Source organism: Candidatus Dormiibacterota bacterium, from assembly GCA_036495095.1.
GTDB lineage: Bacteria > Chloroflexota > Dormibacteria > Aeolococcales > Aeolococcaceae > CF-96.
In genome coordinates this window covers 1-43,212 of sequence record DASXNK010000026.1, presented here as the reverse complement: position 1 = coordinate 43,212, position 43,212 = coordinate 1, and the positions used below count along the sequence as shown (strand labels likewise).

The 43,212-nt window shown below is 75.0% G+C and carries 43 protein-coding genes, 1 pseudogene and 1 riboswitch; of the genes and pseudogenes, 28 read left to right on the top strand and 16 right to left on the bottom strand.

Annotation, left to right across the window (positions count from 1 at the left end):
• The 4 genes from VGL20_03165 to VGL20_03150 form a co-directional block, all read left to right on the top strand.
• The coding region (locus tag VGL20_03165) for a hypothetical protein (protein ID HEY2702669.1) at positions 1–388 on the top strand (388 nt) is incomplete at its 5' end.
• Between the two features lie 121 nt (positions 389–509).
• On the top strand, positions 510–971 hold the full coding sequence (locus tag VGL20_03160; GenBank protein ID HEY2702668.1) for a TadE/TadG family type IV pilus assembly protein: 462 nt from the start codon (positions 510–512) through the stop codon (positions 969–971).
• Positions 968–2,785 (top strand): Tad domain-containing protein, encoded by a 1,818-nt coding sequence (locus tag VGL20_03155; protein ID HEY2702667.1) that lies wholly within the window; start codon positions 968–970, stop codon positions 2,783–2,785. The genes VGL20_03160 and VGL20_03155 overlap by 4 nt, the downstream gene beginning before the upstream one ends.
• Positions 2,785–3,303: a TadE family protein gene (locus tag VGL20_03150; protein ID HEY2702666.1), complete on the top strand. Its 519-nt coding sequence runs from the start codon at positions 2,785–2,787 to the stop codon at positions 3,301–3,303. The genes VGL20_03155 and VGL20_03150 overlap by 1 nt, the downstream gene beginning before the upstream one ends.
• A 42-nt stretch (positions 3,304–3,345) precedes the next feature.
• On the opposite strand, the gene VGL20_03145 is transcribed toward VGL20_03150, so the two are convergent.
• From VGL20_03145 to VGL20_03135, 3 genes are all read right to left on the bottom strand, one after another.
• The gene (locus tag VGL20_03145; protein HEY2702665.1) at positions 3,346–3,999 is read right to left on the bottom strand and encodes a hypothetical protein; all 654 of its coding nucleotides are present in this window, start codon (positions 3,997–3,999) and stop codon (positions 3,346–3,348) included.
• Positions 3,996–5,390 (bottom strand): selenium-binding protein SBP56-related protein, encoded by a 1,395-nt coding sequence (locus tag VGL20_03140; protein HEY2702664.1) that lies wholly within the window; start codon positions 5,388–5,390, stop codon positions 3,996–3,998. The genes VGL20_03145 and VGL20_03140 overlap by 4 nt, the downstream gene beginning before the upstream one ends.
• A gap of 102 nt (positions 5,391–5,492) precedes the next feature.
• Positions 5,493–7,118 carry an AMP-binding protein gene (locus VGL20_03135; protein ID HEY2702663.1) on the bottom strand — a complete coding sequence of 542 codons (1,626 nt, stop codon included), beginning with the start codon at positions 7,116–7,118 and terminating at the stop codon, positions 5,493–5,495.
• Positions 7,119–7,152: 34 nt separating this feature from the next.
• Here VGL20_03135 and VGL20_03130 point away from each other — a divergent pair, with 34 nt between their 5' ends.
• Positions 7,153–7,941 (top strand): SDR family NAD(P)-dependent oxidoreductase, encoded by a 789-nt coding sequence (locus tag VGL20_03130; GenBank protein HEY2702662.1) that lies wholly within the window; start codon positions 7,153–7,155, stop codon positions 7,939–7,941.
• Positions 7,942–7,957: 16 nt separating this feature from the next.
• On the opposite strand, the gene VGL20_03125 is transcribed toward VGL20_03130, so the two are convergent.
• Entirely contained in the window at positions 7,958–8,731 is a 774-nt protein-coding gene (locus VGL20_03125; GenBank protein ID HEY2702661.1) for a hypothetical protein, read from the bottom strand.
• Between the two features lie 40 nt (positions 8,732–8,771).
• A riboswitch (cyclic di-GMP riboswitch) is annotated at positions 8,772–8,846 on the bottom strand.
• Between the two features lie 280 nt (positions 8,847–9,126).
• On the opposite strand from VGL20_03125, the gene VGL20_03120 reads away from it, so the two are divergent.
• Entirely contained in the window at positions 9,127–9,399 is a 273-nt protein-coding gene (locus tag VGL20_03120; protein ID HEY2702660.1) for a hypothetical protein, read from the top strand.
• 52 nt (positions 9,400–9,451) lie between these two features.
• Here VGL20_03120 and VGL20_03115 read toward each other — a convergent pair whose 3' ends face one another.
• The gene (locus VGL20_03115) at positions 9,452–10,027 is read right to left on the bottom strand and encodes a MarR family transcriptional regulator (protein HEY2702659.1); all 576 of its coding nucleotides are present in this window, start codon (positions 10,025–10,027) and stop codon (positions 9,452–9,454) included.
• 96 nt (positions 10,028–10,123) lie between these two features.
• Between VGL20_03115 and VGL20_03110 the strand changes: the two genes are divergently transcribed.
• From VGL20_03110 to VGL20_03075, 8 genes are all read left to right on the top strand, one after another.
• Positions 10,124–10,768, top strand: a complete 645-nt coding sequence (locus tag VGL20_03110; GenBank protein HEY2702658.1) for a cysteine hydrolase — start codon at positions 10,124–10,126, stop codon at positions 10,766–10,768.
• 163 nt (positions 10,769–10,931) lie between these two features.
• On the top strand, positions 10,932–11,261 hold the full coding sequence (locus tag VGL20_03105; GenBank protein HEY2702657.1) for a WXG100 family type VII secretion target: 330 nt from the start codon (positions 10,932–10,934) through the stop codon (positions 11,259–11,261).
• A 22-nt stretch (positions 11,262–11,283) separates the two neighbouring features.
• On the top strand, positions 11,284–11,580 hold the full coding sequence (locus tag VGL20_03100) for a WXG100 family type VII secretion target (protein ID HEY2702656.1): 297 nt from the start codon (positions 11,284–11,286) through the stop codon (positions 11,578–11,580).
• Position 11,581: 1 nt separating this feature from the next.
• Positions 11,582–11,788: a hypothetical protein gene (locus VGL20_03095; GenBank protein ID HEY2702655.1), complete on the top strand. Its 207-nt coding sequence runs from the start codon at positions 11,582–11,584 to the stop codon at positions 11,786–11,788.
• Complete coding sequence (locus VGL20_03090; protein HEY2702654.1) at positions 11,778–12,086, top strand: type VII secretion target; 309 nt, start codon at positions 11,778–11,780, stop codon at positions 12,084–12,086. The genes VGL20_03095 and VGL20_03090 overlap by 11 nt, the downstream gene beginning before the upstream one ends.
• A 3-nt stretch (positions 12,087–12,089) precedes the next feature.
• Positions 12,090–13,790, top strand: coding sequence for a LysM peptidoglycan-binding domain-containing protein (locus VGL20_03085; GenBank protein HEY2702653.1), 1,701 nt, complete (start codon positions 12,090–12,092; stop codon positions 13,788–13,790).
• A 35-nt stretch (positions 13,791–13,825) separates the two neighbouring features.
• On the top strand, positions 13,826–14,683 hold the full coding sequence (locus tag VGL20_03080; GenBank protein ID HEY2702652.1) for a hypothetical protein: 858 nt from the start codon (positions 13,826–13,828) through the stop codon (positions 14,681–14,683).
• 4 nt (positions 14,684–14,687) lie between these two features.
• A complete protein-coding gene (locus VGL20_03075; GenBank protein ID HEY2702651.1) occupies positions 14,688–15,248 on the top strand; it encodes a hypothetical protein in 561 nt (186 codons plus the stop codon).
• Positions 15,249–15,268: 20 nt separating this feature from the next.
• Here the strand turns inward: VGL20_03075 and eccCa are convergent, their stop codons facing one another.
• Positions 15,269–19,240 carry a type VII secretion protein EccCa gene (gene eccCa, locus VGL20_03070; protein ID HEY2702650.1) on the bottom strand — a complete coding sequence of 1,324 codons (3,972 nt, stop codon included), beginning with the start codon at positions 19,238–19,240 and terminating at the stop codon, positions 15,269–15,271.
• A gap of 24 nt (positions 19,241–19,264) precedes the next feature.
• On the opposite strand from eccCa, the gene eccD reads away from it, so the two are divergent.
• Entirely contained in the window at positions 19,265–20,632 is a 1,368-nt protein-coding gene (gene eccD / locus VGL20_03065) for a type VII secretion integral membrane protein EccD (protein ID HEY2702649.1), read from the top strand.
• A gap of 19 nt (positions 20,633–20,651) precedes the next feature.
• Here the strand turns inward: eccD and VGL20_03060 are convergent, their stop codons facing one another.
• Both VGL20_03060 and VGL20_03055 read right to left on the bottom strand, forming a co-directional pair.
• Positions 20,652–21,647, bottom strand: a complete 996-nt coding sequence (locus VGL20_03060; GenBank protein ID HEY2702648.1) for a hypothetical protein — start codon at positions 21,645–21,647, stop codon at positions 20,652–20,654.
• A 57-nt stretch (positions 21,648–21,704) separates the two neighbouring features.
• The gene (locus VGL20_03055; GenBank protein ID HEY2702647.1) at positions 21,705–22,499 is read right to left on the bottom strand and encodes a methyltransferase domain-containing protein; all 795 of its coding nucleotides are present in this window, start codon (positions 22,497–22,499) and stop codon (positions 21,705–21,707) included.
• 56 nt (positions 22,500–22,555) lie between these two features.
• On the opposite strand from VGL20_03055, the gene VGL20_03050 reads away from it, so the two are divergent.
• Positions 22,556–23,089 carry a GNAT family N-acetyltransferase gene (locus tag VGL20_03050; GenBank protein ID HEY2702646.1) on the top strand — a complete coding sequence of 178 codons (534 nt, stop codon included), beginning with the start codon at positions 22,556–22,558 and terminating at the stop codon, positions 23,087–23,089.
• Between the two features lie 44 nt (positions 23,090–23,133).
• Here the strand turns inward: VGL20_03050 and VGL20_03045 are convergent, their stop codons facing one another.
• On the bottom strand, positions 23,134–23,445 hold the full coding sequence (locus VGL20_03045; GenBank protein HEY2702645.1) for a hypothetical protein: 312 nt from the start codon (positions 23,443–23,445) through the stop codon (positions 23,134–23,136).
• A gap of 227 nt (positions 23,446–23,672) precedes the next feature.
• Here VGL20_03045 and VGL20_03040 point away from each other — a divergent pair, with 227 nt between their 5' ends.
• From VGL20_03040 to VGL20_03025, 4 genes are all read left to right on the top strand, one after another.
• Positions 23,673–24,767 carry an ABC transporter permease gene (locus VGL20_03040; protein HEY2702644.1) on the top strand — a complete coding sequence of 365 codons (1,095 nt, stop codon included), beginning with the start codon at positions 23,673–23,675 and terminating at the stop codon, positions 24,765–24,767.
• Positions 24,768–24,785: 18 nt separating this feature from the next.
• On the top strand, positions 24,786–26,609 hold the full coding sequence (locus VGL20_03035; protein HEY2702643.1) for an FAD-binding protein: 1,824 nt from the start codon (positions 24,786–24,788) through the stop codon (positions 26,607–26,609).
• A 77-nt stretch (positions 26,610–26,686) separates the two neighbouring features.
• Entirely contained in the window at positions 26,687–27,838 is a 1,152-nt protein-coding gene (locus VGL20_03030) for an FAD-binding oxidoreductase (protein HEY2702642.1), read from the top strand.
• A 90-nt stretch (positions 27,839–27,928) separates the two neighbouring features.
• Entirely contained in the window at positions 27,929–29,128 is a 1,200-nt protein-coding gene (locus VGL20_03025) for a hypothetical protein (GenBank protein ID HEY2702641.1), read from the top strand.
• A gap of 18 nt (positions 29,129–29,146) precedes the next feature.
• On the opposite strand, the gene VGL20_03020 is transcribed toward VGL20_03025, so the two are convergent.
• Both VGL20_03020 and VGL20_03015 read right to left on the bottom strand, forming a co-directional pair.
• On the bottom strand, positions 29,147–29,827 hold the full coding sequence (locus VGL20_03020; GenBank protein HEY2702640.1) for a hemolysin III family protein: 681 nt from the start codon (positions 29,825–29,827) through the stop codon (positions 29,147–29,149).
• Positions 29,828–29,887: 60 nt separating this feature from the next.
• Positions 29,888–31,087, bottom strand: coding sequence for a hypothetical protein (locus VGL20_03015; protein ID HEY2702639.1), 1,200 nt, complete (start codon positions 31,085–31,087; stop codon positions 29,888–29,890).
• Positions 31,088–31,333: 246 nt separating this feature from the next.
• Between VGL20_03015 and VGL20_03010 the strand changes: the two genes are divergently transcribed.
• The gene (locus VGL20_03010; GenBank protein ID HEY2702638.1) at positions 31,334–31,975 is read left to right on the top strand and encodes a maleylpyruvate isomerase family mycothiol-dependent enzyme; all 642 of its coding nucleotides are present in this window, start codon (positions 31,334–31,336) and stop codon (positions 31,973–31,975) included.
• 13 nt (positions 31,976–31,988) lie between these two features.
• Entirely contained in the window at positions 31,989–33,620 is a 1,632-nt protein-coding gene (gene pgi, locus VGL20_03005; protein HEY2702637.1) for a glucose-6-phosphate isomerase, read from the top strand.
• 119 nt (positions 33,621–33,739) lie between these two features.
• On the opposite strand, the gene VGL20_03000 is transcribed toward pgi, so the two are convergent.
• Positions 33,740–34,333, bottom strand: coding sequence for a TetR/AcrR family transcriptional regulator (locus VGL20_03000; protein ID HEY2702636.1), 594 nt, complete (start codon positions 34,331–34,333; stop codon positions 33,740–33,742).
• Positions 34,334–34,426: 93 nt separating this feature from the next.
• On the opposite strand from VGL20_03000, the gene VGL20_02995 reads away from it, so the two are divergent.
• The 4 genes from VGL20_02995 to glnII all read left to right on the top strand — a co-directional run bounded on the left by VGL20_02995 (position 34,427) and on the right by glnII (position 38,339).
• Complete coding sequence (locus VGL20_02995) at positions 34,427–36,001, top strand: NAD(P)/FAD-dependent oxidoreductase (protein ID HEY2702635.1); 1,575 nt, start codon at positions 34,427–34,429, stop codon at positions 35,999–36,001.
• Between the two features lie 80 nt (positions 36,002–36,081).
• On the top strand, positions 36,082–36,405 hold the full coding sequence (locus VGL20_02990) for a metalloregulator ArsR/SmtB family transcription factor (protein ID HEY2702634.1): 324 nt from the start codon (positions 36,082–36,084) through the stop codon (positions 36,403–36,405).
• A complete protein-coding gene (locus VGL20_02985) occupies positions 36,402–36,905 on the top strand; it encodes an SRPBCC family protein (protein HEY2702633.1) in 504 nt (167 codons plus the stop codon). Before VGL20_02990 ends, VGL20_02985 begins: the two co-directional genes overlap by 4 nt.
• A 411-nt stretch (positions 36,906–37,316) precedes the next feature.
• Positions 37,317–38,339 (top strand): glutamine synthetase GlnII, encoded by a 1,023-nt coding sequence (glnII, locus tag VGL20_02980; GenBank protein ID HEY2702632.1) that lies wholly within the window; start codon positions 37,317–37,319, stop codon positions 38,337–38,339.
• Between the two features lie 6 nt (positions 38,340–38,345).
• Here glnII and VGL20_02975 read toward each other — a convergent pair whose 3' ends face one another.
• The gene (locus VGL20_02975) at positions 38,346–39,437 is read right to left on the bottom strand and encodes a hypothetical protein (protein ID HEY2702631.1); all 1,092 of its coding nucleotides are present in this window, start codon (positions 39,435–39,437) and stop codon (positions 38,346–38,348) included.
• A gap of 204 nt (positions 39,438–39,641) precedes the next feature.
• Here VGL20_02975 and VGL20_02970 point away from each other — a divergent pair.
• Both VGL20_02970 and VGL20_02965 read left to right on the top strand, forming a co-directional pair.
• A pseudogene (locus tag VGL20_02970) lies at positions 39,642–40,421 on the top strand (TIGR03560 family F420-dependent LLM class oxidoreductase).
• Between the two features lie 103 nt (positions 40,422–40,524).
• Positions 40,525–41,583: a GNAT family N-acetyltransferase gene (locus tag VGL20_02965; GenBank protein HEY2702630.1), complete on the top strand. Its 1,059-nt coding sequence runs from the start codon at positions 40,525–40,527 to the stop codon at positions 41,581–41,583.
• Positions 41,584–41,652: 69 nt separating this feature from the next.
• Here VGL20_02965 and VGL20_02960 read toward each other — a convergent pair whose 3' ends face one another.
• The 3 genes from VGL20_02960 to VGL20_02950 form a co-directional block, all read right to left on the bottom strand.
• A complete protein-coding gene (locus tag VGL20_02960) occupies positions 41,653–42,201 on the bottom strand; it encodes a hypothetical protein (protein HEY2702629.1) in 549 nt (182 codons plus the stop codon).
• Positions 42,202–42,212: 11 nt separating this feature from the next.
• Positions 42,213–42,776 carry a YceI family protein gene (locus VGL20_02955; GenBank protein ID HEY2702628.1) on the bottom strand — a complete coding sequence of 188 codons (564 nt, stop codon included), beginning with the start codon at positions 42,774–42,776 and terminating at the stop codon, positions 42,213–42,215.
• Between the two features lie 70 nt (positions 42,777–42,846).
• Positions 42,847–43,212, bottom strand: a 366-nt coding sequence (locus tag VGL20_02950) for an Hsp20/alpha crystallin family protein (protein ID HEY2702627.1), incomplete at its 5' end; no start/stop codon positions are given.

Below are 43,212 nucleotides of genomic sequence, written 5' to 3'. Positions count from 1 at the left end.
CGACCTCGACCCGCCCGGCTTCGGTCCGGTGGGCGAGCCGGAGCCCGACACCGGCGCCGTCGCCGAGGCGATCCGGGACCGACGCCGCGCCGCCCCCGCGGGCGCCCCGACGCCACCGCGCCCCGCCGGCCGGGTCGCCGGGCTCGAGGCAGCGGCCCGGCGTGCCGAGCGCGAGCTGACCGAACGCCGCCGAGACGCCGAGCGGTCGGCGGCCGCCGCGGCGCGGCAGCGCGCCCGTGCCGAGCGCCTCGCCGCCGAGGCCCGGACCGCCGAGGAGGAGGCGGTGGCCGCGGAGCGGGCCGCGGCCGCCGACCAGGCCGCGGTGCAGGCAGCCGAGGAGGCGGTCGACAGCGCGCGAGAGGCGGTGCGACGGGCGGCGCCCGCATAGCCGGCGCAGCGGGGGCGTGATCGGAACTTCGTCACACGCTCGCCAGGGAGGCGCGTCGGGAGCGCTCCCATACTGACCCTCTCGCGAGCGGTTCCCGGCCGCTCTCCCTGGCTGTGGGGTGATGGTGCGCAACCTGCCTGGTCGTTCCCGTCCGTGGACCCGGCGACGCCGCGAGGCGGGCGGGCAGAGCCTGGTGGAGTTCGCCGTCTCCATGCCGGTGCTGATCCTGCTGCTCGCGCTCGCCTACGTGGGCTGGCAGGCACTGCACACCGTCATCGCCCTCAACGGCGCCGCCCGGGCGGGTGCGGTCACCGCGGCCAACGACGTGCGCAAGGGGATCCTGCTCGCCCAGGAGAAGACCGACGTCACCAACGCCGTGAACGCCGAGCAGGGCTCGATCGCGTTCGCCAACGTCACCTACGGAACCAGCTGCGCCTCGGCCTGCGTGGCGCTGCGCCACGCCCTCCCGGGGTCGCGGACCAGCGTTGCGATGGAGGTGGTCACGGTGCAGTCGAAGATCATCTCCGGGGTGCCTCTGCTCTCCGGATTCACCGTCACCGCCCAGGCGGGGGTGGCCCCATGAGGTGCGCACGGCGGCGGCGCGGCGAGCACGGCCAGGTGATGATCATCTTCTCGCTCGCGCTCATCGTGCTGCTCGGGATGATGGCGGTGGCCATCGACGGCGGCTACGCCCTGGTGCAGGCGCGGCGGGCGCAGAACGCGGCCGACTTCGCCAGCATCGCCGGCACCGCCGCGCTCAAGTCGCTCTGCGAGCAGGGAGCGTCGCCGCCCACCGACCAGCATGTCCATGCGGTGATCCAGGACATCATCGACCAGAACGCGAACACCATCGGCGCCAGCTGGACCGCCGACTACGTCGACCAGGCGGGCAACGACCGCGGCGCGGCGATCAGCACCTCTGCGGGCAGCTTCCCACCGCCCTACGCCTGCGGGGTCTCGGTGCAGCTCAACAGCACCTGGATGCCCTACATCGCCCAGGTCCTCGGGTTCAACACGCTGAGCACCAGGGCCAGCGCCAAGGCCCTCAACGGCGTGCAGCCCGGCAAGAACGTCGGCATCGTCGCCCTCGACAAGGTGGGGCCGCACAGCATCCTCGGCAACGGCCAGGGCACCTTCAGCGTCCACGGCGACATCTTCGCGAACAGCGCCGTGCCCAACAATCCGTGGACCTCGACCCAGGCGGGCGGATACAGCTACACCGACGTCATCGACGCCAAGGACAACAGCAACCTGTCGGTCTACGGCAACCTGATCAGCGTCACCGGGATGCCCTTCGACTGGTGCTTCGGCACCAGCAGCGTGCCCGCCAACGTGGCCAGGCCCAACACCTGGAACGAGGCCACCCAGGGCCCCTGGAACAGGCCCGCGTGCTCGGTGGGCAACGTCCGGCTCTCCTACGAGCACTACGTGGTCAACCAGGCCCAGGTCAACGACCCGGTGGGCAGCGCGATCACCGATCCGATCACCAATACCGGTGTCGCCCTCTGCCCCGGGCAGGCTGCGGCGCCGGTGTACACGACCATCGCACAGGCAACCGCGAACGGTGCGCTCCAGCCCGGGGTCTACAACTTCCCGGTGAAGCTCACCGGGTCGGCCAGCCTCGCCGACTGCAGCGGCGTCCTCGACCCCAGCTCGGGCGGATACCCGGGCGTGTTCCGCTTCACCAGGGGGCTGGACGTCGCCCCCACGGCGGGCAACGCCGTGCAGGGATACAACATCCTCATCGCCACCGGCAGCCCGTACCCGATGGCGGGCAACGTCCCCGGCTCGGTGACCGGCGGCGTGTTCAGCGCCACCGGAACCGGGAACGGCGCCCCCTGCTTCCCCTCCGGCTCGGCCGACGTCAACGGCACCAGCCCGGTGTGCGCGGGCACGGGCAACCAGCTCTACGGGGTCGTGTCCAAGAACCAGAGGAGCTTCAATCCCGACGGCTACTGGGGCACGGGCACCAACTTCTCGATGCTCGTCGGCGGCGCCGGCACGGTCACCCTCACCGCCCCCTCCTACGGCATGTACAACGGGATGGCGTTCTTCCAGGCGCGCGGCACCCCGGGCAACTTCGGCTTCAACGCCGAGGCCGGCGACAGCGCGGCGATCACCGTCAACGGCACCGTGTACAACAACTCGCTGTCCAACTACGGCAGCGGCCTGCCCCAGGAGTACTGGGACGTGGGCACGATCTACTATCCGGGCGGCATCGTCCAGACCGGCATGGGAACCGGCACCAGCCAGACCGCCTCGAGCGGCTCGGTCACCATCAACGGCACCTGCATCGTCGACGACTTCGTCACCGACGGCAACTCGACGATCACCGTCAACGGTGCCCCCTACACGCTCCCCGGGCTCAGCTCGCTGAGCGGGACCATCATCGGCTGATGCGCACCCGGACCGAGCGGCGATCGCGGCGGAGGGCGGCGGCCGGGCAGTCGCTGGTGGAGTTCGCCATCGTCTGCCCGATCGCCCTCGTCGTGGTGTTCGGGATCCTCAGCGGCAGCTGGCTCTTCTTCCAGAACGAGGCGGTGAGCGACGGCGCCCGCGGCGGTGCCCGGGTGGCGTCGATCGCCACCTCGCTCTACGTGGCCGACCCGCTGGTCGCCGGGAAGTACTGCGAGTCGGGCGCGCCCGGCACCGTCGCCGCCGCGGTGGGCCGGGCCGCCCCGCAGCTCTCGGTCGACCCGGCCCTGCTCTGCACCACGAGCAGCACGACCCACCTCCAGGACCTGGCGGGGACGCCGGCGGGCAAGGCGAGCGTCACCATCGACGCCACCCCGTCACTGGCGGCGCCGACCGCGGTGACGGTGACGGTGACGTACGGCGCCAGGGGGCTGGCTCCGCCGCTGACCCGCACCTTCACGTTCACCGCCTCGAGCGTTCAGCCCGTCCTCCAGCCCTGACGCACCAGCCGCTCCACCGCCGGCGGCGGCGGCGGAGCAGCGTCAGAGCACCGCCATGAGGACGCCGGTGCCGATCAGCGACGCCGCCCACGGCAGGTCGAGGTTGACCCAGAACCGGCGGAGCACCGCGACCCCCACGGTCCGGTACACGAGGACGGCGAGGCCGGTGGCGACGGCGAGCATCGCCAGGGTGTGGGTGGCGACAGCGAGCGCCGCGGTCGAGGCCGTGGTCGGGCCCCAGCCCAGCGCCAGCACGTGCGGGTTGGGGACGCGGGCGTAGGCGGCGTATCCCGGGAGGTGGAGCAGCACCGGGATGAGCATCAGCCCGGCGCCGTGGGCGGTGGCCATCAGGAACGACCACGCCACCAGGTCGCGCGGCCCCACCCGCATCCCCACCCAGCGGGGGTGGCGGCGCCAGCGCACCCCCCGCCAGATGCCGAACCCCACCAGCAGCGCGGCGCCGCCGAGCCGCAGGGCGGTGGGGTCGACGACGATGCCGGCGGCGGCGACCGCGAGCACCACGAGTGCGATCGCCAGGGCGTGGCCGGCGGCGATGAAGGGCAGGGCGCGCAGCAGCGCGCGCTGCGACCCCTCCTGCATCCCCAGGCCGACGGCGAAGAGCCAGCCCATCGCCGGGTTCAGTCCGTGGAACGCCCCGGCCGCCGCGAGGGCGAGCCAGGGCCAGACGCCGCTCACGGGTAGCAGTACGAGTCCGACGACGCGTCACCGCCGGCGAGGCGCACCTGGTGGGCGCGGTCGGTGCCGGTGTCGATGTGGAAGCCGGGGTCGAGGCTCAGCCCGCCGTTCTCGGTGTCGGCGTCGAGCTTGACCATCCATCCCTCGATGCCCTCGGGATAGAACTGCTGGTCCCAGGCGAGGTACAGCGAGTTGGTCACATAGACCCGCCGGCCGTCGCGGCTGACCTCGACCATCTGCGGGCCGCCGCTGAGGGCGGCGCCGTTGCCGTGGGCGGCGCGGCGGACGATGCCGCCGAGGTGGACGCTGCCGGTCTTCCGCGGGTGGAAGGGGTCGGAGACGTCGTACTGGAGGAACTCGCCGGTGCCCCACGCGGAGACGTAGAGGAAGCGGTCGTCGAGGGACAGGTTGATGTCGGTGACCAGCGGCGGCACCGCGCCGAAGCCCTGGAGCAGGGGCGGCAGCACCGAGGCCTCGGCGGGCTCGGCGGGGATCTCGATCACCTTGGTGAGCTCCCAGCTCCGGCCGGCGAGGTGCCAGAGCCAGATCGAGGCGGAGAGGTTGGCGACGCTGGTGACCACGCCGACGAAGCCGTACGCCTTGGTGGGGTCGTGGGCGGGGCGCAGCTCGAGCACCATCTGGTCGTCCTCGCCGACCGAGAGGGTCTGGACGTGCCTGCGGCGGCGCAGGTCCCAGACGTGGATGCTCCGGCCGTACTTCTTCCCCAGCAGCAGCTCGGGCACCACGCCGTTCTCGACCATCGCGGGGGTTCCCCACTCGCTGGTGATCATGGTGTCGTAGCCGAGGTGCCAGGCGAAGTCGTAGGCGAGGAACTGGGGGCCGCGGTCGACCTCCCAGCGGCCGAGCACGTCGAAGCTGTCGTGGTCGAGGCGGAAGATGCCGCCGGGGCCGTCGCCGTCCGAGGTGCCGCCGAGGGCGTTGACGTAGATGCCGTCGGGGCCGCAGTGCACGGTGTGGGGCCGTGAGTAGCCCGCCCGCCGCGCCAGCGTCTCCGGCTCGATCACCTTCACCACCCTCGGGTGGAGCGGGTCGTCCTTGGTGTCGAGGATGGTGATCCGCGAGGAGCGCAGCCCGGGCACGATCAGGTAGCGGCGCTCGACGTGGGCATGGGGGGCGTAGGGGCAGAGGGCGGAGCTGCACGCGTTCCAGCCGAAGTGGTGGAGCTCGTCGCCGCTGTGGGGCAGCTCGACCCGGCTGACCAGGGTGCCGTAGGACGGGGAGCCGGGATCGAGGTCGACGACGCCGAGCGCGTCCGGCCGGGGGTCGTCGAGGGCGGTGGGCAGGGTGACGTAGCCGTGGGTCTCGGGCGGTGCCTCACCGGCCGCTCGCGCGGACGGATAGAAGGACTGGTCGGGCCTGACGAATCCCATGTCGCCTCCTCGATGACGTCGCGAAACCGGCACTCAGGCGCAATCCTGACTTTGCCGATCAGGTATGTCAACTAGCCGGGCGCGGTGCCGTCACCACCCTGGTCAGCCGCCGACCGCGGCGGCCGCCACCTCGCGCGCCCAGGCGTACTGCGCCTTGCCCACCGGCGTGCGCCGCACCTCGTCGACGACCACGACCCGCCGCGGGACCTTGTAGCCGGCCAGGCGCGACCGCACCGCCGCCTGGATCTCCGCCTCGGTCACCTCCGCCCCCGGCTGCAGCGCCACCACGGCGACGACAGCGCTCCCCCACTCCTCGTCGGGGAGGCCGACCACGTTGGCGTCGAGGACCTCGGGGTGGGCGAGGATCGCGCCCTCGACCTCCTCGACGTACACCTTCTCGCCGCCGGTGTTGATGCAGAGCGAGCCGCGACCGAGGAGCACCGCGTCGCCGGCGGCGTCGACGTACGCGTGGTCGCCGGGCACGCAGTAGGTGACCCCGTCGGCGGCGACGCGGAAGAGGCTCGCCGACCGCTCCGGGTCCTTGTGGTAGCCGAGCGGTCGCGGCGCCGAGAAGCCGAGCAGGCCGACCTCGCCGCTCGCCGGGTCGATCAGCGACCCGTCCTCGCGGAGCAGCCGGGCGGCGCTCCCGAGCACCCAGCGGCAGTGCTCCACCCGAGCGCCGGGGGCCATCAGGTGGATCATCGTCGGCCCGCCCTCGGTGGAGCCGACCTGGTCGACCAGCGCCGCCGCGGTGCGGTCGAGCAGCGCCTGCTTCACCGCCGGCGTCCAGGCGGCGCCGCTGCTGAGGATCCGCCGCAGGCTGGAGGTGTCGTGGCCACGCCCGCCCGCCGCCGCATCGTCGAGCGCGGCGACCATCCGCCGGGCGAAGACGTCGCCGACGATCGCGGTGGTGGTGACCCGGTGACGCTCGACCGCGCGCCACATCTCGTGGGCGTCGAAGCCGTGGCCCTCGAGCAGCACCACCGTGCCCCCGACCAGCCAGAGCACCTGGGCCAGGTAGAAGGCGGTGCCGTGCATCAGCGGCGAGGCGGCGAGGAACACCGGCGCCGCCCCTGCGGCCCGCAGCTCGACCGCTCGCGCCGCCACCGCGGCGGCGTCCTCGGGCACCGGCATGCCCGCCTGGGTGTAGGCCACCAGGCAGAGGGTCTCGACGATGTCGCGGTGGCGCCAGAGCACTCCCCGGGGCCGCCCGGTGGTGCCGCCGGTGTAGAGGATGAAGACGTCGTCGCCGGAGCGCTCGATCCGCGGCATCGGCGGGTGGCCGGCGATCACCTCCTCGTAGCCGAGGGCGCCGTCGAGGCGGGGGCTGCCGTCGTCGACCTGGAGGACGGCGCGCAGCCCGGGGCACCGAGCCCGGGCCGTGTCCGCGAGCCCGGCGAGCCCGCCCTCGACGACCAGCACCTCGGCGTCGGAGTCGTCGATCACCTCGGCGAGCTCCGCCTCGCGGTAGCGCACGTTGAGGTTCACCGGCGCGCCCCGGATCTTGTAGGCGGCGAACACCGTCTCCAGGTACTCGGGCCGGTTGTGGAGGAGCACGGCCACCCGGGAGCCCCGGCCGGTGCCCAGCGCGCTCAGCCCCGCGGCGAGGCGCGAGGCGCGCTCGTCGAGCTCGGACCAGCGCAGCGCCCGCTCACCCTGGACGAGCGCGGGATGGTCGGGCAGCGCGCTGGCCACGCTCTCCCACAGAGTGGCCCAGCTCTCGTTCACCATCACGGAGGATAGGCCACCAGGGGAGCTCACCATGGACCTGGGACTCGGAGGTACGGTCGCGCTCGTCACCGCCGCGAGCCGGGGGATCGGCAGGGCGATCGCGGAGGAGTTCGCCCGCGAGGGTGCCGCCGTCGCCATCTGCGCCCGCGGTGCCGCGGGCCTGGAGACCGCGGTGACGGAGCTGCGTGCCCACGGGGTGGACGCGCTCGGCGTCGAGGCCGACGTCGCCACCGCCGCCGGTGTGGAGCGGGTCGTGGCCGCCGCCGTCGAGCACTTCGGGCGCATCGACTGCCTGGTGAACAACGCCGGCGACGCCTGGTTCGGCCGCGGGCTCGACACCGCCGACGACGACTGGCGGTCCTGCCTCGACATCAACCTGCACAGCGCGGTGCGGTTCACCCGCGGGGTGGTGCCGCACATGCGCCGCCGGGGACGCGGCCGGATCGTCAACGTCTCCGCGGTCGGGGCCCACTCCCCCATCCCCGGGCTGGTCGACTACGAGGCGGCGAAGGCGGCGATGCTCTGCTTCTCGAAGTCGATGGCCAATGAGCTCGCCGGATACGGCATCCTGGTGAACGCAGTCTGCCCGGCGCTGATCCGCACCCCGCTCTGGGACCGGCTCGCCGACTCCCGCATCCCCGACGCGGGTGCCACCCGCGAGGAGGTCTTCACCACCTTCGCGCGGCTCCTGCCGGTGGGGCGCTTCGGCACCGTGGAGGACGTCGCCGGGCTGGTGATCTTCCTCGCCTCCGAGCGGGCGGGGTTCATCACCGGCGTGGCCTACAACGTCGACGGGGGCTACACCCGGTCGATCTGCTGACCGCGGCAGCGCGGCGTCAGGCGGCGACCAGGTCGACGATGCGGTCGTAGGCGCCGGTCGGCGAGTAGGTCTCGCAGGTCTGGAGCTGGGCGACGACGTCCCTCTGGGTCGCCGCCGGCGCGCCGTTGGCCGAGGCCCAGCCGTCACGGATGCTCACGATCCGCATCCGGTGGGCGGCGCCGCCGCGGTCGTACCAGGTGATCACGTCGCCGGTGCTCATGCTCATCAGCGGGGTGAAGACGCCGGGGTTGTGGCCCACGAAGTAGGTGGGTCCGCCGACGCAGGTGTCGATGGCGGCGACGGCGTGGGTCAGCGGGGTGCGGCCGCTGCAGTCGGAGTAGGTGCCGACCGCGGTGCGCAGGCTGCCGTCGTCGCTGACCAGCATGTTGAGCAGCTGCGGCGCCGGCGGCGGCGTGCTGACCGGCACCTCGGAGGCGGCCGACAGCGGGACCGGCGCGGGACGCGAGGCGGCCAGCGCCTCGACGGCCACGCTCGGTGCCGTCGCGGCCGCCGGGGCGGCGGCGGTGACGGCCGCGGCGGCGGGCTCGGGGGTGGCTGTCGGAGCCGGCGCGACCGGCTCCCCCGCCATCGCGGCGCGGGCATCAGGGGACACCAGCGCGGCGGCGGGGAGCGAGGCGACCAGGTGGCGGGCGGTGGCGCCGGGCCCGGCACCGGCGAGGGAGGCGGTCACCACGGCGACGGTGGCGGCGGCGGTGGCGAGGCCGGCGCCGAGACCCCTGCGGGGAGTGTGCGTGCCTTCCTCGGAGCGCGCGGACATCGACGGCGGCACGGCAGCATCTCCTGGTGCTGTCGGCCCCGCAATGACCTCATTCGGTGGCCCGGCTGTCTCGGTGAGACCCGTGGCTTTGCGTCACCTCCTCGCGGAGGCTTTGCCCTTGTCCTGAAGCCGACCTGAGCAGCCTACAAGCTGCGCGAACGCGTCGAAAGCCGCGTGAAGAGGGCGTCATCCGCCGTTCACCGATGTGACGGCGGCGCCTCGCCGGTGCACGGGACGAACGCGGCGGCCCGGACAGCGATGAGGCAGCGCCGCGCCCCCGACCGACATGCCGCCGGCACGGCCCGTTGTGCGCCGCGGACGATCCGGCGGGACCCGGCGGCTGGCTACGGTGGCACCCACCGCGGCGCCGGTGGCGCCTCCGGGCCGGGCTTCGAGGAGCGGATGAGGTGGAGATCGGCGGCGACCGGCGCGCTCCGGCGACGGTTGCGGCGCGCCCGCATGCGCGTCACTGCCTCTGCCGCGGCTGCCCCCGGTCGCGCGGCTCGGTGGCCGGCGACTGGCTGGCCGATCGCTGGAGCGGGCTGCGGGCCCGGCTGCGCCGGCGCTCCGCGCTCCGTGACCCCGGCGGCGGCGTGCCCCTCCCCGCCTGGGTGATCGACGCCCTCGCCGAGCCCGACCCCCGCGACGGCGCCGAGCCGGTGGCCCGGCCCTCTGACTAGGGAGCGCCCCCGGAGTCGACCCAGCGGCCGAGCACGTCGACCCACGCATCCGTCACTCCGGGTCGGAGCCTCCACCGGGGCTCCGCGGCGGCGGCGTGGGCCGCTCCAGCTCGAGGCTGCGCAGCAGCTTGCCGAGCAGCCCGGCCAGCTGCTCCTGCTCGTCGGTGGTGAGCCCCCGCAGCAGCGCGCGCTCGTTGGCCATGTGGGCCGGCCCCACCGACTCGACCAGGGTGCGACCCCGGCGGGTGAGCGCGACCAGCAGGCCGCGGCCGTCGTCGGGGTCGGGAACGCGCCGGATCAGCTCGGCCCGCTCCAGCTGCGCGAGGCGGTGGGTCATCGCACCCGAGGTGCGCATCAGCTGCCGGTACAGCTCGGTCGGCGACAGCCGGTGGGGCGCACCCTGGCGGCGCAGCGCGGCGAGCACGTCCCAGGTGCCGCGGGTGAGCCCGTGGCGGGCGAACGTCGCCTCCAGCGCGTGGTCCATGTAGGCATGGGCACGGCCGACCCGGGCCACCACCGCCATCGGTGAGGTGTCGAGCCCGGGCGCCTCGCGCGCCCACTGGGCGCGGACCCGGGCGACGTGGTCCTCGCCGGGCACGCAGCAGGTCGCCGCCGGGCCTGGGAACATATCTTGGTGTTGAGACAGAGTGGCTTGACGCTCAGACATCGTCGCCGTAGCGTAGCCCAGGCGGGCCGGTTCCGGCCACCGAGGAGGAGCGAGGGCGTGGAGACGGCGTACGGGCTGAGCATCCCGCAGTCCCTGGAGGAGATCTGCGATCCGGCGCGGACGGCGCTGCTCGTCTACGACATGCAGGTCGGCGTGGTGAGCCAGATCGCCGGCGCCGCGGCGGTGACCACCGCGGTGCTGCGGGTGCTCGAGGCCGCCCGGGGGGCGGGCGTCCGGGTGCTCTTCTCGCGCCACCTGTCGCTGCCGAAGGAGATCATGGGCGTCTCCCAGTTGCGGATGGCCATGGCCTGGCAGCGGGTGTCGACGGTCGACGAGGTGCGGCCCTGGTTCCTCCGCGGATCGCCGGGGCTGGAGATCACGCCCGAGGTGGCGCCGCTGGACCGGGAGGCGGTGTTCGACAAGATCACGATGTCCGCGTTCGAGGGCACGTGGCTGGACATCGCGCTGCGCGACTGCGGGATCACCACCGTGGTCGTCGTCGGCGTCGCCATGGAGATCGGCATCGAGCCGACCGTGCGGCACGCCGCCGACCTCGGCTACATCCCTGTGGTGGTCACGGACGCCTGCGGCGCGGGCCACCGGGAGGCCGCGGAGCGCTCGGTCGCCGGTCTCCGCTTCTCCGGGGACGCGGTGCTCACCGACTCCGCCACCCTCCGCGACCTGCTGTCCCCCACCGGCTGAGCTCAGGAGTCTCGCATGCACCCTCACCACCTCCGGGAGGTGAGCCTCACCCGCCGGCGAAGAAGCGCTTAAGACCGCGCGAAGCCGTCCCCGAGGCCGTAGGAAGGCGGCCCTCCCGGCGTCATTGGGAAGGGCGATCCGCCCCGCACCAGGAGGACGGCGAATGACACAGGGCACCGGCGGAGGCGGGCGCTTCCGCACCGAGCTCCCCACCATGCAGGTCGCGGCCACCCACGTCCACGACGTGAACGCCGCCATCCAGGGGCAGCTGAGCACCCTCCTGGCGCGGCTCGAGCCGCTGGCCGGCACCTGGCAGGGAGCCGCGGCGGGGAGCTTCCAGGTCCTCAAGCAGCGCTGGCACGACGACGCGTCGGCGCTGAACACCGTCCTCCGCGAGATCGGTGACGGTCTGCTCCAGACCCACCGCAACTACGCGGGAGCCGACGAGAACAACCAGCAGGGCTTCGCCGGGGTCACCGGCCGGCTCGGCTGACGCCCTCTGAGGGAGAGACGACATGCCCGACCAGGGACACGTCCTGGTGACCTTCGGCTCGCTCGCCGAGGCGGCGGCCGACGTCGACGCCATCGCCAACCAGATCGACCAGCAGCTCGCCGACCTCCGCGCCTACCTCGCCCCGCTGGTGGCCAGCTGGGAGGGCGTCGCCTCCGCCGACTACCAGGCGAAGCAGCAGCGCTGGGACGGCGCCCTCGGCGATCTCAACCTGGTGCTGCGGGAGATGGCCCGCGCGGTGCGCACCGCGAACGACAACTACCAGCTCGCCGAGTCGAGCAACGCCGCGATGTGGGGCTGAGATGCTGAGCGACGACGACATCATCGAGGCCGGGCGGTTGCGCCGTCGCCGGCTCCTCGGAGCCCTCTGCGAGGGCTCGCAGGCGGCGCGGGCGATGGCCCCGCCGGCGCTCTCCCGCCTCGTCGCCGGGGTGGGGGTGGCCACCGTGCTCGCCCTGGGGACGGCGGTGGGAGGCGTGGTCCAGACCGCGCTCAGCCATGGCCACTGATCCGGGCTTCCACGTCGACCCCGCGGCGCTGCGCAGCCTGGCCGGCGGATTCGAAGCCCAGGCCGAGGCCGTCCGTTCGTCCACCGCCCGGTTCGGCGGTCCGGCCCGGCTGGTCGACAGGGCATTCGGCGTCGTCGGCCCCTCGAACGAGGTGTACAACCAGTACCAGCAGGCGGTCACCAGCGCGCTCAGCGGCCTCGCCCAGCTGGAGACGCTGCTGCAGGACGCCGCCACCAACCTCCGCCAGGGGGCAGCCAACTACGAGCGCGCCGACCATTCCGGCGTCGGCAGGGGCTGACCGTTGAGCCCGCCACCGAGCCCACCCCCGCCCCCGCCGCCAGCCCCGAAGATCCACCGGGAGTTCAACCTCTGGAACCCCGGAGGTCACCCCGAGATCCTCCAGCACGCGGCAGCCGCGTGGAGAGCGGTGGCGAGTGACCTGCGCGCCGCCGAGCGCGACCTCGGGCAGCGGGTGCACGGGGTGCGCGCCGCCTGGGCAGGCGGGGCGAGCGACGCATTCCAGGGATGGGCCGCTCGCCTCGGCACCTCGCTGGGAGACAGCGCGGCCCAGTGCGAGGCGGTCGCCCGACAGCTCGACGAGCTCGCCGCCCAGATCAAGAGCACCAACGATCAGCTGCACGAGCTCTACCTGGCGCTGGGAGTGACCGCCGCCGTCGGCATCGGCTTCAGCATCGTCACCCTGGGCTTCTCGGACGTCGCCGCCGCCGGAGCGGCGGCCGCGGAGGTGGAACAGGCGAGCGCACTGGTGGCGTTCCTCGAGACCGTGCTCGGCGGCACCTTCGGAAAGTGGGTGATCAACTTCGGCATCAGCCTCGTCGCCACCGGCGTCGAGAAGATGGTCCACAACCCCAACCATCTCGACTTCTGGGACGGCTGGGGCCCGGCCGACCTCGCCCACGCCCTGCTCGGCGCCGACATGCTCATCCTCGCCGGTCCCGTCGCGGGCAGGATCCCGGGGTTCTCGGCGTTCCAGGAGGCGCACCCGGTCATGGCGGCCGGGGCGATCAGCGGCACCGCCGGCGCCTCGGCCGCGTTCGGCAGCGACCTCAGCGCTCTCGCCTTCGAGGGGAAGCCCCTGGGACCGGACACCCTGCTCGATGTCGGTCTGAGCGGAGCCATCTCTGGAGGAGCATCGGCGCTCGGCGAATGGGGCGCCGGCCGCTTCGGTGCGACCCGGTCCACGGTCACCGAGTTCCCGCCGGCAACGGGCCTTCGGCCGTCGATCGAGGTGCCCGCACCCGGCCGCACCCTCGAGCTCGTCGGCGGAGCCGACCCCGTCACCGCGGGACCGAGCATCCGCCTCACTCCGGGCGGCCCGGGGTATGACCTCTCCCCCACCTCCAGCGGCCTGCTGGTCGCCACGGCCCGAACCCCCGGGGAGGTCACTCTGAAACCCGGCGGACCGGCCTATGACGTACAGCCAGGTCCGCGCGGGCTGCTGGTGGCGGGCTCCCGCACCCCCGGCCTGGCCGGGCTGCGGCCGGCGGACTGGGAGGTGTCACCCGGCGGCGTGCACGTTCCCGCCCCCACCCTGCCGCACGAGTCCGGGCTGGTGATCCCGGCGGACCCCGGCGTCACCCAGCGCCAGGTGGTGGCGGGAAACACCTGGCAGCAGTCGCCCAGGAACCTGCGCAGTGGTACCTTCAAGCTCCCGGTCAAGAGCTTCGCCGGCGCGACCAACGGATGGACCGCCTCCGCGGCGACGGCGACGCCGGGATCGACGCCGCTGCCGGTGGTCACCACCCCGGGCGCGCCACCGCCGGCGCCGGCTCCCCCGCCACCACCACCTCAGGTGATCGGAGGTGGGACCTACACGGTTCGCCCGGGCGACTCGCTGTGGCACGTCGCCCAGCGGACGTACGGTGACGGCGACCTCTGGCAGGTGCTGTACCGTGCCAACCCACAGGTGGGCGCCAACCCCTCTCTCATCCATCCTGGCCAGGTGCTCGTCGTCCCGTCGATCGCGCAGCCGGCGCCGTGATCGGACCGCCGCTGGTCGCTGCCGGAGGAGAGGCGATGCGACCCTCGGGCCTGGGACACGTCGCCCGGAGGGTTCTCGGGGCCCTTCGACTGCGTCCCCGCCCACGGCTCTCGTTGGAGCTGGTCGAGCCCCCGCAGCTCGGCGGCCGGCTGCTGGTGCGGGTGCGCACCGACGCACCCGTCGCGGTGACGCCGCGCGACGCCCGGGTCGTGCTCCGCCGGACCGTCCGGGAGGTGATCGACGGCGATCCACTGGTGGTGCGCAGCACCGCGGCGTCCACGACGCTGCACCCGATCGGGCGCCTCGGCGCGGGGACATATCACGAGGAGCTGGCCTCGCTTCCGATCCCGCCCGACGCTCCGCCGTCGGGGGTGGCGCGCCGCACCCGGGTCTCGTACCGGCTCCAGGCGCGCCTCCGCTGCGTGGACGCACCGACCCGGCGTTCCCGCCTCGCGATCACCGTGCTGTCCCCGCGGGCGGCGAACCGCGGCACCGAGGCTCAGGGGATCGTCTCGGCGGCGCGCCGGCCGTTGCTCGACCTTCGTCTGGGCCGGCGACACGCCCGTCCGGGCGAGCGGTTGGACGGACAGGTGAGGGTGACCGAGTCCGACGCACGGCCCCCGGCACCGATCAGCATCGAGCTGCGCCGCCGCGAGGAGGCGATCTCCGGCAACCCGAGAGAGTGGATCGTCGAGCGCCACCTGGTGCCGGTCGATGGGGAGGCGCGGTCCTCGACCTGGATCCCCTTCGAGCTGCCGATCCCCCGCGGGATCTCTCCCACCATGGTGCTGCGACGCACCGCCGTGCGCTGGCGGGTCTGCGCGGTCACCCGTGGCGCCGCCGGCGGGCGAGACTCGGTGGCGCTGGAGATCAACGTCTACAACGGAGAGTGATCAGATGCGGGAGCCCTCGCGTCCGCGCCCGCTGCACGCGGGACGCCGGCTGCTCCTCGCTGCCGCGGTCCTGCTGGCGCTCTCGGGCTGCGGCGGTGCCGGCTCGGCGCCGGCCCCCGGTACCGGCGCAGGCTCGTCCTCGGCGCCGCCGGGCGGGGTGGTCGCGCCCGCGCGAGACTTCGGCGACGCCTGCCGGCTGCTGTCGCCGGCCGAGGTCCAGACGGCCCTGGGTCGAGGTCCCATCACCGCCGCCTCCGAGCCCGATGCTCAGTCCGGTTCGAGATGCACCTACACGGTGGCATCGGACCAGAGCGGGGTGCCGGTGCTCACCCTGCAGGTCGCGGTGCAGGCGTCTCCCGCCGAGGCCCGGCAGGCAGTCGACCAGATCGGCGGGACAGCTCTCAGCGGGGTGGGCGACGCCGCTCGCAGCTCGACCCTCGGGGGCCTCGGGGTCCAGGTCGTCCTCGCCCGGGGAGCCGATCTCGTGTCCATCGCCACCAGCGTGAGGGACGTCTCGCCGCGGCTGCTGGTCGGGCTCGCCACCATCGTCGCCGGCCGCCTCTGAGCCCTCGGCCGCCGGCCGGCTCACCCCAGGGTCCGCTCGCGCTCGTCCTCGGGCAGGAGGGCGATCTGCAGCATCGCCGGGCGGCGGCCACGGCGCACGTACATGCCCCGGCCGGGCGGCCGGGGTGCCGCGGGGAAGGGCCCGACCAGCGCCCCCTCCTGGCGCTCGCCGGCGAGGATGATCCCGGGCGCGCCGAGCTCGCGCAGCCGCTGCAGGGGAGGCTCGAAGAGCGCCCGGGCGGCACCGCCGGCGCGGCGGGCGGTGACCAGGTGGATGCCGAGGTCACGGCCCTGGGCGAGCACGTCGACGAGGGGGAGCAGGGGGTTGCCCGACGGCGTCGACACCAGGTCGTAGTCGTCGACGACGACGACCACGTCGGGCCCGCTCCACCAAAGCCGGCGGCGGAGGGTGTCGGGCTCGAGCGAGCCGGAGGGCATCCGGCTCTCGGCCAGCTCGCGGAGCTGCAGCAGCGCCTCGCGGGCGGCGGCCGGGGTCCCCGCGTCGGCGTGGAGGTGGGTCCGCGGCACCACCTCCCGCAGCCGCATCCGGTAGTCGACGAGCAGCACCGACACCTGCTCGGGGCGGTGGCGGGCGCACAGCCCGGCCAGGTACGTGCGCAGCAGCGAGCTCTTCCCCGAGCCGCCGTCGCCGTAGACGACGAGGTGGGGCTCGTCGCCGAGGAGGTCGAGGCGGAGCGGGGCGAGCGCGGGCTCGGCGACGCCCACCGGCACCCCGGGCTCGCCATCCTCGCCGGGCCGGGGCAGGGCGTCGGTGGTGAGCAGCGCGGGGAGGACGCGAATCGGCACGGCGGCGCCGGCACCCTGCCACAGCTCCGCCGCCGCGGCCACCGCGGCCTCGGTGGCGGCCGCCAGCCCGTCGCGCTCGGGGCGGCCGTCGAGCCGAGGCAGCGCGACCTGGAAGAGGTGCCGGTCCACCGCCAGGCCCCGGCCCGGGACCCCGGCGGGAAGGGCGGCCCCGGCGCGCCGGTCCACCATCGACTCGGCGGGGTCGTTGAGGCGGAGCTCGAGACGGCCGCCGATGCTGTCGCGGAGGGTGCTGCGGATGTCCGCCCAGCGGCCGGCGCTGAGCACGAGGTGGACCCCGTAGCCGAGGCCGCGGCCGGCGATGTCGACGAGCAGCTGCTCCAGGTCCTCGTGGTCCTGGCGCAGCGCCGCCCAGCCATCGACCAGGAGCACCACGTCGGCGGCGAGCTCGGGGGGCAGCTGCCCGGAGGTGCGGGAGGCCCGCAGGGTGGCCGCGGAGTCGATCCCCCGCAGCCGGTAGACATGCTCTCGCTCCTCGAGCACGGCGGCGACGTGGGCGACGGTGCGGCGCACCCGCTCGGGGTCGGCGCGGCCGCACACCGTGCCCACGTGGGGAAGCCGGAGGAGCTGCTCGAGGCCGCCGCCACCGTAGTCGATGGCGTGGATCCAGAGGTCGCGGGGCGAATGGGTGAGCCCGAGCCCGAGCACCAGGCTGCGGAGGAGAGTGCTCTTGCCGGTCTGCGGTGCGCCCACCACGGCGAGGTGGCCCTCCCGCCCGGCGAGGTCGACGCTCAGCACCCCCCGGGTCTGCTCCAGCGGCCGGTCGACCAGCCCCAGCGGCACCGCCAGCCGGCCCGCTCCCGCCCATCGCGCCGCCGCCGCGGGCCCGTCGACCGCCACCCCGGGGAGCACCTGGTCGAGGCTGACCACGGCTTCGAGCGGTGGCAGCCAGACCTGGTGCACCCGCGGCGCGGCGTCGCGCAGCCGCTCGACCACCGCCTGCATCACGGTCTCGCCGCCGGCCGCGCCGCCGCCGGCGGTCGCGGGCGGCGCGCCGGCAGGCGATGGCTCGAGCACCGGCGCCGCGGTGAAGGGCAGCAGGCTGGCCCGCCGTGCCGGGGCGGCCTCGGCGCGGCGGCGCAGCGGGGAGGACACCAGGGCGGCGCGGAACCGCTGGAACACGGTGGTGTCGACCTTCAGGTAGGCGGACCCGGGCAGCGGGGGCAGCTCGTAGGCGTCGGGCACCCCCAGCACCATCCGGCTCTCCGCCGCGCTGAAGGTGCGCAGGCAGACCCGGTAGCTGATGTGTCCCTCGAGCCCGCGCAGCCGTCCCTCGTCGAGCTGCTGGGAGGCGAGCAGGAGGTGCACCCCCAGGCTGCGTCCCAGCCGGCCCACCGAGACGAAGAGCTCGAGGAAATCCGGGCGGGCGCCGAGCAGCTGGCCGAACTCGTCGACGACGACGAGCAGGTAGGGCATCGGCTCCAGCTCCGGCCGGCGCTCGCGCAGCGCCCGGTACTCGCGGATCCCGGCGAGGTTGCCGGCCTGGCGGAGGAGCTCCTGGCGGCGGTTCTGCTCGCCGAAGAGGGCGTCCTTCACCCGGTCGACGAGCGCGAGGTCGGCGCCGAGGTTGGTGATCATCCCGGCGACGTGGGGCAGCCCGGCGAGGTCCGCGAAGGTGGCACCGCCCTTGAAGTCGACGAGCACCAGGCCGAGCAGGTCGGGCGGATGGGTGAGCGCCAGCCCGGTGACCAGGGTGCGGAGAAGCTCGCTCTTCCCCGCCCCGGTGGCGCCGATGACCAGGCCGTGGGGACCCATCCCCCCGAACGCCGACTCCTTGAGGTCGAGGAGGACGGGCTGCCCCTCGGTGCCGAGGCCGACGGGGATGCGGAGCAGGTCCTCCGCCGGCCGCGCCGCCCAGGTGGAGGCGGGATCGAGGGTGCCGGGGTCGCCCACCCCGAGCAGGCTGGGGAGGTCGATGCCGGTGGCGGTCACCGCCGAGCGCTCCGCGGCGGAGAGCCGGAGCGGGGCGAGGCGGCGAGCGAGCGCGGTGCAGACCGCCACCGAGGCGCCGTCGACCTCGCCGGTGGCGCTCTCGGCGCCGCCGGTCGCCGCCTCGAGGCGGCCGCCGTCCCGGATGGCGATGCGGGTGCCCCCGCCCGCCGGCGGCGCCTCGCCTCGGCTGCTGACCAGCACCGTGACCCCGGGCAGCGCGGCGAGGGCGGAGAGCGGCTCCGGGTCGCCGCCGCCGTCGACCACCACCACGAGGTGGGGCGGCCGGCTGCCGGCGGTGCTGGCCCGCGCCGCCTGGCGCCGCCCCGCCAGCTCGGAGTCGAGCAGGGCGAGCAGCGTGGCGGCGTCGGCGGCGAGCAGCCGAGCCGGGCCGGCGGCGTCGACCACGTCGGGGTGCCGGGCGTGGGGCAGCCACTTCACCCACTCCCAGGAGGCGGCCGCCTCGGGGCCGGCGCAGACCGCGATCACCAGGTCGTCGGGGGCGTGGAGGGTCGCGACCTGGGCCACCAGCGCCCGGAGCAGCGCTCGAGCGGGCCCGCCGCCGCCGACCTCGACGAGGCCGCCGGCGGCGAGGTCGAGCGTGATCGGCAGGCCGTCCACGGCGCCGTGGCGGGCGACCATGCGCTGCGCCTCGGCAAGCGAGACCGGGTCGACGGCGGCGGCTCCACCCTCGTCGAGCCGCAGCCGCGTGGCCAGCGGACGCCGGCCCCGGCCGAGCCGCACCGCGAGGAAGTCGGGGTCGTCGCGGCGGCGCTCCCAGACCCGTGCCCGGCTGCAGGCCAGCGTCCACAGCCGTTCGGGCTCCGGATGGTTCCAGGCGGCGGCGCGGCGCTGCCCGGCGGCGGTCTCGACCGCGGTGCGGCGGAGGCGGTCGAGCTCCTCGAGGTAGCGGCGGCGCTGGTCGCCGAGCCCGCGCCGGTGGCTGCTGCGCTGCTGCAGGACCAGGCCGACTCCCATCGCCACCGACGACAGCGCGAAGAGGGCGCTGCCCGCGATGAAGAGCGGGCGGGGGTTGATGAGCACGAACAGGATCGCCCCGAGGCTGCCCACCGCCGGAAACGCGTACTGCAGCCAGCTCAGCGGCCCGCCCTGGCTGGGGGGCAGCGCCGGAGGCGCGGGGAGGCGGACCTCACCGGACGGCACCGGCGGTGGCGGGATGCGTGGGGGACGCCGCAGGACGGCCCCGGCTGCGGGCCCGGCGGGAAGGCTGCTGGTCACCGTGGCGGCGCGTACGATACCGGCATGTCGCCGCCGGCGCCACTGGGGAGCGCGGCGCGCTTCCTCTCCGTGACGGTCGCCGGCCCGGCGTCGGCGGTCGACCTGAGCCTGCCCGCCGACGTCCCCCTGGCGGAGCTGCTCCCGGACCTGGTGCGGATGGTCTCCGCCGACCCCGAGGCGGCGCTGGGCACCGGCTGGGGGCTGAGCCGGCTCGGCGAGGCGCCGCTGAGCCTCGCCGCCGGCCTCGCCGCCGCGGGGGTGGGCGACGGCGACATGGTGTATCTCCGCCCCCTGGCCGAGATCGAGCCCGCGAGCGTCACCGACCTGGTCGACGCCGTCGCCGGCGCCGTCGACCTGCGCGGCGGCCTCTGGACGGCGACCGCCCGGCGCACCGTCATGGCCCTCGCCGCGGCTGCGGCGCTGCTGCTCGCCACCGCCGTCGCGGTGCACGACCTGCCCCTCGGGATGCGCGTCGGCCTGGCCCTCGGCATCGCCTCGGTCGCGGCCGCGGGGGCGCGCCTGGCCGCGCCCCGGGCGGGCGCTGTCGGGGTGGCGCTCCTGGCGCTGAGCGGGGTGGTGCCGGCAGGGTTCGCCGGCGGCATCGCCGGGGCGCTGCTCGATCCCGGGGGGCCGGCGGGGAGCGCGGCCGGCGCCGCCCTCGGGGTGGCCGCGGGGGCCGCGCTCGCCGGCCTCGCCGTGCCCGCGGCGCGTGGCCCGGCGGCGGCCCTCGCCGTGGCCGCGCTGCCCGCCGGGGTGGTCGTCGCCGCGGGGCTGGCGCTGGGCGCCTCGGCGGGCCAGGTGGCCGCGGTGCTCGCGGTTCTGTCGGTCTGCGCCGCCGCCCAGCTGCCGCTGCTGGTCGCCGCCCTCCACCTCGGCGGCGCGGTCACCAGCCGCGAGCCCGGGCTCGGCGAGGAGGACGTCGCCACCCGGGTCGACGCGTCCCACCGCCTGCTCGCCTGGCTGAGCGCGGGGACGTCCGCGGCACTCGCCGGATCGCTGGCGGTGCTGGCGCTGAGCACCGAGCCCTGGGAGCTCGCGCTCGCCGGCACCGCCGCCCTCGCCGCTGCTCTCGGCAGCCGCCGCCAGCGCTTCCTCGGCCAGGGGCTGCCGCCGCTGATCGCGGCCCTCGCCGGCAGCCTCTGCCTCGAGCTGGGGCTGGCGGTGCGCATCGGCGGCGACGCCGCGTCGGGGATCGGGGTGGCGCTGCTGCTCTCCACCTTCGTGCTGCTGGTCGGCCTGGTGCTGGCCGGCGGCCGGGGCGGCTCGTCCGCCCTGATCCGCAGCCGGCTGCGCCGGGTCGAGTCGCTGGCGCTGGTGGCCCTGGTGCCCCTGGCGATGGGCGCGCTCGGCGTGTACACGGCCATCGGCGACCTCGGCCGCCGGCTCGGCTGACGGGTCACCGCCGGCGACCTCAGCGGGCGTCGACCTCGAGCGGCACCGTGGAGGTGGTGCCGTCGATCACCGGCACCACCAGCGCGCCGGTGTACCGCCCCGCAGCCGCCGGCGCCACCCTGAGGGTGACGTTGCAGATCCCCCCGGGGGCGAGGGAGGCGCGGCTGCAGGTGTCCCGCACCCCCTGGAAGCCGGGGTTGGTGAGCCGCAGCGCGCCCAGGGTCAGCGCCGCGGAGCCGTGGTTGCTGACGGTGAAGGTGATCGTCGGGTTCGACTGGCTGCCCGCCGGGACCACCATCAGCACCTGCGAGGGGAAGACGGCCACGGCGCCGGGCACCCGGGGCGACGGCGTGGCCGTCACCACCGCCGCCCGGGCGGTGGGCCGGGGGGTCGGCGCCGGGGTGCGGGGCGCGGGGGCGGGCGGCGCCGCCGTGGGCGCGGGAGCCTCGGTGGGCACCGGCGGGTCGGTGGCCGCCGGGGCCGGCGCCACCGTCGCCAGCGGGGTGACGAGGGCGGGGGCGACCACCGCGACCGCGGCGACGGCCGGGTGCCGGTCTCCGCTCCCGCCGGCCCGTCCCAGCCCCACCGCGACGGCGGTGACCACGACCCCGATCCCCGCCCCCGCGGCGAGGGTGCGAACCGGCACTCCGGGACGGCGGCGGGGCCGCGGCGGCCGCTGGGCGGCCCGGCGCACCGCGACGGGCGCGGATGCAGCGGGCGCCGGGCGGACGGCGGCGGCGGCAGGGGTGGCAGCGCGGGCGCCGGCGAGCTCGGCCACGGTCACCCCGAGGCCGGCGGCGAGATCGGCGAGCACGGGCAGCTCCTCGACGTCGACCAGACCGCGCTCCAGCCCGGCCGCCCACTCCAGGTCGGCGTGCTCCAGGCGGTCGACCCACATCGCCGAACGGCCCACACGGGCGCCGAGCTGCCCCTGGGTCAGCCCCTGGCGGCGGCGGTGCTCACGAACCCGCGCGGCGATCCCCGGGACCGGCCCCGCCGTCTGCTCCTCGCGCATCACGCGACCTCCTGGTGAGCGCCACGCCCACTGAACAACGACCGGGGGGGCCGATTCCTACGGCGACCCGCTCGCCGGCCCGGTGTAGAGGACGTGGAGCAGGGCCGCCACCGACCGGTAGGGGTCGCGGCGCCCGGCCCGGTCCTCGGCGCGCACCAGCAGCTCCAGCTCGGCCGCGTCGGGGACGGGGGAGTCGAGGTGGTCGGTGAACACCCGCACCCCGTACCAACCGCAGCGCGCCCAGCGGTGGGCGGCCATCAGGGCGTCGAGCTCCTCGAGGGTGTGCCCGCGGGCGCGCAGCCCCAGCCGGTTGACGTAGTCGCGACGGTCGAAGGCGTCCAGCGCCTCGGCCCAGCTGCCGCCGAGGCCGGCCCGCATCGCCATCGCCATGCCGTTGCGCACCAGCAGCGACACCAGCCCGCCGGGCCGGGCCACCGCGGTGAGCGCGGCCAGAAGCGGCGCCGGGTCGTCGCAGTACATGAGCACGCCGTGGCAGAGCACCACGTCGAAGTCCCCGCCGACCAGTGCCGGGGCGTCCTCGCCGGCACCGCGCACCAGCGTGATCCGGTCGCGGACCTCTGCGGGCTGCGCGGCCAGGGCGCCGGCGAAGTGCGCCAGCAGCTCCTCGCTGGGGTCGAGCCCGGTGACCCGGTGGCCCCCACCCGCGAGGCGCAGCGCCAGGGTGCCCTGGCCGCAGCCGGCGTCGAGCACGCGCAGCGGCGGCCGCCCCACCCCACCGAGCTGCTCGCCCAGCTGCGCGGCCATCAGCTCCTGGCGGACCACCTCGCGCAACCCGCCCAGGCTGGCCAGCCACGGCCGCGCCCCGCCGGCGAACGACGGCTGCCCGGTCACGGCCACTCCCTCCTCGCACCTGGTCCCGGCGGTCCCGCGCTGCGAGGATGACGCACATGACCGAGGTTCGCACCGCGCACACCGCCGACCTGGACGCCGCCACCCTCGAGGCCGCCCGGGCGTTGCTCCAGGCCGTCTTCGAGGGCGAGCTGACCGACCACGACTGGGAGCACTCGCTGGGCGGGGTGCACGCCCTGGTCTGGGAGGGCGCCGAGCTGATCGGGCACGCGTCGGTGGTCCAGCGGCGGCTGCTGCACCGCGGGCGGGCGCTGCGCACCGGCTACGTCGAGGGCGTCGGGGTGCGCGCCGACCGCCGCGGGCGCGGCCACGGCGCGGCCATGATGGACGCGCTGGAGCGGGTGGTGCGAGGCGGGTACGACCTCGGCGCGCTGGCCGCCGCCGACGAGGCCGCGGACTTCTACGCGGCGCGTGGCTGGGCGCTCTGGCAGGGCCCGTCGTCGACGCTCACCCCCGCCGGGGTCGTGCCCACCGCGGAGGAGGACGGCTGCATCTTCGTCCTGCCGGTGACGACCCCCCTCGACCTGTCCGGCGAGCTCACCTGCGACTGGCGCGACGGCGACGTCTGGTAGCCGTCGAGCGGGGGGCCGCCGGAGCGGCCCCCCTCAGGTCGGGGTCAGCAGCCGAGGAGCAGCGCCGCCAGCAGGCCGCAGCGGCGGTCGCCACCACGGTCGCCACCACGGTCGCCACCGCGGCGGTCGCCGCCGCGGTCGCCGCCCTTGTCGCCCTTGTCACGGCCCTTGCTGCGGTCGACCACCACCGCGGGATCAGCAGCGGCCGGCGCCGCCGCGGTCTGCGCCACCGGCGCCGCCGGAGCCGGAGCCGCGCCGGCGACCACGGTCGTGGTCATCGCGGCGAGCGGTGCGGCCAGGAGCAGCGCCGCCAGACGGAGTCGCGCGGGGGTGCGCGAACGGTCGTTCCCCACCATGCAGAACCTCCTCTCTTCCTTCCGGGCCCTCCCGCCAGGGCGGAGGCGGATCCATCCGCTCCTCGGGGGCGACCATCTGTCGTGGAGTGAAGAGATCCTACCCCTCCTGACCCTTCGGTCCGATCGCGCGAGTTCGCGGCGGCGCAGGCAATCGGTCCTCCGGGCGTTATAGGGGCGTGGCCACCGAGCGACACACGCCGCCGCGTCCGCGCGCGCCCGGGGCACCGGTGCGCGGGCGCAGGCCCCGCCCCACCTCGGCAGCCGAGCTGGTCAGCGACGCCCTCGCCGACATCGATCCCGGCACCGGCCCCGAGCCGGCGGCGCTGCGCACCCTGCCGGTCCCGGCGGCGCCGCGACCCCGCCCGGCGCGGCGCCCGCGGCCGCCGGCGGCGGGTCCGACGCCGTCCGCCCCCGCGCCCCCGCCGGCGACGGCGCTGGCGCTGGCGCTGGCGCCGGTCGTCGAGGCGCCGGCCGCCGCCTCCCCGGCTCCCGCTGCGGTGGCACTGCGCCGGCCGCGGCCCGGGTCGCGGCGCGCCCGCGCCCTCGCCGCCGCCTGCGCGGTGGCCGCGGTGGCCGCGACAGGGGCGCTCCTGGTCACCGGCCGCGGCCCGGCCCCCGGCCCCGACCTGGTCACCGTGCTGCCCCGCTCGGGCGGTCCCGGCAGCCTCACCATGGCCGACGCCGCCGCGCTCGCCGATCCCACCGTGGTGCCCGACGCCAGCTCGGTCGCGCCGCTCGTCGAGCGCAGCGAGCCGGTGGTGGCCGGCGAGCACCGGGTCACCGCGACGCTGACCGGGTCGACCCCCGGCTGGCTGCCCACCGTCCACCGCCAGGTCGCCCAGGGCCGCTCCTTCAGCGCCGCCGAGGTCACCTCCGGCGCTCGCGTCGTGGTGCTCGGCAGCCTCGCCGCCCAGGCGCTCTTTCCCTCGGGCGGCGCCCTCGGGCACACCGTCGAGGTCCGGGCCACGGCGCTGACGGTGGTCGGCGTGCTCCGAGCGCCGGCCGCCCAGGCCACCGCCGACGAGCTGGCGCTGGTGCCGATCACCACCGCCCAGGGGCTGGTCGGCGGGGCGGGTGCGGTCGACAGCATCCTCGTCGCCGCCCCCAGCGCGGACGCGGTCTTCACCGCCTACCAGGAGGTGAACACGCTGCTCCTCCAGACCCACCACAACTCGAACCCCTTCGCCAGCGACTTCACCGTCACCACCGCCGCCGACACCAACGGCGGCGTCGGCCTGCTCCGCTGGGCGCTCGGCGCGGTGGTCGCCGCCGGCCTGCTGGGATGCGCGGTCACGGTCTGGTGGATGCGCCGCGAGGCCTGAGGACCGGGCGGTATCGTGGTGGACGTGCGCCCTGACAGCGAGGCTGGCCACCGGGGGGGGCTTCGCGTCGCCGTCGTGGTCAAGCAGGTGCCGCGCTTCGAGGCGATGGCCCTGGGACCCGACGGCCGGCTGGTGCGCGACGGCCTCGAGCTGGAGATGAACCCGTACTGCCGGCGGGCGGTCACCACCGGGATCACCCTCGCCCGCGACGGCGGCAGCTGCACCGTGGTCACCCTCGGACCGCCCGCCGCCGAGGACTGCCTCCGCGAGGCGATCGCCGGAGGCGCCGGCGGCGGCGTGCTGATCACCGATCCCGCCTTCGCCGGCAGCGACACCCTGGCCACGGCGCGCGCGCTCGCGGCCGCGCTGGAGCGGCTCGGCCCCTTCGACCTCGTGGTCTGCGGCCGCAGCTCGGTCGACTCCGACACCGGGCAGGTGCCCGCCGAGCTCGCCGAGCTGCTCGACCTGCCCCTGCTCGCCGCGGTCCGCGAGCTCGAGGTGGCCGGTGGGGGGCTGCGGGTCCGCTGCGAGACCGACGACGGCAGCGTCGAGCTCACCGCCGCCCTCCCCGCGGTCATCTCCTGTGCGGAACGGCTCTGTGAGCCCACCAAGGTGGCGCCGGAGCTGCGTGCCCAGGTCGCCGCCGAGCGCATCCGGCGTCTCGACGCCGCCGCGCTCGGCCCCGGGCCGTGGGGGCAACCGGGCAGCCCGACCCGGGTGGGGCGGGTGCGCCACCTCGCCGCCGAGCGGCTGCGGGTGCGCCTCGACGGCCCCGTCCGCGAGCAGGTGCGCCGCGCCGTGGCCCTGCTCGAGGAGCGGCGGGCACTCGACGCCGGCGGCGGCTGGGGCGGCGCCGCCCCCGTGCCCGGGTCCGCCGGCGCCCCCGGCGGCCCCTGCATCGCCGTCCTCGCCGATCCCGACCGGCCGCGGGCGACCCGCGAGCTGCTCGGCGCCGCCGCCGGGCTCGCCGCCGAGCAGGCGGGCGAGGTGGTGGTGCTCGGCAGCGGCGGGATGGCGCCGGAGTGGGCGAGCTGGGGCGCCGACGCGCTGGTGCTGATCACCGGCGCCGCGGTCGAGGAGGACGTCGCCGCCGCCGTCGCCGGATGGTGCGCCGATCGCCGGCCCTGGGCGCTGCTCCTCCCCGCCACGATGTGGGGCCGCGAGGTCGGCTCCCGGGTCGCCGCGCGGATCGGGGCCGGGCTGGTCGGCGACGCCGTCGACCTCGACATCGAGGACGGCCGGCTGGTGGGATGGAAGCCCGCCTTCGGGGGCAGCCTGGTGGCGGCGATCACCGCCGTCTCCTGCACCCAGATGGCGACGGTGCGCCCCGGCAGCCTGCCGCTGCTCGCCCCGCGCGACGGCGGCCTGGCCCGGGTCGACCCCATGATCGTCGCGTCGCCGCGCCGCCGGGTGGAGATCACCGCCCGCCACCACGACGACGACCCCGACGCCCTCGCCCGCGCCGAGGTGGTGGTCGGGGTCGGCGGGGGGGTGCCCCCCGAGGACTATCCCGCGCTGCGCCCGCTGCTCGAGGTGCTGGGCGCCGAGCTGGCAGCCACCCGGCGGGTCACCGACCGGGGCTGGCTGCCCCGCTCCCGCCAGGTGGGGATCACCGGCCTCAGCATCTCGCCGCGGCTCTACGTCGCCCTCGGTGTCGCCGGCAGGTTCAACCACATCGTTGGCACCCGCGGCGCCGGCACCGTGCTCGCGGTCAACCCCGACCCGCAGGCGCCGATCTTCGAGGCTGCCGACATCGGGCTGGTGGCGCCCTGGCAGGAGGTGGCGCCGCTGCTGGTCGGGGAGCTCGGCGCCGGTCGTCGGGTCAGCCGGCGCGCCGGCTGAGGTCGAGCGCCTGCTGGTGCGTGACAGCGGGGTGACGTCCGCCACCGGTCCGGCGGGTGCCCCACATACTCGTGGACATGGGCGGCTCGATGCATGCCGACGTGGTGGTCATCGGCGGCGGCATCGCCGGGATGTCCGTCGCCTCCGAGCTCGCCCTGGATCGCCGCGTGGTGCTGATCGAGGCCGAGCCCGAGCTGGGGCTGCACGCCACCGGGCGGTCGGCGGCCTCCTACGTGCCCAGCTACGGACCCACGATGGTGCGGCGGCTGACCACGGCAAGCCTCGCCGGCTTCGGCGCCCTGTCCGAGGAGGCGGGACGGCCGCTGCTCGCGCCCCGGGCGGCGCTCTACGTCGCCGGAGCCGGCGGCGAGCCGGCGCTGGAGCGGATCCTCGCCACCCAGCCGGGCGGCGCGGTGCGCGACCTGCCGGTGGCCGACGCGATCGCCCTCTCCCCCACGCTCCGCCCCGAGATCCTCGTCCGCGCGGCCATCGACGAGACCGCCGGCGACCTCGACGTCGCCGGGCTGCTGCACGCGTACGCGATGCGGCTGCGGGGCCGGGGCGGCCGGGTCGTGCTCGGCGGGCGGGTGCACGCCATCCGCCGCGAGGGGGCGTCGTGGACGGTGGACACGGACTCGACGCGAGTGGTCGCGGGGGCGGTGGTGAATGCCGCCGGCGCGTGGGCCGACCCGGTCGCACGGCTCGCCGGGCTGCCCGCGCTCGGCATCGAGCCGCGACGCCGGTCGATCTTCCTGACCCGTGGCCGCCTCGCGGCCTCGCCCGCGGGCTGGCCCTTCACCCTCGCCGCCGACGAGTCGTTCTACTTCAGGGGCGAGGGCGAGTCGGTGCTGGTCTCGCCCGCCGACGCGACCCCGGTCGAGCCCCACGACGCCCGCCCCGACGAGGTGGAGATCGCTCGCGCGATCGAGGCCGTCAACGCGATGACCACCCTCGGGATCCGCAGCGTCGCCCGCTCCTGGGCGGGCCTGCGCTCGTTCTCCGCCGACGGGGAACCGGTGGTCGGACACCTCGACGGCGCCGAGGACTTCCACTGGGTCGCCGGACAGGGTGGCTACGGGCTGCAGACGGCGCCGGCGCTGGCCCGGGTCGCCGCCGCGGTGGTCCGGGGCGAGGCGATCCCGGCCGACCTGGCCGCCCACGGGGTCGACGCCGCCGCGCTGGGTCCCTCCCGCCTCATCGGCGCCGGCCGGGAGCATCGGCGGCGATGACCGGCGTGGCCACGCTGGCGCTCCTCGGCGACGTCCGCTGACGCCGGGCCCGGTCATCGCGGCGCGGGGCGGCTACGATTCCCTGCGGCGATGGCGCTCACCTGCCTCCTCACCATCCACGGGATCGGCTTCCAGCAGCCGCCGGCCGCAGGGGTGCCCGGCTATGCGGACGACCTCCACGAGAGGCTTCGCGGCGCCCTGGGCGAGGGGTTGGGCGACGATCCCAACCGCGATCGCGGACCGGTGTACGTGCAGAGCACCTGGCCGCCCGAGAGCCACGCCGTCGAGCCCGGGCTGGTGCGACTCGGCCGCCTGCTCACCGACGGCGGACGCTGGCGCACCGACGCCTCGGCGGCCTGGCAGCGGCTCTCCGGAGCGGATCGGGGCGTCGCCCACGTGGCGCTGGTGTACTCCCACCTCGAGGAGGAGGGCCCGGACCCCGCGGCGCTGATCGACGTGGCCGCGCTCGGGCTCTCCTCGATCACCCACTACGCGACCATCTCCGGACTGGTGCGGACGGCGGTGCGCGACGTCGGAGCGGTCTTCGGGCACCAGACCGAGGCCGACGCCCCGCCGTCGGCCCGGCCGTCGCTGCGGGTCCGCACCGACGTGGACCCGGTCCAGCACCACCTCCTCCCCGGGCTGCTGCGCCGGAGCCCACCGGCGGACGCGCCCCCCCGCCCCACCGGCCTGCTCGGCGTCCTCCGCCAGGTCGAGGACGATGTCGCCGCCTACGTCGCACGCAACGAGCTGCGCGAGCGGGTGCGCGCCTTCGTCCGGGAGGCGCTCCTCCGCCTGCTCCTCCGCGCCGACGTCGACCGGGTTGTGGTGAACGGCCACAGCAACGGCACCGTGCTCGCGTTCGACGTCCTCGCCCAGCTGCCGCCGCCGCTCTTCGACCGCACCGCCGCGCTGGTGACCGCGGGGAGCCCGCTGCGGAAGTACGTCGAGCTGCTCGGCTGGGGCACCGACGGAGCCAACCTGCGGGCGATGCGCGGTCCCTGGATCAACTTCTACGACGAGCGCGACCCGATCGCCGACCCGCTCGCACCACCCGCGACCTGGCGGCTGGGCGAGCCGCTGGCCGCCGGCGCCCCCGGGCTGTTCTTCAGCTACGACCCCGACACGGGTGAGCGGAGGCCGATCCCGGTGCGCGACGTCAGGGTCGACAACGTCGCCAGCGTCGCCGGCGGCGGCGGCCTGCCCGCCCACGACTACTGGGACAACGACGAGTTCTGCAGACCCCTCGGCGAGCTGCTCACCTCGCTCTCCGCGGACGCCCCCGCATAGCCTTGTGCCGCCGGCCGGTCAGGCGCGCGCCAGGAGGAGCGTCACCACCGCGAGGTGAGCGCCCGCTGCGGCGATGGTGAAGCAGTGGAAGATCTCGTGGTAGCCGAAGACCTTCGGGAAGGGGTCGGGCCGCTCCAGCCCGTAGATCACCGCCCCCACGGTGTAGAGGGCGCCGCCGGCGAACAGCAGCAGCAGCGCCAGCCATCCCAGCGCGGCGCCGAGCTGGGGCAGGGCGACGATCGCCACCCAGCCGAGCACGATGTAGGGCAGCACCTCGGCGAGCGCCGGTGGCCGCCACCAGACCAGGGTCATGACGATGCCGACCGCGGCGCCCACCCAGACGGTGACGAGCATCGCCGTCCCCAGGGTGCCGGAGAGGGCGAGCATGCAGACCGGCGTGTAGGTGCCGGCGATGAGGACGAAGATCATGGAGTGGTCGAGGCGGCACAGCCATGCCCGGACCCCGGGCGACCAGTGGCCGCGGTGGTACAGCGCGCTCGTCCCCAGGCAGCCGGCGAGGCCGGCGGCGTAGATCGCCACCGCCGTCCGGGCACGTCCCGAGGACGCCACCCCGATCAGGGTCGCGCCGATGAGCAGCGCGGCGAAGAACGCGTACTGGTGGATGACGCCCCGCAGCCGGGGCACCACCAGCAGCGCGGCCCGCGGCGCGCCCTGGTCAGCCCCGCCCTCCATCTCCATGAGCCGTCATTGTCACCGATGGGCCGAGCTCATGCCGGCGGCTGATCCCAGCGGCGCTCCCTACCGCCGGCGCCGCCGGGCGAGAGCGATCACCACGACCGCGGCTCCGGCGACGACCAGCGCCGCCCCGTCCCAGGGTTGCGGAGTTCCGGTCGCAGGTGGCGACAACGCCCCGCCCGCGGTCCCCGATGCGGTGGCGACGGCGCTGCTGGTGGTGGACGTCGACGAGACGCCCCCGCCGGCCGTCGTCGTGGCCGTCGTGGTGACGGGGTTGGGCACCGCCGGCGCCGCGAAGGTGATGGTCACCGCCGGCGTCGCCCCGGCCCCGACGGTGGCGGTGGCACGGCTGGCGCCGGGGCGCACGAGGCTGGACCCGCCCCCGCCGCCGCCGCCGCTCCCGCCCTGGCTGCCGCCACCGCCGCCGCCACCGAAGAGACCGCCGCCCCCGGCTCCGCCGCCGCCCTGACCGAACGGATAGGTGCCGCCAAAGCCGCCACCCGGGGCGGCGCCAGCCCCTCCGGCGTCGCTGCCGGACCCGCCGGCGGAGCCTCCGGCGGTGCTGCCGCCGCCCCCGCCGCTCTCGGTGCCGGCGGTTCCGGCGCCGCCTGGGTAGACGGCGCCCGACGGTCCGGGAGCGCCGGCCCCGTTGCCGCCGGCACCGCCGCGGCCGCCGGTGCCGTTGCCACCGCCACCGCCGCCACCACCGGCGACCAGCAGTCGCGGATCGGCGGCGGTGCCGAACGCCGCGGACGAGCAGGCCGCCACCGCGCAGGTGCGGACGTCGGAGCCGCCCCCTCCTCCACCGCCGCCGCCCCCGGTGCCGCTCCCGCCACCGTTGCCGCCGTTCAGCCCGGGGGCGCCCCCGTCGCCGTGACCGGTGGCCGGCCCGCCGGCGCCGCCGGGGCCGCCGACCTCGACGTAGAGGGTGGTCACCCCCGGAGGCGCGGGGACGTCGGCGGTGACCACCGCCCCGGCGCCGCCGGCGCCGCCCATCCCGGCCCGTCCGCCCGTGGCACCGCCGGCGCCGGCCGCGCCGGTCGCGCCGATGCGCAGCACCGCCGTCCCCGGGGGCACGGCGAGGCTGTGCTCTCCGGGGGTCGCGTACCTGCAGGTGGTGGTGCCGGTGGTGGTGCTGCACCCGTCGGTGGCCCCCCGCACCGACGCCGGCGGCAGGAGTGCACCGGCCGCGGCGAGCAGCCCGGCGGTGGCGGCGCACCCGAGCAGGGCTCGGGCACGCATGGTGATGTGTTCGACGGACACGGTCGGCCTCCTCATGGCCCCCTCTCGTCGCTCGCGAGCGCGCGCCCATGCTGACGCAACCATGGTCGAATGTCGAGGTCGAGCAATGGGAAACCCGCTGTCAACACGGGTGAACCCGGAGTCGGTGATCAAAGCCCTGACTGTCGACGTGACTGCCGGTGACAGCCAACTCACCACACCGGTGGCCGGCTGCCGTGCACAATGCGACAGGCGGTTTCGACGCCTCGCTGACATCGGAGGACACCAGTGGCTGCCTCGGACCCCTGGCCGCTCATCCACGCCGAGCGCGCCGCCCTCGCCGCCGACCTCGAGCCTCTGCCCGAGTCGCGCTGGGCGACGCCCTCGCTCTGCACGGGGTGGTCGGTGCGCGACGTCCTCGCCCACATGACGGCGACCGCGAAGCTCACCCCGCCGGCGTTCTTCGTGCGGCTCGCCGGCTCCGGCTTCCGCTTCAACGCGATGGTGGCCAGGGAGGTCGTCGCCGAGCGGGGGGACAGCGGCGCCGACGCGCTCGGCCGCTTCCGGGCGCAGCTGAGCGCCACCAGCCATCCCCCCGGGCCGATCGACGCGATGATCGGCGAGTGCGTCCTCCACGGCGAGGACATCCGCCGCCCGCTCGGCATCGCCCACGCCTATCCGGCGGAGGTGGTGGCCCGCAGCGCCGACTTCTACAAGGGCTCCAACCTGCTGCTGGGGACCAAGAGGCGGATCGCCGGCCTCACCCTGCGCGCCACCGACCAGGAGTGGTCGACGGGGACCGGGCCCGACGTGACCGGGCCGGCGGTGTCGCTGCTGCTGGCCATGACCGGCCGCCCCGCCGGGCTCGTCGGGCTCGCCGGGGAGGGCCTGCCGACGCTGGCGGGCCGGCTCGGGGCCGAGCCGGCATGACGGAGCGCCGGCCATGACCCTGGCCCGGCTGCGGGAGCGCGCCGCGTGGAGAGCCCTCGAGCGGCACCACGCCGAGATCGAGGGCCGCCACCTCCGTGACCTGTTCGCCGCCGACCCGGGGCGCGGGGAGCGGCTCACCGCGGACGCCGCCGGGATCCACCTCGACTACTCCAAGAACCGGGTCACCGACGAGTCCATGCGCCTCCTGGTCGCGCTCGCCGAGGAGAGCGGCGTGCCCGAGCACCGCGACATGATGTTCCGCGGCGAGCACATCAACGTGTCCGAGGACCGCGCCGTGCTCCACGTCGCGCTCCGCATGCCCCGCGACCGGACCCTGGTGGTCGACGGCGTCGACGTGGTCGCCGAGGTGCACCAGGTCCTCGACCGGATGAGCGAGCTCGCCGACGCGGTGCGCTCGGGCCGCTGGACGGGGCACACCGGCCGCCGCATCCGCACCGTGGTCAACATCGGCATCGGCGGCTCCGACCTCGGCCCGGTGATGGCCTACGAGGCGCTGCGTCACTACTCCGACCGGGACCTCGACTTCCGGTTCGTCTCCAACGTCGACGCCACCGACCTGGTCGAGGCGACCCGTGACCTGGCCGCCGAGGAGACCCTCTTCATCGTCGTCTCGAAGACCTTCGGCACCCTGGAGACGCTGACCAACGCCACCTCGGCGCGGCGCTGGCTCGTCGAGCGCCTCGGCGACGAATCCGCGGTGGCACGCCACTTCGTCGCGGTGTCGACCAACGCCGAGCGGGTGGCGGCGTTCGGCATCGACACCGCCAACATGTTCGGGTTCTGGGACTGGGTCGGAGGCCGGTACTCGATGGATTCGGCGGTCGGGCTGTCCACCATGATCGCGATCGGTCCGGACCGGTTCCGCGAGATGCTGGCCGGCTTCCACGAGATGGACGAGCACTTCCGCACCGCGCCCCTCGGCGAGAACCTGCCCGTGCTGATGGCGCTGCTGGGGGTGTGGTACCGCGACTTCTTCGGCGCCCAGACGGCGGCGGTGCTCCCCTACGACCAGTACCTGAAGCGCTTCCCCGCCTACCTCCAGCAGCTCACCATGGAGTCGAACGGGAAGCACGTCACCCTCGAGGGCCACCGCGTCGACTACGACACCGGGGCCGTGTACTGGGGCGAGCCGGGAACCAACGGACAGCACAGCTTCTACCAGCTCCTCCACCAGGGGACGACCCTGGTCCCCGCCGACCTCATCGGATTCGCGCGCAGCCTCAACCCGCTCGGCGAGCACCACGACATCCTCATCTCCAACGTCTTCGCCCAGGCCGAGGCGCTGGCGTTCGGCAAGACCGAGGACGAGGTGCGCGCCGAGGGGTCAGACGAGCGGGTGGTGCCGCACCGGGTCATGGAGGGGAACCGGCCGAGCAACGTCCTGCTCGCCGAGCGCCTCACCCCCCGGCTGCTCGGCGCGCTGGTGGCCCTCTACGAGCACAGCGTCTTCACCCAGGGCGCCATCTGGGGGATCGACTCCTTCGATCAGTGGGGGGTCGAGCTCGGCAAGCTGCTGGCGGTGCGCATCCTCGACGAGCTGCGGAGCCCGGCGGAGCCGGAGCTCTCTCACGACTCGTCGACGAACGCCCTCATCCGCCGGTACCGCCTGCTGAGGGGCGGATGAGGATGGCGCCGCAGTGCGCGCAGCGGCGGTCCGCCGCCGGCGTCCTCTTCTTGCACAGGTAGCAGACGCGGGTCTCCTGGTCGCTCATCCCCCGATGATGCCAGCCGGGGACGCGCCGGTCACCCCGCGCCGAGCTGGTCGAGGATCCAGCCGGTCTGCGCGAGAATGCGCTCGACCGGGTACTGGTCGGGGTCGGTGAGCAGCAGCCGCGCACCCTCGTCGGCGAGCGCGGACATCATCCGGGCGGTGAGCTCGGGATCGGGCGACTCGCCCCCCGGCCCGAACCCGGGGCGCACCGCCTCGGCGAGCCGCGCGACCACCATCGCGCGGCCCGCGGCGATGTGCTCGCGGAGCAGCTCCGGGGCGCCCTCGGGAGGCATCAGCACCAGCCGCCAGGTGATCGGGTCGGACCGCACCGCGTCGAGGTAGCCGCGCAGTGCCGCCAGCAGCTCCTCGCGGGGGTCGCCAGCGCCGAGGGTGGCGGGCAGCGCCGCCGAGACCTGGGCCAGCGCCCGCGCGCTCTCGCGGACGACCAGGGCGTTGAGCAGGCCGCCGAGGCTCTCGAAGTGCTCGTACACGATCGGCCGGGTGATCCCCGCCGCCCGGGACACCGCCTCGATCGAGACCGCGTGGAAGCCGCGGCCGCCCACGATCGACCGGGTCGCGTCGAGGATCTGCTCCCGCCGCTCCGGGCCGCTCATCCGCATCGCCATGACGTTCCTCTGAGCGCTGACGCGCCTTCCCCTGGCTTGACAGGTTACACCACCGTAGCCTACGCTTGCGTAACCTACAGCAGCGTAACCTGGATGAACGTGGAGGACGCGCAGGCCATGACCACCGTCGAGCACTCCCCCGCCCCGGCCGAGGCGGCTCCGCTGCCCGCGGCGGTCGACGTCGCCATCGTGGGCGGCGGCTTCTCGGGCCTGGCGATGGCCGTCCGCCTCCTCCAGGAGGGGAACCGCGACTTCGTCGTCCTCGAGCGCGGCGGCGACGTCGGCGGCACCTGGCGCGACAACTCCTACCCCGGCTGCGCCTGCGACGTGCCCAGCCACCTCTACTCGTTCTCCTTCGCGCCCAACCCGGAGTGGAGCTCGACCTTCTCGCCCCAGCCCGAGATCCAGGCCTACCTGCGCGGCGTCGCCGAGGAGCAGGGCGTGCTCCCCCACGTCCACCTGAACTGCGAGATGCGGGATGCGGCGTGGGACGAGCGCACCCAGCGCTGGCGGATCGAGACCACGCAGGGCCCGCTCTCGGCGCGGGTGCTGGTGACCGCCGCGGGACCGCTCAGCGAGCCGTCGATCCCCCGCCTGCCCGGACTCGACCGCTTCCGGGGCACGACCTTCCACTCCGCGACCTGGGACCACGAGCACGACCTCGCCGGCGAGCGGGTGGCGGTGATCGGCACCGGCGCCTCGGCGATCCAGTTCGTGCCCAGGATCCAGCCCCGGGTCGGCGCCCTGCACGTCTTCCAGCGCACCCCGCCGTGGATCATGCCGCGCCCGGCGCGCCCGATCACCGGCGCCGAGCGCGCCGTCTACCGGCGCCTGCCGGCGGCGCAGCGGCTGATGCGCAACGCGATCTACTGGGGACGCGAGCTCTATGCGCTGCCGCTGGTGCGCGCCCGGCTCGCGCCGGTGGTCGAGGCGGTCGCCCGCATGCACCTCCGGCGGCAGGTCCCCGACCCCCGGCTGCGCGCCCGGCTCACCCCCGACTACGCGCCGGGCTGCAAGCGGATCCTCATCTCCGACGACTACCTCCCGGCGCTCTCCCGGGACAACGTCGAGGTGGTCACCGACGGCATCGCCGAGGTGCGCGAGCACTCGATCGTCACCCGCGACGGGCGCGAGCGCGCCGTCGACACCATCATCTTCGGCACCGGGTTCCACGTCACCGACGTGCCGATCGCCGGTCGGGTACGCGGCGGCGACGGCCGCAGCCTCGCCGAGGTGTGGGCCGGCGGCATGGCGGCGCACCGGGGGACCACGGTGGCCGGCTTCCCCAACCTGTTCCTGCTGCTCGGCCCCAACACCGGGCTCGGCCACACCTCGGTGGTTCTGATGGCCGAGGCGCAGGCGGGATACGTGGTCGAGGCGCTGCGCCACATGCGCGCATGGTCGGTGGGCGCGATCGCGGTGCGGCCGGCGGCACAGGCCGCCTTCAACGACCGGGTGCAGCGCGCCATGGCCGGCACGGTGTGGACCGCGGGCGGCTGCGCCAGCTGGTATCTGGACGGCAATGGCAGGAACACCACGCTCTGGCCCGACTTCAGCTTCCGCTTCCGCAGGCTGGTGCGCCACTTCGACGCGGAGAGCTACGAGACGCTGCCCGCCCCGCCCGTGATCGAGGCGGTGCCGGCGGCCGCGGTGGAGGTGGCGGCCTGAGCGCGCCGCTCCGGTGAGGAGCTCGGCGCAGGCGGGGCAACGTCTTGACACGTGACCATATGGTCACGTATGATGAGCCCATGACCGACGACGACCGGGTGTTCAAGGCGCTCGCCGACCCCACGCGCCGCTTCCTGCTCGACCTCCTCTTCACGCGTGACGGCCGCACGCTCACGGAGCTGGAGTCGGAGCTGGAGATGACGCGCTTCGGGGTCATGAAACACCTGCGCCTCCTCGAGGACGCCGGCCTCGTCGTCGCCCGCCGGTCGGGCAGGGAGAAGCTGCACTTCCTCAACCCGGTGCCGATCCGCCTGATCCACGACCGGTGGATCGACAAGTACACCGAGGGCCGCGTGTCGGCCCTCGTCGAGCTCAAGAACGAGCTGGAGAAGGAGAACGCATGACCCCGACGACCGAGACGGACGTGACCACCCAGGTCTACCGCGTGTACATCCGGGCGACGCCGCAGGCGATCTGGGACGCGATCACCAAGCCCGAGTGGACGGAGCGGTACGGCTATGGCGGATCTTCGGAGTTCGACCTGCGACCGGGCGGCGGCTACCGCTGGCTGACGACCGCCGAGATGCGGGAGATGGGCGCGCCCGAGGTGGGTATGGACGGCGAGGTCGTGGAGTCGGACCCGCCCCACCGGCTCGTCCAGACCTGGCGCATGCTGATGGAGCCCGGTCTCGCGGCGGAGGGGTTCACCCGCCTCACCTACGAGATCCGCGAGGTCAGGGACGGCGTCACCAGGCTGACGGTGACCCACGATCTCCAGGGCGCGCCGCAGATGGCGTCGCTGGTCGCCGGGGCCCACGAGCAGCAGGGCGCGGGCGGTGGCTGGGCCTGGGTGCTCAGCGGTCTCAAGACGCTGCTCGAGACCGGCGAGTCGCTCCCGGCCTGAGCGGTGGCGGCGGAGGCCCCGCGCGAACGGGCCTCCGCCGTCAGACCGGGACGGCGCAGTCGCGCGCGACCGTACGCAGGCAGGTGAGCGGGCGGCCGGTCCCCGGAGCGAAACGAGCCGGCCTGCGTCCGTCGCAGGCGCCGGTGGCTCACCATGGCTCATTGGCACGCCATGGGAGCCCACCGACCGCCCTCTCATGCGACGGGAGAGCAGATCCGGCTCGGGGAGGTTCGCGGTCGTCGGTGCCGCCGGCGGCCTGGGGCGGCCGATCCTAACTGATTCGTAATATTGATGACAACCCGGTCCTGGCCGAGGCACGGCCTGCATCGCGTCGTGTGCACAGGAAGAGGGGCCGGGACTTCATGCTCACCGAACGTGTCGGATGCCCCATCCGTCTCCTACGCTCGGGTCATGACCTACAAAGCCGAGTACATCTGGATCGACGGAACCCAGCCCACGGCACAGCTTCGCTCGAAGATGAAGATCCTCCCCGACGGCGCGCAGCCGGGCATCTGGGGTTTCGACGGCTCGAGCACCAACCAGGCTCCCGGCAGGGCGAGCGACTGCGTGCTCCAGCCGGTGTGCATCGTCGCCGACCCCATCCGGGGCGGGAGCAACATCCTGGTGATGTGCGAGGTGCTGCTCACCGACATGACCCCGCATCCCACCAACACCCGGGCGCTGCTGCGTGAGGTCGTGGCCAGATACGAGAGCCAGCAGCCGATCTTCGGCATCGAGCAGGAGTACACGCTGTTCAAGGACGGCAGGCCGCTCGGCTTCCCCGAGGGCGGGTTCCCCGCTCCGCAGGGCCCGTACTACTGCAGCGTCGGCGCAGGGCTCTCGTTCGGCCGCAGGATCAGCGAGGACCACGCCACCGCCTGCATCGAGGCCGGGCTCGCCATCTGCGGCACCAACGCCGAGGTCATGCCCGGACAGTGGGAGTTCCAGATCGGTCCGGTGGCTCCGCTCGAGGTCAGCGACCACCTCTGGCTGGCCCGCTGGCTGCTCCACCGCATCGCCGAGGACCACGGCGTCGTCTTCAGCATCGACTCCAAGCCGATGCCCGGGGACTGGAACGGAGCCGGAGCCCACACCAACTTCAGCACCCTCTCGATGCGCGAGACGTACGACGCCGTCATCACCGCCTGCGAGGCGCTCGCGGCCAATCCGCTGGAGCACGTGAGGTCCTACGGCCACGGCATCGAGGAGCGGCTCACCGGCCAGCACGAGACGGCTCCGTGGAACGCGTTCTCGTACGGGGTCAGCGATCGTGGCGCCTCGGTCCGCATCCCCTGGCAGGTGGCCGGCGAGGGCCGCGGCTACATCGAGGACCGGCGGCCCAACGCCAACATGGACCCGTACGTGGTCACCCGTCTGATCGTCGGGACCTGCTGCGAGGCGCTCGCCGCCAGGGAGATGGCCACCGCCATGTAGGCGGCCTCAGGAGACGGACACCACCAGCGAGAACGACGAGGTCGCCGACCTGAGCTCCTGGACGGTCACCCGGTAGGTGCCGGGCCGGACCGCCAGGACCAGCGACGCCTGCCCGGGCTGGACGTACCGGGTTGCGAGGCTGTGGCCGGCGGCGTCGCGGATCTTCAGCTTCAGAGAGGACGAGGTGTCGCCGGCGACGACCGCGGACAGGGTGCCGCCGCCGCCGGCCGTCACCGTGATGGTGTAGGTGCAGCCGCCGAACTCCACGGCGCCGCCGTGGCAGGCGTTGGTGACCCCGGTGCTGCCGCTGTACTCCCAGGACGGCGGCGGGGGCGCCGGCGTCGCCGAGGGCGCTCCGGTCGGGCTGGGGGTCGGGGTGGCCGGGGTGGGCCGGGGCGACGGCGCCGGCGGCGGCGTGGGACGAGGCGCGGCGGGCGCCGGGGTCGACAGGAGTGCGGCGCCCGGTGCGGGCGCCGCCGTCGGGGGCGGCGGCGCCGGGGTGGAGGCCGCCCCGGTGGCCTGCGACGCCTCCGGCGATCCGGTGGCACGGGCAGGCGCCGGCGCCGCCGCCTGCGCCGCCGAGGCGACCGCGGGCTGAACCGGCGCGCCGGTGGGCCGCTCCACCAGGTGACGGAGCAGCGCCGTGGTGCAGAGGACCACGATCAGCGAGATCGTGCCAGCCACCACGACGCGGGTCCGCCCCGGCCGTCCCGGCCCCGCCACGGCTGCCGCGGTTCCGGTGACGACGGCATCGGTCTCCACCGCGGCCCGGCCCCGCCACCCCGGCTCCCGCTCCGACCACCCCGCCGGCCGCAGCGGGAGCACCGTCGCCTCGGCGCCCATCTCGGCGTCGCCGGACGCGTCCATCGGGACGAAGCGGAGCCGGGCGGTCCCGGGCAGGGCGGCCGCGGGTGCCGCCGTCGCGCCATTCTCGGGGATGGGGACGAACGACAGCGGCCGCGAGGGCCTGGTCCGCGGGCGCACCCGGGGCGGGCCGGTTCCCTCCACGACCGCGAGCGGCGAGGGTGGCGCCGCGGCCTCGGGGGCCGGGCCGTCGGAGTCGTCGGCGGGCGGGTCGTGTGGCTGGGTGGTGTGCATCGGCCTCGACGTGGTTGTAGCCCGGCGAGCGCGCCGCACCGATCGCGAACGCCCATCGATCCGCCGCCGCGGATGGCGGCCGGCACCACAACCGTCAGCGTCGCTTGACGTCGAGCGCGCTCCAGGTCCTACCGTGACCCCAGGACCGCCCGACTCCCCGACTCAAGGAGTGACCATGCGTTTCCTCGGCCTGCACGTCCCGACACCACCCTGGGCGGCCTCGCCGCGCGCACCGAGCGCCTCCAGCTGCTGACCCTGGTGACCGGGGTCATCTACCACAACCCCGCGCACCTGGCGAAGACCGTGACCACCCTGGACGTCATCTCGGCAGGTCGTGCCATCCTCGGCATCGGCGCCGCGTGGAACGACGACGAGAGCCGCGCCTACGGCTTCGAGTTCCCGCCCATCGGCGAGCGGCTGGACCGGCTCGAGGAGGCGGTGCGGATCTGCCGCTCGATGTTCGACTCGCCGACGTCCTCGTTCGAGGGCCGCCACTACCGGGTCGATGGTGCGCACAACATCCCGCGGCCGGTGCGCGAACGGGTGCCGATTCTCATCGGCGGGAACGGGGAGCGGCGCACCCTGCGACTGGTGGCACGCCACGCGGACATGTGCAACGTCATCGGTGACGCGGCCACGGTGCGGCACAAGATGGAGGTGCTCGCCGAGCACTGCGAGGCCGAGGGCCGGGACATCGCGGAGATCGTGAAGACCGCCCACGCCGGCACCGTGGTGATCGACGAGACCGCCGCCGGGGTGCGCCGGCGCCTGGAGTCGCTGGCCGCCTCTCCCCCGCCGATGCTCCGCGGGCTCGACGCCGACCAGCTCGCACGCCAGCTGATCTCGGGAACCCCCGACCAGCTGGCGGCGCGGCTGCAGGAGCTCATCGACGCGGGCGCCGACGGCGTGACCATGAGAATCTGCAACGTGGAGGACCTGGCGCCGATCGAGCTCGCGGCGACCGCCGCGGGAGTGACCGGCTGAGCGCACCTCGGAGCGGCGGATCCGGGCCTCCGTGCTAGCCTGCCGCGAGGTGGCGATGACAGGCCGCAGGGTTCGGACGGTCCGGCTTCGCGACGGGTCGACGGTGCGGGTTCGCCCGATCGACCCGGATGACAAGGACGGGCTGCGCGCCACCTTCCACCGCCTGAGTCCGGAGTCGCGGTACCGGCGCTTCTTCGCCGCGATGCCCCAGATCAGCGATGCGATGCTCGCCTACTTCACCGAGGTCGACCATCACGACCACGAGGCGCTGATCGCGCTCGACGGCGACCAGACCGTCGGGGTCGCTCGCTACATCCGCTCCGCCGAGGACGCGGAGATCGCCGAGGTGGCGGTGGCGGTGGTCGACGAGTGGCACGGGCGCGGCCTGGGACGGGTGCTGCTCGAACGCCTCGCGTGGAGGGCGCGCCACGAGGGGGTCCGGCGCTTCAGCGCCGTGGTGATGGCCGACAACCCGCGGGCGATCCGGGTCATCCGCGGGCTCGGCGACAGCGAGTCGGCTCGCGATGGGCCCCATCTCGAGCTCCGGGTCGAGCTGCCCGCGCGCCGCGGCATCGGCCGGGACCTGAACCGGCTGCTCCGCGAGACCGCGGCCGGCTCGCTGGTCTTCGTCGGCGGGGCGGTGCGGCACGCGGTCGCGTCGGCGCAGCCCCGCGCCCGGGCCGACGCGGTGTCGCGGCCGTCCGGCGGAGAGCTGCGCACGATCCTGGCCGGCACCGACGGCTCGGCCACCGCGGAGCTGGCGGTCCGGCAGGCGGTAACCCTGGCGTCGCGCTTCGGCTCGCGCCTCCATCTCGTCAGCGCCCATGGGCTCGGTGGCGGTGCCGGCCCTCCCGAGGATCTGCGCTCGGTGCCCGACAGCCTCTCCGACCTGGGCTGGCAGGTGACCACCGCGCACGATGCCGAGGCAACACTGGCCAGGGTGGCGGCGCCGATCCGGGCCGCCGGGGTCGACGTCGTCACCCACGCCCGGCGCGGCGACCCGGTGCAGGTGCTGCTCGCGATCGCGGAGGAGGAGGTCGCGGACCTGATCGTGGTCGGGAGCAGGGGGGTGCGCGGCCCCCGCCGCCTGGTGGTCGGCAGCATCGCCGGCAGCGTCGTCCGCCTCGCACCCTGCGGGGTGTACGTCGTCCGCACCGGCTGAGCGTCCCGGCAGACTGGCACAGTGGATGGGCCGAGGCAAGCAGTGGCCGGTGGTCATCGAGACGCAGGATCAGCCGGGCCGCCTGCGGCAGTACATCGCCACCGGGAGCCCGCCACCGTCGACGAAGACCGTGCTCCACTGGAGCTCGCGCCTCTCCCCCCACGGACGCGGACGGACGATGACGCTCGCCGGCCGGCGGGCATCGATGGGCAGGCGGATCCCCGACAGCCTGAACTCCACGTCGTCGGTCGACCACAGCCTGGTCGCACGTCCGAGCTCGCGGACGACGACGACGCGGCGGCGCTCGGTGGGATCGACCACGACGGTGCGCGTCGCCTCCGACGCCGACCGCATCGCCGCCGCGGGGTACATGCTCGTGGGGGTGAGGAAGGCATTGACGGCACCGAAGGGATCGACTCCGATCCTCTCGATGCGGCCGAGCGCCGAGCCGTCGACGGCGCGAAGCCGGGTGCCGAAGGGAACCGCGATCCCCTCCTTCAGCGCCCCGCCGGAATCGACGCCCTCATGCCAGCGCGGCTTCGCGACCTCGCGCGCCGCGCCGCTCGCACGTCCACGGCCGAGGCGGGCGTGGCCGCTGTCGATGTGCCGTTCTTCCATGGCCACGCTCCTCAGCTGCGGACCGCCTCGACATCGATCTCGATCTCGACCTTCTTTCCGAGCAGCAGGCCGCCGGTCTCGAGCGGCTGGTTCCAGGTGAGGCCGTACTCATCGCGGTCGATGGTGGTGGTGGCGTGCGCGCCGAGGCGCTCGTTGCCCCAGGGATCGCGCATGCTGCCGTGGTACGTCGCGTCGAGGGTCACCGGCCGGGTGATCCCGCGGATGGTGAGCTCCCCGTCGATGCGCCACTCCTGACCGCCGGCGTGGCGCAGCGCGGTGCTCCGGAAGGTGAGCGTGGGGTGGTGCTCGACGTCGAGGAAGTCGGCGGAGCGCAGGTGCGCGTCGCGGTCCGGCGAGCGGGTGTCGATGCTCGCGGCGTCGATCTCCGCGGCGACCGAGGACTCCTCGAGGGTCTCCCCCACCACCACCGTGCCCGAGAACCGGGTGAAGTGCCCGCGGACCCTCGCCGCCATCAGATGGCGCACCGAGAATTCGATCGAGGAATGCGAGGGGTCGATCGCCCAGGTCCCGGCGGGCGGCAGGGAGGCCTGGGACTGGGTCGCCAGCTGTGCCATGGTGCGTGCTCCTCTGTGACCACGTGGCGGCGGCATCCCGAGGTGGGGAGCCGCCGCCTCGACGATCCCGTCAGCCCTGGGCCGGCGCGGCCTCCTGCGACGCGGGCGCCGGTGACGCCGCGGCCTCCCCGGCCGGCTGGACCGGGATCCTCCTCGGCTCGGACTTCTGCTCGAGCGGGATGGTCACGGTCAGCACGCCGTTGCTGAACTCCGCGCGAGTCTGATCGCCCTTCACCTCCTGGGGAAGCGCGATCTGGCGGTACATGCGCCCGACGAACCGCTCCCTGCGGACGAAGTTCTGCTCTCTCTTCTCGTCCTCCTGCTGGTGCTGGGCCTCGATGGTCAGCACCCCCTGGTCGACCGTGACCGTCACCTCGTCGGGGTCGAACCCTGGGACCGAGGCGCGGACGATCAGCGCGTCGTCGGTGCGCTCGAC

Bases quoted from the DNA above. Each gene is read 5' to 3' on its own strand.
- VGL20_03075 (HEY2702651.1), top strand. From the start codon at position 14,688: ATGCGGGAGCCCTCGCGTCCGCGCCCGCTGCACGCGGGACGCCGGCTG.
- VGL20_02960 (HEY2702629.1), bottom strand. From the start codon at position 42,201: ATGGAAGAACGGCACATCGACAGCGGCCACGCCCGCCTCGGCCGTGGA.
- VGL20_03080 (HEY2702652.1), top strand. From the start codon at position 13,826: ATGCGACCCTCGGGCCTGGGACACGTCGCCCGGAGGGTTCTCGGGGCC.
- VGL20_03030 (HEY2702642.1), top strand. From the start codon at position 26,687: ATGGGCGGCTCGATGCATGCCGACGTGGTGGTCATCGGCGGCGGCATC.
- VGL20_03000 (HEY2702636.1), bottom strand. From the start codon at position 34,333: ATGGCGATGCGGATGAGCGGCCCGGAGCGGCGGGAGCAGATCCTCGAC.
- VGL20_03050 (HEY2702646.1), top strand. From the start codon at position 22,556: ATGACCGAGGTTCGCACCGCGCACACCGCCGACCTGGACGCCGCCACC.
- VGL20_03105 (HEY2702657.1), top strand. From the start codon at position 10,932: ATGACACAGGGCACCGGCGGAGGCGGGCGCTTCCGCACCGAGCTCCCC.
- VGL20_03150 (HEY2702666.1), top strand. From the start codon at position 2,785: ATGCGCACCCGGACCGAGCGGCGATCGCGGCGGAGGGCGGCGGCCGGG.
- VGL20_02975 (HEY2702631.1), bottom strand. From the start codon at position 39,437: ATGCACACCACCCAGCCACACGACCCGCCCGCCGACGACTCCGACGGC.
- VGL20_03095 (HEY2702655.1), top strand. From the start codon at position 11,582: ATGCTGAGCGACGACGACATCATCGAGGCCGGGCGGTTGCGCCGTCGC.
- VGL20_03020 (HEY2702640.1), bottom strand. From the start codon at position 29,827: ATGGAGATGGAGGGCGGGGCTGACCAGGGCGCGCCGCGGGCCGCGCTG.
- pgi (HEY2702637.1), top strand. From the start codon at position 31,989: ATGACCCTGGCCCGGCTGCGGGAGCGCGCCGCGTGGAGAGCCCTCGAG.
- VGL20_03060 (HEY2702648.1), bottom strand. From the start codon at position 21,647: ATGCGCGAGGAGCAGACGGCGGGGCCGGTCCCGGGGATCGCCGCGCGG.
- VGL20_02955 (HEY2702628.1), bottom strand. From the start codon at position 42,776: ATGGCACAGCTGGCGACCCAGTCCCAGGCCTCCCTGCCGCCCGCCGGG.
- VGL20_02985 (HEY2702633.1), top strand. From the start codon at position 36,402: ATGACCCCGACGACCGAGACGGACGTGACCACCCAGGTCTACCGCGTG.
- VGL20_03155 (HEY2702667.1), top strand. From the start codon at position 968: ATGAGGTGCGCACGGCGGCGGCGCGGCGAGCACGGCCAGGTGATGATC.
- VGL20_03115 (HEY2702659.1), bottom strand. From the start codon at position 10,027: ATGTTCCCAGGCCCGGCGGCGACCTGCTGCGTGCCCGGCGAGGACCAC.
- glnII (HEY2702632.1), top strand. From the start codon at position 37,317: ATGACCTACAAAGCCGAGTACATCTGGATCGACGGAACCCAGCCCACG.
- VGL20_03130 (HEY2702662.1), top strand. From the start codon at position 7,153: ATGGACCTGGGACTCGGAGGTACGGTCGCGCTCGTCACCGCCGCGAGC.
- VGL20_02995 (HEY2702635.1), top strand. From the start codon at position 34,427: ATGAACGTGGAGGACGCGCAGGCCATGACCACCGTCGAGCACTCCCCC.
- VGL20_03100 (HEY2702656.1), top strand. From the start codon at position 11,284: ATGCCCGACCAGGGACACGTCCTGGTGACCTTCGGCTCGCTCGCCGAG.
- VGL20_02990 (HEY2702634.1), top strand. From the start codon at position 36,082: ATGACCGACGACGACCGGGTGTTCAAGGCGCTCGCCGACCCCACGCGC.
- VGL20_03160 (HEY2702668.1), top strand. From the start codon at position 510: ATGGTGCGCAACCTGCCTGGTCGTTCCCGTCCGTGGACCCGGCGACGC.
- eccD (HEY2702649.1), top strand. From the start codon at position 19,265: ATGTCGCCGCCGGCGCCACTGGGGAGCGCGGCGCGCTTCCTCTCCGTG.
- VGL20_03045 (HEY2702645.1), bottom strand. From the start codon at position 23,445: ATGGTGGGGAACGACCGTTCGCGCACCCCCGCGCGACTCCGTCTGGCG.
- VGL20_03025 (HEY2702641.1), top strand. From the start codon at position 27,929: ATGGCGCTCACCTGCCTCCTCACCATCCACGGGATCGGCTTCCAGCAG.
- VGL20_03140 (HEY2702664.1), bottom strand. From the start codon at position 5,390: ATGGGATTCGTCAGGCCCGACCAGTCCTTCTATCCGTCCGCGCGAGCG.
- VGL20_03090 (HEY2702654.1), top strand. From the start codon at position 11,778: ATGGCCACTGATCCGGGCTTCCACGTCGACCCCGCGGCGCTGCGCAGC.